The organism is Duganella sp. Root336D2, assembly GCF_001425005.1.
Classification (GTDB): domain Bacteria; phylum Pseudomonadota; class Gammaproteobacteria; order Burkholderiales; family Burkholderiaceae_D; genus Rugamonas.
The window spans coordinates 1-54,864 of record NZ_LMDB01000012.1 but is presented as its reverse complement, the minus strand read 5'-3'; the positions used below and the strand labels follow the sequence as shown (position 1 = coordinate 54,864).

The 54,864-nt window shown below is 61.6% G+C and carries 59 protein-coding genes and 1 pseudogene (1 of these 60 only partly in view); 25 read left to right on the top strand and 35 right to left on the bottom strand.

All coding sequences use genetic code 11. The annotated features are described in order from the left end of the window. Positions 1-173, top strand: partial view of a M14-type cytosolic carboxypeptidase gene (locus tag ASD07_RS10350; protein WP_055929054.1) — the final stretch only. 955 nt of this gene lie to the left of the window's left edge; the window shows 173 of its 1,128 coding nt (coding positions 956-1,128); the start codon falls outside the window, past its left edge; it ends in the stop codon at positions 171-173. Positions 174-176: 3 nt separating this feature from the next. Here the strand turns inward: ASD07_RS10350 and ASD07_RS10345 are convergent, their stop codons facing one another. Next, positions 177-911 carry a helix-turn-helix transcriptional regulator gene (locus ASD07_RS10345; RefSeq protein WP_055929051.1) on the bottom strand — a complete coding sequence of 245 codons (735 nt, stop codon included), beginning with the start codon at positions 909-911 and terminating at the stop codon, positions 177-179. 132 nt (positions 912-1,043) lie between these two features. Here ASD07_RS10345 and ASD07_RS10340 point away from each other — a divergent pair, with 132 nt between their 5' ends. Together ASD07_RS10340 and ASD07_RS10335 are read left to right on the top strand one after the other, a co-directional pair. Further along, complete coding sequence (locus tag ASD07_RS10340) at positions 1,044-1,442, top strand: hypothetical protein (protein WP_055929046.1); 399 nt, start codon at positions 1,044-1,046, stop codon at positions 1,440-1,442. Positions 1,443-1,445: 3 nt separating this feature from the next. After that, complete coding sequence (locus ASD07_RS10335) at positions 1,446-2,225, top strand: DUF2145 domain-containing protein (RefSeq protein WP_055929043.1); 780 nt, start codon at positions 1,446-1,448, stop codon at positions 2,223-2,225. Here ASD07_RS10335 and ASD07_RS30765 read toward each other — a convergent pair whose 3' ends face one another. Beyond that, entirely contained in the window at positions 2,226-2,399 is a 174-nt protein-coding gene (locus ASD07_RS30765) for a hypothetical protein (protein ID WP_156397962.1), read from the bottom strand. 99 nt (positions 2,400-2,498) lie between these two features. Here ASD07_RS30765 and ASD07_RS10330 point away from each other — a divergent pair, with 99 nt between their 5' ends. Next, a complete protein-coding gene (locus ASD07_RS10330) occupies positions 2,499-3,548 on the top strand; it encodes a hypothetical protein (RefSeq protein ID WP_055929040.1) in 1,050 nt (349 codons plus the stop codon). Here ASD07_RS10330 and ASD07_RS10325 read toward each other — a convergent pair. The 3 genes from ASD07_RS10325 to ASD07_RS10315 are packed head-to-tail and all read right to left on the bottom strand — an operon-like array spanning position 3,487 to position 5,511. Then, positions 3,487-4,044, bottom strand: a complete 558-nt coding sequence (locus ASD07_RS10325; RefSeq protein WP_055929037.1) for a PH domain-containing protein — start codon at positions 4,042-4,044, stop codon at positions 3,487-3,489. The genes ASD07_RS10330 and ASD07_RS10325 overlap by 62 nt on opposite strands. Before the next feature lie 45 nt (positions 4,045-4,089). Beyond that, positions 4,090-4,668 carry a DUF4241 domain-containing protein gene (locus tag ASD07_RS10320; RefSeq protein ID WP_055929033.1) on the bottom strand — a complete coding sequence of 193 codons (579 nt, stop codon included), beginning with the start codon at positions 4,666-4,668 and terminating at the stop codon, positions 4,090-4,092. 12 nt (positions 4,669-4,680) lie between these two features. Continuing rightward, the gene (locus ASD07_RS10315; RefSeq protein WP_055929030.1) at positions 4,681-5,511 is read right to left on the bottom strand and encodes a type 1 glutamine amidotransferase domain-containing protein; all 831 of its coding nucleotides are present in this window, start codon (positions 5,509-5,511) and stop codon (positions 4,681-4,683) included. A gap of 98 nt (positions 5,512-5,609) precedes the next feature. Between ASD07_RS10315 and ASD07_RS10310 the strand changes: the two genes are divergently transcribed. After that, positions 5,610-6,509, top strand: a complete 900-nt coding sequence (locus ASD07_RS10310; protein WP_055929027.1) for a LysR family transcriptional regulator — start codon at positions 5,610-5,612, stop codon at positions 6,507-6,509. 190 nt (positions 6,510-6,699) lie between these two features. Here ASD07_RS10310 and ASD07_RS31670 read toward each other — a convergent pair whose 3' ends face one another. Beyond that, on the bottom strand, positions 6,700-6,942 hold the full coding sequence (locus tag ASD07_RS31670; RefSeq protein ID WP_055929024.1) for a hypothetical protein: 243 nt from the start codon (positions 6,940-6,942) through the stop codon (positions 6,700-6,702). A gap of 89 nt (positions 6,943-7,031) precedes the next feature. Between ASD07_RS31670 and ASD07_RS10300 the strand changes: the two genes are divergently transcribed. Next, positions 7,032-8,432 (top strand): PLP-dependent aminotransferase family protein, encoded by a 1,401-nt coding sequence (locus ASD07_RS10300; RefSeq protein ID WP_200953786.1) that lies wholly within the window; start codon positions 7,032-7,034, stop codon positions 8,430-8,432. 765 nt (positions 8,433-9,197) lie between these two features. Here ASD07_RS10300 and ASD07_RS10295 read toward each other — a convergent pair. Together ASD07_RS10295 and pmbA are read right to left on the bottom strand one after the other, a co-directional pair. After that, entirely contained in the window at positions 9,198-10,289 is a 1,092-nt protein-coding gene (locus ASD07_RS10295) for a TRAP transporter substrate-binding protein (RefSeq protein WP_055929021.1), read from the bottom strand. Between the two features lie 51 nt (positions 10,290-10,340). Further along, positions 10,341-11,693 carry a metalloprotease PmbA gene (pmbA, locus tag ASD07_RS10290; RefSeq protein WP_055929018.1) on the bottom strand — a complete coding sequence of 451 codons (1,353 nt, stop codon included), beginning with the start codon at positions 11,691-11,693 and terminating at the stop codon, positions 10,341-10,343. Between the two features lie 94 nt (positions 11,694-11,787). Here pmbA and yjgA point away from each other — a divergent pair, with 94 nt between their 5' ends. From yjgA to ASD07_RS10275, 3 genes are read left to right on the top strand one after another with little or no spacing between them, the layout of a single operon-like run. After that, positions 11,788-12,396: a ribosome biogenesis factor YjgA gene (yjgA, locus tag ASD07_RS10285; RefSeq protein ID WP_055929016.1), complete on the top strand. Its 609-nt coding sequence runs from the start codon at positions 11,788-11,790 to the stop codon at positions 12,394-12,396. Next, positions 12,389-12,997: a molybdopterin adenylyltransferase gene (mog, locus tag ASD07_RS10280; RefSeq protein ID WP_055929013.1), complete on the top strand. Its 609-nt coding sequence runs from the start codon at positions 12,389-12,391 to the stop codon at positions 12,995-12,997. Before yjgA ends, mog begins: the two co-directional genes overlap by 8 nt. Next, entirely contained in the window at positions 12,994-13,662 is a 669-nt protein-coding gene (locus ASD07_RS10275) for an alpha/beta hydrolase (protein WP_055929009.1), read from the top strand. The genes mog and ASD07_RS10275 overlap by 4 nt, the downstream gene beginning before the upstream one ends. A gap of 102 nt (positions 13,663-13,764) precedes the next feature. Here the strand turns inward: ASD07_RS10275 and ASD07_RS10270 are convergent, their stop codons facing one another. From ASD07_RS10270 to ASD07_RS10260, 3 genes are read right to left on the bottom strand one after another with little or no spacing between them, the layout of a single operon-like run. Continuing rightward, positions 13,765-14,319, bottom strand: a complete 555-nt coding sequence (locus tag ASD07_RS10270; protein WP_055929007.1) for a nucleotidyltransferase family protein — start codon at positions 14,317-14,319, stop codon at positions 13,765-13,767. Further along, the gene (locus tag ASD07_RS10265) at positions 14,320-14,766 is read right to left on the bottom strand and encodes a MarR family winged helix-turn-helix transcriptional regulator (RefSeq protein ID WP_055929004.1); all 447 of its coding nucleotides are present in this window, start codon (positions 14,764-14,766) and stop codon (positions 14,320-14,322) included. A gap of 33 nt (positions 14,767-14,799) precedes the next feature. Then, positions 14,800-15,555 (bottom strand): alpha/beta fold hydrolase, encoded by a 756-nt coding sequence (locus ASD07_RS10260; protein WP_200953785.1) that lies wholly within the window; start codon positions 15,553-15,555, stop codon positions 14,800-14,802. Positions 15,556-15,805: 250 nt separating this feature from the next. On the opposite strand from ASD07_RS10260, the gene ASD07_RS31390 reads away from it, so the two are divergent. Then, on the top strand, positions 15,806-16,372 hold the full coding sequence (locus ASD07_RS31390) for a hypothetical protein (protein ID WP_055929001.1): 567 nt from the start codon (positions 15,806-15,808) through the stop codon (positions 16,370-16,372). Here the strand turns inward: ASD07_RS31390 and ASD07_RS10250 are convergent. From ASD07_RS10250 to ASD07_RS10235, 4 genes are read right to left on the bottom strand one after another with little or no spacing between them, the layout of a single operon-like run. Next, a complete protein-coding gene (locus ASD07_RS10250; RefSeq protein WP_055928998.1) occupies positions 16,364-18,574 on the bottom strand; it encodes a xanthine dehydrogenase family protein molybdopterin-binding subunit in 2,211 nt (736 codons plus the stop codon). The two genes, ASD07_RS31390 and ASD07_RS10250, sit on opposite strands and share 9 nt — an antisense overlap. Beyond that, positions 18,571-19,557, bottom strand: coding sequence for a xanthine dehydrogenase family protein subunit M (locus ASD07_RS10245; protein WP_055928995.1), 987 nt, complete (start codon positions 19,555-19,557; stop codon positions 18,571-18,573). Before ASD07_RS10245 ends, ASD07_RS10250 begins: the two co-directional genes overlap by 4 nt. 11 nt (positions 19,558-19,568) lie before the next feature. Then, the gene (locus ASD07_RS10240; RefSeq protein ID WP_229207146.1) at positions 19,569-20,192 is read right to left on the bottom strand and encodes a 2Fe-2S iron-sulfur cluster-binding protein; all 624 of its coding nucleotides are present in this window, start codon (positions 20,190-20,192) and stop codon (positions 19,569-19,571) included. Positions 20,193-20,239: 47 nt separating this feature from the next. After that, positions 20,240-20,794, bottom strand: a complete 555-nt coding sequence (locus ASD07_RS10235; RefSeq protein ID WP_055928988.1) for a carboxymuconolactone decarboxylase family protein — start codon at positions 20,792-20,794, stop codon at positions 20,240-20,242. Positions 20,795-20,890: 96 nt separating this feature from the next. Here ASD07_RS10235 and ASD07_RS10230 point away from each other — a divergent pair, with 96 nt between their 5' ends. Further along, entirely contained in the window at positions 20,891-22,228 is a 1,338-nt protein-coding gene (locus ASD07_RS10230) for an aspartate aminotransferase family protein (RefSeq protein WP_055928985.1), read from the top strand. A gap of 29 nt (positions 22,229-22,257) precedes the next feature. Here ASD07_RS10230 and ASD07_RS10225 read toward each other — a convergent pair whose 3' ends face one another. The 3 genes from ASD07_RS10225 to ASD07_RS10215 are packed head-to-tail and all read right to left on the bottom strand — an operon-like array spanning position 22,258 to position 25,812. Further along, on the bottom strand, positions 22,258-23,103 hold the full coding sequence (locus ASD07_RS10225; protein ID WP_055928982.1) for a fumarylacetoacetate hydrolase family protein: 846 nt from the start codon (positions 23,101-23,103) through the stop codon (positions 22,258-22,260). A 30-nt stretch (positions 23,104-23,133) separates the two neighbouring features. Beyond that, positions 23,134-24,426 carry an MFS transporter gene (locus ASD07_RS10220; protein WP_229207114.1) on the bottom strand — a complete coding sequence of 431 codons (1,293 nt, stop codon included), beginning with the start codon at positions 24,424-24,426 and terminating at the stop codon, positions 23,134-23,136. A gap of 9 nt (positions 24,427-24,435) precedes the next feature. Beyond that, the gene (locus tag ASD07_RS10215; RefSeq protein ID WP_055928979.1) at positions 24,436-25,812 is read right to left on the bottom strand and encodes a KamA family radical SAM protein; all 1,377 of its coding nucleotides are present in this window, start codon (positions 25,810-25,812) and stop codon (positions 24,436-24,438) included. Between the two features lie 171 nt (positions 25,813-25,983). Here ASD07_RS10215 and ASD07_RS10210 point away from each other — a divergent pair, with 171 nt between their 5' ends. Both ASD07_RS10210 and ASD07_RS10205 read left to right on the top strand, forming a co-directional pair. Then, a complete protein-coding gene (locus ASD07_RS10210) occupies positions 25,984-26,433 on the top strand; it encodes a cache domain-containing protein (protein ID WP_055928975.1) in 450 nt (149 codons plus the stop codon). Between the two features lie 9 nt (positions 26,434-26,442). Beyond that, positions 26,443-28,167, top strand: coding sequence for a methyl-accepting chemotaxis protein (locus ASD07_RS10205; protein WP_055928972.1), 1,725 nt, complete (start codon positions 26,443-26,445; stop codon positions 28,165-28,167). Here ASD07_RS10205 and ASD07_RS10200 read toward each other — a convergent pair. Continuing rightward, the gene (locus ASD07_RS10200; RefSeq protein WP_055928969.1) at positions 28,096-28,665 is read right to left on the bottom strand and encodes a DNA-3-methyladenine glycosylase; all 570 of its coding nucleotides are present in this window, start codon (positions 28,663-28,665) and stop codon (positions 28,096-28,098) included. The two genes, ASD07_RS10205 and ASD07_RS10200, sit on opposite strands and share 72 nt — an antisense overlap. A gap of 49 nt (positions 28,666-28,714) precedes the next feature. Next, a pseudogene (locus ASD07_RS30075) lies at positions 28,715-29,775 on the bottom strand (RNA-guided endonuclease InsQ/TnpB family protein). 195 nt (positions 29,776-29,970) lie between these two features. On the opposite strand from ASD07_RS30075, the gene ASD07_RS10185 reads away from it, so the two are divergent. The 4 genes from ASD07_RS10185 to ASD07_RS10170 all read left to right on the top strand — a co-directional run bounded on the left by ASD07_RS10185 (position 29,971) and on the right by ASD07_RS10170 (position 35,219). Continuing rightward, a complete protein-coding gene (locus ASD07_RS10185; protein WP_055928960.1) occupies positions 29,971-30,837 on the top strand; it encodes an HDOD domain-containing protein in 867 nt (288 codons plus the stop codon). A gap of 5 nt (positions 30,838-30,842) precedes the next feature. Further along, entirely contained in the window at positions 30,843-31,958 is a 1,116-nt protein-coding gene (locus tag ASD07_RS10180) for a hypothetical protein (protein WP_055928957.1), read from the top strand. 42 nt (positions 31,959-32,000) lie between these two features. Further along, on the top strand, positions 32,001-33,179 hold the full coding sequence (locus ASD07_RS10175; protein ID WP_055928954.1) for a tetratricopeptide repeat protein: 1,179 nt from the start codon (positions 32,001-32,003) through the stop codon (positions 33,177-33,179). A gap of 123 nt (positions 33,180-33,302) precedes the next feature. After that, positions 33,303-35,219, top strand: a complete 1,917-nt coding sequence (locus ASD07_RS10170; protein ID WP_055928951.1) for a CocE/NonD family hydrolase — start codon at positions 33,303-33,305, stop codon at positions 35,217-35,219. 8 nt (positions 35,220-35,227) lie between these two features. On the opposite strand, the gene ASD07_RS10165 is transcribed toward ASD07_RS10170, so the two are convergent. Continuing rightward, a complete protein-coding gene (locus ASD07_RS10165; protein ID WP_055931712.1) occupies positions 35,228-35,827 on the bottom strand; it encodes a YdeI family protein in 600 nt (199 codons plus the stop codon). Between the two features lie 87 nt (positions 35,828-35,914). On the opposite strand from ASD07_RS10165, the gene ASD07_RS10160 reads away from it, so the two are divergent. Continuing rightward, positions 35,915-36,775, top strand: a complete 861-nt coding sequence (locus ASD07_RS10160) for an alpha/beta hydrolase (protein WP_055928948.1) — start codon at positions 35,915-35,917, stop codon at positions 36,773-36,775. Between the two features lie 48 nt (positions 36,776-36,823). Next, positions 36,824-37,069, top strand: a complete 246-nt coding sequence (locus ASD07_RS10155) for a DUF3297 family protein (RefSeq protein WP_055928946.1) — start codon at positions 36,824-36,826, stop codon at positions 37,067-37,069. On the opposite strand, the gene ASD07_RS10150 is transcribed toward ASD07_RS10155, so the two are convergent. The 3 genes from ASD07_RS10150 to ASD07_RS32205 are packed head-to-tail and all read right to left on the bottom strand — an operon-like array spanning position 37,060 to position 39,666. Beyond that, positions 37,060-37,395, bottom strand: coding sequence for a carboxymuconolactone decarboxylase family protein (locus tag ASD07_RS10150; protein ID WP_055928944.1), 336 nt, complete (start codon positions 37,393-37,395; stop codon positions 37,060-37,062). The two genes, ASD07_RS10155 and ASD07_RS10150, sit on opposite strands and share 10 nt — an antisense overlap. Positions 37,396-37,443: 48 nt before the next feature. After that, positions 37,444-38,727: a glycosyltransferase gene (locus tag ASD07_RS10145; protein WP_156397961.1), complete on the bottom strand. Its 1,284-nt coding sequence runs from the start codon at positions 38,725-38,727 to the stop codon at positions 37,444-37,446. A gap of 3 nt (positions 38,728-38,730) precedes the next feature. After that, positions 38,731-39,666 carry an NUDIX domain-containing protein gene (locus ASD07_RS32205; RefSeq protein WP_055928938.1) on the bottom strand — a complete coding sequence of 312 codons (936 nt, stop codon included), beginning with the start codon at positions 39,664-39,666 and terminating at the stop codon, positions 38,731-38,733. 147 nt (positions 39,667-39,813) lie between these two features. Between ASD07_RS32205 and ASD07_RS10135 the strand changes: the two genes are divergently transcribed. After that, positions 39,814-40,392, top strand: coding sequence for a YiiX/YebB-like N1pC/P60 family cysteine hydrolase (locus ASD07_RS10135; protein WP_229207113.1), 579 nt, complete (start codon positions 39,814-39,816; stop codon positions 40,390-40,392). A 119-nt stretch (positions 40,393-40,511) separates the two neighbouring features. On the opposite strand, the gene ASD07_RS10130 is transcribed toward ASD07_RS10135, so the two are convergent. Beyond that, complete coding sequence (locus ASD07_RS10130; RefSeq protein ID WP_055928935.1) at positions 40,512-41,036, bottom strand: DNA-deoxyinosine glycosylase; 525 nt, start codon at positions 41,034-41,036, stop codon at positions 40,512-40,514. Between the two features lie 77 nt (positions 41,037-41,113). On the opposite strand from ASD07_RS10130, the gene ASD07_RS10125 reads away from it, so the two are divergent. The 4 genes from ASD07_RS10125 (at position 41,114) to ASD07_RS10110 (ending at position 43,720) form a co-directional block, all read left to right on the top strand. After that, positions 41,114-41,551 carry a DUF962 domain-containing protein gene (locus tag ASD07_RS10125; protein WP_055928932.1) on the top strand — a complete coding sequence of 146 codons (438 nt, stop codon included), beginning with the start codon at positions 41,114-41,116 and terminating at the stop codon, positions 41,549-41,551. 221 nt (positions 41,552-41,772) lie between these two features. Continuing rightward, the gene (locus tag ASD07_RS10120) at positions 41,773-42,714 is read left to right on the top strand and encodes a DMT family transporter (RefSeq protein WP_055928929.1); all 942 of its coding nucleotides are present in this window, start codon (positions 41,773-41,775) and stop codon (positions 42,712-42,714) included. Further along, complete coding sequence (locus ASD07_RS10115) at positions 42,711-43,193, top strand: GNAT family N-acetyltransferase (protein ID WP_055928926.1); 483 nt, start codon at positions 42,711-42,713, stop codon at positions 43,191-43,193. The genes ASD07_RS10120 and ASD07_RS10115 overlap by 4 nt, the downstream gene beginning before the upstream one ends. Then, a complete protein-coding gene (locus ASD07_RS10110) occupies positions 43,190-43,720 on the top strand; it encodes a YcxB family protein (RefSeq protein ID WP_055928923.1) in 531 nt (176 codons plus the stop codon). Before ASD07_RS10115 ends, ASD07_RS10110 begins: the two co-directional genes overlap by 4 nt. Before the next feature lie 262 nt (positions 43,721-43,982). Here the strand turns inward: ASD07_RS10110 and ASD07_RS10105 are convergent, their stop codons facing one another. The 8 genes from ASD07_RS10105 to ASD07_RS10075 form a co-directional block, all read right to left on the bottom strand. Further along, on the bottom strand, positions 43,983-45,530 hold the full coding sequence (locus tag ASD07_RS10105) for an IS66 family transposase (RefSeq protein ID WP_055928920.1): 1,548 nt from the start codon (positions 45,528-45,530) through the stop codon (positions 43,983-43,985). A gap of 30 nt (positions 45,531-45,560) precedes the next feature. Beyond that, positions 45,561-45,908, bottom strand: a complete 348-nt coding sequence (tnpB, locus tag ASD07_RS10100) for an IS66 family insertion sequence element accessory protein TnpB (RefSeq protein WP_055928918.1) — start codon at positions 45,906-45,908, stop codon at positions 45,561-45,563. Beyond that, positions 45,905-46,321, bottom strand: coding sequence for a transposase (locus tag ASD07_RS32045; RefSeq protein WP_156397960.1), 417 nt, complete (start codon positions 46,319-46,321; stop codon positions 45,905-45,907). Before ASD07_RS32045 ends, tnpB begins: the two co-directional genes overlap by 4 nt. Positions 46,322-46,533: 212 nt before the next feature. Then, positions 46,534-47,106, bottom strand: a complete 573-nt coding sequence (locus ASD07_RS10090; protein ID WP_057247160.1) for a tetratricopeptide repeat protein — start codon at positions 47,104-47,106, stop codon at positions 46,534-46,536. A gap of 27 nt (positions 47,107-47,133) precedes the next feature. Beyond that, positions 47,134-47,541 (bottom strand): RHS repeat-associated core domain-containing protein, encoded by a 408-nt coding sequence (locus ASD07_RS32200; protein ID WP_082507250.1) that lies wholly within the window; start codon positions 47,539-47,541, stop codon positions 47,134-47,136. Positions 47,542-48,192: 651 nt separating this feature from the next. Next, positions 48,193-48,375 (bottom strand): hypothetical protein, encoded by a 183-nt coding sequence (locus tag ASD07_RS10085; RefSeq protein WP_055928911.1) that lies wholly within the window; start codon positions 48,373-48,375, stop codon positions 48,193-48,195. 24 nt (positions 48,376-48,399) lie between these two features. Further along, positions 48,400-49,518 carry a site-specific tyrosine recombinase XerC gene (xerC, locus tag ASD07_RS10080; protein WP_082507249.1) on the bottom strand — a complete coding sequence of 373 codons (1,119 nt, stop codon included), beginning with the start codon at positions 49,516-49,518 and terminating at the stop codon, positions 48,400-48,402. A gap of 2 nt (positions 49,519-49,520) precedes the next feature. Continuing rightward, positions 49,521-52,550 (bottom strand): CHC2 zinc finger domain-containing protein, encoded by a 3,030-nt coding sequence (locus ASD07_RS10075; protein ID WP_082507248.1) that lies wholly within the window; start codon positions 52,548-52,550, stop codon positions 49,521-49,523. A 134-nt stretch (positions 52,551-52,684) separates the two neighbouring features. Here ASD07_RS10075 and ASD07_RS10070 point away from each other — a divergent pair, with 134 nt between their 5' ends. After that, the gene (locus ASD07_RS10070) at positions 52,685-53,026 is read left to right on the top strand and encodes a helix-turn-helix domain-containing protein (RefSeq protein ID WP_156398001.1); all 342 of its coding nucleotides are present in this window, start codon (positions 52,685-52,687) and stop codon (positions 53,024-53,026) included. A 449-nt stretch (positions 53,027-53,475) separates the two neighbouring features. Here ASD07_RS10070 and ASD07_RS10065 read toward each other — a convergent pair whose 3' ends face one another. Continuing rightward, positions 53,476-54,138, bottom strand: a complete 663-nt coding sequence (locus ASD07_RS10065) for a hypothetical protein (protein WP_055928905.1) — start codon at positions 54,136-54,138, stop codon at positions 53,476-53,478. Positions 54,139-54,153: 15 nt separating this feature from the next. Next, positions 54,154-54,642, bottom strand: coding sequence for an RHS repeat-associated core domain-containing protein (locus ASD07_RS32305; RefSeq protein WP_156397959.1), 489 nt, complete (start codon positions 54,640-54,642; stop codon positions 54,154-54,156). Positions 54,643-54,864 lie beyond the last annotated feature (222 nt).

Here is a 54,864-nt window from a genome sequence, read left to right as displayed (position 1 = left end):
TGGGTTCGCCGCACATCTCCCACCTGTTCGGCTGCCTGTCGCTGACCCTGGAACTGCCGTTCAAGGACAATGCCAACGATCCGGACGAACTGGTTGGCTGGAACGGCGCCCGTTCCGCCAAGCTGGGTGCGGACGTGCTGCAGCCGGTGCTGCGCACCCTGCGCAACTTCTAAGCCTTATCCGCGCAGCAGCGCCCGGAATGCCTTCGGTATCCACGGGCGTGCTGCCAGCATGATGGTCACGGCGCGGCGCTGTTCCCACGGCAGCCGCGCATCATCCTGGTGCTGCAGCGAGAATTCGTCTGCCACCTGCTTCAAACGATCCAGCAAGAGACGCGTCGATTGCTGCGACAGCATCACGCTCACCAGCCGCTGCACCTCATGATGGCCGTCGAAGCGGCTGTCGAAATAGTCGCTGTACGCCTCGTCGCGGAAGAAGCCCTGGATCGGGCCATTCGGCAGCCAGCTGAAGGTGCGCGACACCAGCAGCTTGACCTTGTTGTTCGGCTTCAGCATCAGGAAGCCGATCTTGTCCAGCCTTAGCAGGCAGGCCGTCGCTTCGGCGGCGCTGATCTTGTAGTTGGCCACCACTTCCTCGATCGGAACCTGGTTCAGCGCCAGCACGGCTACCACCAGCAGCTTGGTATCGCTGATGATTTCCTTTTCCTGCGCGTAGGTGAGCTGCGAGACCAGGTGCGGCGTGTCGGCGCTGGCTTGCGCCAGTTCGGCGAAGTCCATTTCAAGCACGGCCAGTACCTGCTCCAGCCGGTCAAGCGTGAAATTGCGGGCTGCGAACATGCGTTTGATGCTGGGTTCGGAGAGGCCGATCTTCTGCCCGAGGACAGCGTAGGTGATGCCGCGCGCCTTGAGTTGGCGTTTGAGCGCGTCGACCAGGCGGATAACGTTGGACATGCTTGAAATTCCTGCAATAAGTATCGAATAATGATACCACCAGCACGGGTTGGCGCTACAGTGCGCACCGGCGATTGCCGCGGACCGGTGGCCGCAGCAAGATGGCCACTCCTTTAACCTGTGGAGCAAAAAATGAAACGCACCCTGATCGCCGCACTGCTTGCTGCCGCTTGCGCCAGCAGCCAGGCGGCGGATGGTTCGCAAACTTTGAGCAAGGGTGTTGGCGCCTTGTCCGGCGTCGTCGTGGCGGGTTCCGTGCTGACCGTATTTGCGGGCGGTTCGTTGGTGGTGGAATCCGTCGAGGTGATCGGCGACGGCATGGTCGTCGTGCTGAAGGCCGTTGGCGATGGCAGCAAGGCCACCGTGGAATTCAGCGGCAAGGCGCTGGAAGGCGTCTCCGTGGTTGCCGGCACCGCGGTCAGCGCCGTGGCCATGTCGGCCGGCCATGCGCTGGTAGTATCGGGCAAGGTGATCGCTTTCATCCCGAACGAACTGGGCAAGGCCCTGCTGCACCATAGCCGCGTGAGCTGAATCATGAAACGCATGCTTCTTGCATTCTCGCTGGCCTGTGCGATGGCCGGCGCGGCCCACGCAGGCCAGCACTGTGAAAACAAGCCGTTGTCGGTGAACGAAGTGGAACGTTCGCTGGACCTGGCCCAGCGCAGCATGAAAAAGCTCGATGACAGCGGCGCCCAGGTTGCGATCATCGCCCGCGCCGGACAGGACCTGTCGAAGTTCGGCCTGCGCTACTCCCACGTCGGCCTGGCGTGGCGCGACCATCCGGCGGGCCGCTGGGTGGTGGTCCAGCTGCTGAACGATTGCGGCACGGCGAATTCGGCGCTGTACAACGACGGCCTGGGTAACTTCTTCCTTAGCGGCCTGTATCAATACAAGTCGCAACTGATCCTGCCGTCGCCCGAGGTGCAGGAACGGCTGGCGCAGGTACTGGCTTCACGTACGCCGGTGCGCATGCATGAACCGAAATACAGCATGCTGTCTTATGCCTGGTCGACGCGCTACCAGAATTCCAACCAATGGGCGCTGGAGACGCTGGCCGCCGCCAGTGCCGCCCCGGGCAAAGTGGAAACCCGCGCCGAGGCGCAGAAGTGGCTGAACGACGCGGGCTTTCGCCCCTCCGGGATCGATATCGGCCTCGGTTCGCGCGTTGGAGCGCGCCTGTTCCGCGCCAACGTCGCCTTTGACGACCACCCGACCGGACCGCGCATCCGCGGCCACTTCGACACCATCACGGTGGATGAGATCGAGAAGTTCGTGCGCAGCTACGATCGCGGCGCGCGTGTGATCGAACTGTGATTACTTACGGTTGAGCTTACGAACGCGCGTCACGTGCTTGCGGCGCAGCCGTTCAAGCTCGCGCGCCTGCGGGTAGCCCGGCTGGCCTGGCGCGCGCAGGTGCGGTGGGAGATTGGGCGCCTCCGGCTCGAAATACAGCGCTGGCAGGCGCTCGATTTGGCGTTTGCTGGTCATGCTTCATGTTAGGCCCGGACCCCGGAAGTTGCCAGTTTTGTGCTGGCGCAAAGACGGTGCTGCGATCTGCGCCGATCATGGGCCTTTATGGAGGCGAACATGAAGCTATTTTCCCCCCTGTTGGCTTGCGCCTTGCTCGTCGGCTGCACGGCGCTGCCCTACCGCCCGGCACAATCGGACGGCGCCTTCCCTGGCCTGGTGGACTTTGCCGCCACCGCGCCTGGGCAAAGCGTCGATGTACTACTGGTACATGGCATGTGCACCCACGACGTCCGCTGGGCTGATGAAACGGTAGCGCAATTGGGCGATGCGCTCAATGCCCAACCGCTGCGCGCAGCAGGCGCGGCGCCAGCTGCTGATATGGATGGCATAGAAATAGTCGAGCGCACCATCAAGCTGCGCCAGGGCCAGTTGCGCATCAAGGCCCTGGTCTGGTCGCCGCTGACGACGCCCCTCAAGCGTCAGCTGGACTATGACCTCAGCGCGCACCTGAGGGCCACGCGCGCGAAGCTGAACGCGCAGGCAAAAGACAAGCTGCTGGACGATTGCATCCCGGACGCCCTGATCTACCAGGGCATAGCGCGCGACGCCATCCAGCAGCACATGGCGCAGGCGATCCTGCGTGCGACCGGAGATGGGCCGCCGGACGCGCCGCTGCTGGTGCTATCGTCCAGCCTTGGCAGCAAGATCCTGTTCGATACCCTGCTGCGTATGGACAGCGCCGCGCAAGGCACCATTGACCGCATGGCCTACCTGGTGATGGCTGCCAACCAGATCCCCCTGCTCGCGCTAGCCGACCAGCAGGTGCCAGCTACCGCGCCGGGCATGTCGGAGACCGTCGCCCGTCCGCTGGACAGCCTGCACGCAGTCTTGCGCAAACGCCGTGCAGGCGTCACGCCGCGCAGCACCAACACCGGTAGCATAAGCCTGGTAGCGTTCAGCGACCCGAATGACCTGCTGACCTATACGCTGGAAAGAGAACGCTATGCGGGCTTCGGGGTGAATGTAGTGAATGTACTGGTATCAAATGCGGCCACCTGGTTTGGCTTGTTGGAGCGCCCCGATCACGCGCACACCAACTACCTGCTCAACCCAGACGTTGCCCGAATGGTCGCGTGTGGTGAGCCGCGGAGTGCGCGTTGCGAATGATCGCGTAGACCTTGCGCGCTTCAGCGATGGTGTCGAAGCGCGGCAGTTCTTCAACGCCAGGCCAGGAGGCCAGTCCGCTGAACATATTGCCTGCCGGTGAAACGCCAAAGGCAATGGTGCCCTCGCCCTTGCCGTTCTCCGTCAGCGAAAACTCGCCCATTGCGCGCAAGTTCAGGCTTTTCATCCTGCGCTTGAAAACTCCGGAGCGGATGATGATGCGTTCATTGGTGACCGCGTAGTCGGTATAAGCGCGTTGCCAAGCTTCGACCGCAAAGCGGCCTGCAGCCATGTACAGCCCCACCAGCACGAAAGGTATGCCCCACAGGCGAAATACCAGCGGCGCATCGGAGCTGAAGACGGAGTATTCCCAGAACAGGGCAAAGCCGCCCCACATCAAGCTGAATGGGACCATCAACAAATCGGAAGCGCGCAGCATCAGACCCTGGCGCGGGGCGCCGCTCCATAAGACGCGTTCATTGATCGACAAATTGTCCATGCCGCCATCTTACCCGGCAGTAGCGCCTTTAATTCTGGCAGATTGTCACTTCCAGAAGAACAGTAAGCGTTTCCACCAGCTTCGACCGCTTGGCGCTGCATCGTGAATGGCGGGAACTACAGCGAAGTCGCTTACCAGGCTGGCTACGCGGCCATCCGCGCCGTAGCCAAAGTAGGAGGCATACGGGCCGCCATTAGCGGCGGCAAATGAGATGGCGCTTTCCGGCCCGGCTTGCGGGTCCATGAAGCAGGCGGCGCCCGACTCCACGCCGTAGCCGAAGATATCGCCCGGCTTGAGCGTGCGGGCGTCTTGCGTGGCGACCAATGCGGGATACCAGTGTGCGACCGGCGTGTCGGCTAGCTGCACGCTGGCATAGGCAAGGCGCTCGTCGCCATTTTCAAACCGTGCAATCAGCAGCGTGACGGGATATTCTCCATTCGGCACGCATTGCGTGAAGGGCTGCGGTCCCTCTTCGGCCGCTGCATCGCCGGCGGCAATCCTGCCGGAGGTGACTGACAGTCGGCCGGTTTCGACCAGCGAGAATTGAACAGAGGTCTCTTCAAACGTAAAGCGCTCCGCAGCAAAGGCGGAGCGCAGTCCTTCGGGATTGGGCGCATAACTCATGCACCAATCATATTACTTTTGAAGGCGTGCCAGCAATTCCTTGCCTACCAGCGGTGCCGAAGCAGGATTCTGGCCGGTGATCAGTTCACGGTCGATCACCATATTGCCCTGCCAGTTGGCGGCCTTGGAGAACTGCAGGCCGGCCTTCTGCAACGCGGTCTGCGGGTAGAACTTCATTTCGCCGCCGCCCAGCTGTCCTTTGGAGGCCTCCTCTTCATCGTTGGTGAAGACAGTGACCTTGTAGCCGGAGTAGATCCATTTCGGCTGGGTTGGCGTGGCGCCTTGCGCCAGCTTCATGGTGAAGCCCTTGGCATCCGGCATGGCCGACAGCAGTGCGATCGGGCCGTGGCATACCAGTGCGGTCGGCTTGCCATCATGGTGGAAGGCGGCCAGCACCTTGCCCAACGCGGGACTGGCCAGCAAGTCCTGCATCGGCGCGTGGCCGCCGGGTACATAGACCGCATCGTATTTGCCGTAGCCCTGCTGCTCAACGCGCGCCAGGCTCACTACCGGTGAATTGGTGCTGTCAGTCAGTCGCAGTTGTTCCAGCAGCTTGTGGTGCGCGTCCAGTGCGGCCTGGTCGCCGCCAAAGAACATCGGGTTGACCGAGCCTTTGTCCAGCGTCGGCGCCTTGCCGTTCGGGGTGGCGAATGTGATGGTGTGCCCGGCGTCCAGCAGCATTTTCACCGGCTGCATCAGTTCATTCAGGTAAAAGCCGGTCTGGAAGGTCTTGCCGGCCTTCAGGTCCAGCGTGGCTTCGTCGGACAGCACGACCAGCACGTTGCCGGCGCTGGCGTTCATTGCGGCGGCGGCGAGGGCGATGGCGGTAAGGTTCTTGATCATGGTTTGCTCCTTGTGGAAGTTGATGGTGCTACTTTATTCAAGCCTTAAACGGCGATAAACTACCGCCAGACCAAACCATTTTTCCCTTAAAGGCAATAATGAGCCGTAAGTACGACCACCTGAGCGACGTCGAAACCTTCGTCACCGTCGTCGAGCGCGGCTCACTGACAGCGGCTGCCGTCGCCATGTCGACCACGCCCTCGGTCATCAGCCGCGCGCTGGCCAGGCTGGAAGCGCGCCTCGGCACCCAGCTCCTGCGCCGGACCACGCGCAGTCTTGGCCTGACCGATGCCGGCCGCCTGTACCTGGAACAGACGCGCGCCGCGCTGTCCCTGATCGACGACGCCGAGCGCGCCGTGCAGGCTGACGGCGGCGAAGTTACCGGACGCCTTCGCATCAGCGCCCCCACCACGTTCGGCCATTACCGGCTGCCGGCCCTGCTGCGACAGTTTGCCGAGCGCTATCCGGCGGTGCGCGTGGAACTGAACATCACCAACCGCAACGTCGACCTGGCGGCGGAGAACTTCGACTTCGCCATCCGCCAGGGCGTCCTGAAAGACAGCGGCATGATCGCCCGCAAGCTGGAAGACGCACAGCTTGTGCTGGTGTGCTCGCCGGAGTATGTGCAGCGGCGCGGCTTACCACGCGACATTGATGCGCTGTCGACGCATGACTGCCTGACCTTCCTGCTACCCAGCACGGGACGCTCCTTCCCCTGGCAATTCATGCGCGCCGGCGAAGAGCTGGACTGGCCGCCTGAATCGGCGCTGCAGGTGACGGATGATGCTTTGGGAACGGTAACGCTGGCGGAGGCTGGCCTCGGCATATGCCAGACCTTCCGCTTCATCGCACAGGATCGTCTTGAACGCGGCGTACTGGTGGAAGTGCTACCCGAATTGAAGGGCCGCAGCCGGCCCTTCTCCTTGATCTACACGCCGCAGCGCCGGATGACGGCTGCGGCGCGTGCCTTTATTACCTGCGTCCTCGCGCCGGCATAGGTGGGAGAATATGATCCTGACTCACACGTGCATGGATTGCCTATCGTGGTGCCACATGGGCCTTTGAAGGAGAAATGGGGGCAGGTGATGGCATGGCCGAGGGGTTGTATAACCTCTCGTGCAAGGAAGGCCTCACAAAAGAACGAGCAGATCGCCTCCAGGCTGCGTCACGGAATAGGGATCCTGACCATCATGATATGTTCAAGTCCAAACCGAGCATCCTGCTTAGGACAACGGTGACGAATCCCAAGCCCAGAAGCGATAGCATGAAAACTGCGGCCACCTTGCCGCTCGCGCGTAGCACCGCGCGCCGCTCCTTCCCCGTCTCTTTCTCCTTCTTCCCTTGATCGTAATGCCACTTGACGGCGTAGAACATGCCCGTGCCAAGCACGAGAAATTTGAACGTAACTAAAACTACAGGGATCCAATCCATCTTTTTGAGTATTTCCAGGCCATTTAATTGGTATTGCTACATGCTCTAACGCATACTACTTGAAAGCAATTTCCATACATTGAGACAAAATGTCCCAGGTAAAAACCATACAAGATGAAAATTTGCCAAACTGGTTGCCGCAGTTGACCGCGCAAGGCGGGCCACGCTTCTTGCAGATTGCGGATGCGTTGCAGGCAGCGGTAGCGGAAGGATCGCTGAAACCGGGTGAGCGCCTACCTCCGCAGCGCCGGTTGGCGGCACAGCTGGACGTCGACCTGACGACGGTCACGCGCGCATACGACGAGGCGCGGCGCCGCAACTTGTTGGAAGGCCGCGGCGCTCGCGGCACATATGTTGCGGCACCGAAAGTCGAATTGACCTCGATCCTCGACCTGAGCATGAATACCCCGCCACCGCCCGATGGCGCGGACTTCGGCGACATGTTGAAGCAAGGTTTGTCCCAAGTCCTGATACGGGCAGATAGCGACTTGTTGATGACTTACCACCTGGCCGGAGGAAGCGAATCCGACCGTCAGGCTGCAGCCAAATGGCTCGAACCAATGTTTGAACGCCTGGATTCGCGACAGCTTGTTGTCGGTCCCGGAGCGCAGGCGGCAATCGCCGCATTGATCCTCGCGCTGACGGGGCCTGGTGACGTTATCCTGGCAGAGCCAATGAATTATCCCGGCTTGCGTGCCGCAGCGTACCAATTCGGTCGACGCCTCATTACGGTGGAGGCGGACAAGCACGGAATGGTGCCAGGGATGCTTGAGGCAGCGTGCCGCAAGCACAAGCCTAAGCTGGTCTACCTCAATCCGACCTTACAGAACCCGACCGCCATCACGATGCCGGAAAGCCGGCGCAGGGAGCTCGCCAGCATCGCGAAGCGCTGCAAGCTACGCATCGTCGAGGATGATCCATACTGGCTCCTTGCCGATGCCCCGCCACCACCTATTGCCACGCTTGCCCCCGAACAGGTGTACTACATCTCGACCCTGTCGAAATGCCTGACGCCCGGCTTGCGTGTCGCCTTCGTGCTAATACGCGACCCGCAAGAACGCGAACGTTTCCTGGTCGCGCTAAGATCATTTGCGCTGATGGCCGCACCCCTGACGGCCGCACTGGCCACCCAGTGGATATTCGACGGTTCGGCCGACGCGTTGATGGCCGGCGTGCGCAAAGAGGCGCGCCTGCGCCACCGGATTGCTCGGGATATTCTTGCAGGGCGCTACAGCGGCGCCGGAGACGGCCTGCATGTCTGGCTCGAGTTGCCGGCGTATTGGAACTCCTTGCAGCTTGCGCGTGCAGCCGACAGCGAGGGTATCGCAGTCACGCCGGCGGAGGCATTCGCAGCTGGCAGCGGTTCCGCGAATGCGATTCGGATCTGTTTGGGGAGCATTAAGGACCGTGGACGACTGCAGGCGGGACTTCAACGTCTGTCTCACCTGCTTGCACGGCGCCCCGAGTCGTTCAGCGCTGCCGTGGTTTAACTGCCCAGGAAACACTGTACGTCATCCGGAAATCTTCTTGATTCGGTCGTAAGAAAACATTGGTGCAACATGGCTGGCGATCGGTAGTTCGTGCCGATTGGAGCGAACGAGGCGATCTTCTTTATAATTTGGCAAACGCGTTTCCAGATCAGTGGAAAGAAGTCCATTGGCGCGAATTTACGCACGCGGGCGGGGAGGCCCAGTTGTTTAGGCCTATAGGATTGCACGAGAAGCTATTTGTCTGCTCCGCAGTGGATCCGCTTCAGCACCCAAGATGGCCGGCATTTACAATATAGGCATGTCATCCAAGCCCCCAATTTTTCCCGGCCCTCGTACCATGCGCGGTGCTGTACTAGCGGTACTACTATCCAACGCGGACCAAACCGGTAGTGAGCCGCTGCGAGGACGGGTAACACTAGCTGCCATCGTAAAAGCCCTGAAACGCAAATACCACTGGCCAATTGAAACCATCAGTTTCCCCTCCACTGCCGCTGATGGCCGCGCGACCTGGGCTACTGTTTACAGTTTGCCTCCGGAAGTCATCGATGCTGCTATGGATGCACGAGGCCACGACTGGCTCAAGAGCACTGGGTATGCTCCAGTTGTGTCTTCAATCGGCAGCTAGAAAGTAAATGTTTGTTGGCCATCCGACGCCACTGGCGGCCAATGGCACTCCCCATGACTGGCTGATTGCGCGTAACGGGGCGTTAGCGGACGCTGTTCACACGCCGCAGCGCCTCAGGGCGGCTGCGGCGCGTACCTTGCCTACTTGTTTCCTCGGCCAGCCTTGATCAGGAAGTTCTGCATGGTGGATTCCGCCACCGACGCCCACTGGTTCTGGTCGTTGCGGAAGCGCTTCCACGGTTCGTAGATCTTGGCGAACTTGGCATTCTTCGCCGCTTCTTCCGCCATCAGCTCATTGGATGCCTTGTAAGCCGCTTCCATGATGTCGTTGGAGTAGTTGCGCAGCTTGACGCCGTTCTTCATCAGGCGGCCCAGCGCGGTCGGGTTCTTGAAGTCGTACTCGGCCTGCATCACCACGTGGGCTTCGTAGGAAGCGCATTCCAGCGCGGCCTGGTATTCCTTCGGCAGCTTTTCCCACTCCTTGATGTTCACGTACAGCGTGAACGATGCGCCCGGCTCCCACCAGCCCGGGTAGTAGTAGTAAGGGGCGACCTTGTAGAAGCCCAGCTTCTCGTCGTCGTATGGGCCAACCCATTCCGCCGCATCGATGGTGCCTTTTTCCAGTGCGGGATAGATGTCGCCGCCAGCCAGCTGCTGCGGCACCGCGCCCAGGCGCTCCATCACCTTGCCGGCCAGGCCGGCGATGCGCATCTTGGTGCCTTTCAGGTCGGCCACGGATTTGACTTCCTTGCGGAACCAGCCGCCCATCTGGGTGCCCGAGTTGCCGGCGATGAAGTTCATCACGCCATAGTCTTTGTAAAAGGCGCGCAGCAGCTCCTTGCCGCCGCCCTGGTCATACCAGGCGGTGTGCTGGCGCGAGGTCAGGCCGAACGGCACCGCGCAGTCGAGGGAGAACGTCGCATCCTTGCCGTAGTAGTAGTACGAAGCGCTATGGCCGCATTCCACCGTACCCGCTTGCACCGCGTCCAGCACCTGCAGGCCGGGCACGATTTCACCGGCGGCGAATACGCGGATATTGAATTTGCCACCAGTCAGCTGCGCGACGCGTTTGGTGAACGTGTCGGCAGCGCCGTAAATGGTGTCGAGGGATTTGGGGAAGCTGGATGCCAGGCGCCAGGTGATGGCAGGCGATTCGGCTGCGATAGCCGGTGCGGCGATAACTCCTGCGCCCGCACCTGCTGCGGCCTTCTTGATAAAGGAACGACGTTCCATACGTACTGTCTCCTTATGAGGGTTTTATCTCGGGACAGTGTATGGAAATATTTAGTTCCCGGCAACCACCATCTTTTCGATCAGGATCGAGCCGGTTTGCTTGGTCCCGCGCACCAGGGTATCAGTGCCGATGCCGACGATGTCCTTGAACATATCCTTCATATTGCCGGCGATGGTGATTTCCTCCACCGGGTACTGGATCACACCATTCTCCACCCAGTAACCGGACGCGCCGCGGCTGTAATCGCCGGTGACATAGTTGGTGCCCTGGCCCATCAACTCAGTGACCAGCAGGCCGGTGCCCATCTTGCGCAGCATGCCGGCGAAGTCGTCGTCCTTCCTGGTCTGCGAAGAGCTGATGGTGAGGTTGTGCGAGCCGCCGGCATTGCCGGTGGTCTTCATGCCCAGCTTGCGCGCCGAGTAGGTCGACAGGAAGTAGCCCTGCAGCACGCCATTCTTGACCACCTCGCGCTTTTGGGTACGCACGCCTTCTTCGTCGAAAGGAGCGGAGCCGATGGCGCCCACCACATGCGGGTCTTCCTTGACCTGGATATGCGACGGGAAGATGTCCTTGCCCAGCGAGTCGACCAGGAAGGACGATTTGCGGTACAGCGCGCCACCCGAAGTCGCCTGGACAAAGGCGCCCAGCAGGCCGGCAGCCAGAGGCGCCTCGAACAGCACCGGGCAGGTGCGGGTGGCCAGCTTGCGCGCATTCAGGCGCGCCAGCGAACGTTCCGCGGCATAGCGGCCGACAGCTTCGGCGCTGGCCATTTTCTTTGGATCGCGCACCGAGGTATACCAGTCGTCGCGCTGCATCTTGGCGCCCTTGCCGGCGATCGGGGTCACCGACAGCGTGTGGCGCGAGTAAGGATAACCGCCGATGAAACCGCGCGAGTTGGCCGACACGAAATGCGACTGCTGCACGTGCACGCCGGCGCCTTCGCTATTGGTCACGCGCGGGTCGACCGCGAAGGCCGCTGCTTCGGCGCGCTGCGCCAGGGCCACGGCTTCTTCCGTGGAAATCGTCCATGGATAGAACAGTTGCAGGTCTTGCGGGTTCTTTTCCAGCAGCTCTTCTTCCGCCAGGCCGGCGCAATCGTCTTCCGCCGTGAAGCGGGCGATGTTGTAGGCCGCTTCCACGGTCGCCTTCAGCGAGGACTGCGAGAAATCGGAAGTGCTGGCGTTGCCGCGTTTCTGGCCGATGAACACCGTAACGCCGATGCCCTTGTCGCGGTTTTGCTCGATCGTCTCGATCTTGCTCTTGCGGACCGAGACCGAAAGACCGCTGCCTTCGCTGATTTCGACGGCAGCGTCGCTACCGCCCTGCTGGCGCGCGTACTGCAAAACGTCGCGTGCCAGCTGTTTCAGCTGGTCCTGGGAATAGGAGAAGGCGGATTCGCTCATGGGGTCTTTTTGGGGGGCTGGGCGTTAAAACAGTTATCATAGCAGCCGTTTACCGTTTTTACAGGTAGGGTGTGTAACCCCTGCCGTCCATATCATGCCAAATCCAAACCGTGGCTCGGTGGGCTTCCAGTCCAGCGAGTTCGAACAAGAATACGAACGCCCATCCAAAACCGAGCTGAAACGCCTGTCCGACGCCCTGCAGGCGCTGGGCAAGGAACTCGTTGAAGCACCGCGCGACCGCGTCAAGCGCGTACCGATGCCGGAAGATGTGCGAGATGTTATTTTGGAATGCCAAAATATCAACAACCATGAAGGCCGCCGCCGCCAGATGCAATTCATCGGCAAGAAGATGCGCACCCTGTCCGAAGAGGAAGTGGCTGCCATCAAGCGCACCATCGAGGGCTGGAAAGGCGCCTCCAAAGCCGATACCGCCGCCTTGCACGCGTTGGAACGCCGCCGCGACAAGCTGCTGGCCGACGACAAGGCACTGACCGTGCTGCTGGCAGAAGCGCCGCACCTGGACGTGCAGCACCTGCGCACCCTGATCCGCAACGCCCGCAAGGAACAGGCCGAGAACAAGCCGCCGAAAGCCTACCGCGAGATCTTCCAGATCCTGAAGGACCTGGACAAGTCGGCAGCCAAGGCTCCGTCCCCAGGCGAGGAAGTTGACGTCGACGCGCCTGAAGGCGAAGAAGATGAGTGACGAGACGCTCGTCGTCGGCCTGGTATCGATTTCCGACCGCGCCAGCGGCGGTGTGTACCAGGACCAGGGCATTCCGGCGCTGGAAGAGTGGCTGCGCAGTGCGCTGACCACTCCGCTGCGCTTCGAAACGCGCCTGATTCCCGACGAGCGAGCACAGATCGAATCGACCCTGGTGGACCTGGTCGACCAGGTGCGCTGCCACCTGGTGCTGACCACCGGCGGCACCGGCCCGGCGCGCCGCGACGTGACGCCGGAAGCCACGCTGGCCATCGGCACCAAGGAAATGCCGGGCTTCGGCGAGCAGATGCGCCAGGTCAGCCTGGCCTTCGTGCCGACCGCCATCCTGTCGCGCCAGGTCGCCGTGATCCGCGAAACCGCGGACCACGCAGCCCTGGTGATCAACCTGCCGGGCCAGCCGAAAGCCATCAAGGAAACGCTGGAAGGCCTGAAAGATGCCGATGGCAAGCAATTAATTGGCGGCGTGTTTGCAGCCGTCCCTTACTGCATCGACCTGATCGGCGGCCCTTACGCTGAAACCAACGACGCCGTGTGCAAGGCATTCCGCCCCAAATCCGCCATTCGCAAGAAGGACAACGCATGACCCACCTGCTGGATTCCATCGTCATCGACAGCAAGCCCAATCCTGGAGTCTCCGTGATCTGGATGCACGGACTGGGCGACAGCGGTGAAGGCTGGGCGCCGATCGTCAATGAACTGAACCTGAGCGACCTGCCGGGCATCCGCTTCATCTTCCCGCATGCGAACACGATGCCGGTGACGATCAATGGCGGCTACGTCATGCGCTCGTGGTACGACATCGTGCATACCGACCTGGGTCGCCAGGAAGATGAAAAAGGCCTGCGCGAGTCGCAGATCCTGGTCGACGCGCTGATCGAACGCGAAATCGCGCGCGGAATTCCGGCGAACCGCATCGTGCTGGGCGGCTTCTCGCAAGGCTGTGCAATGACATTGCAGGCCGGCCTGCGCTATCCGCAAAAGCTGGCTGGCCTGATGTGCCTCTCCGGCTATGTGCCGCTGGCCGACAAGGTAGCCGCCGAACGCCAGGCTGCCAACCAGGAGACGCCGATCTTCATGGTGCACGGCCGCATGGACCCTGTGATCCCGATCGAGCGCGCGGTCGCATCGCGCGACCTGCTGGCAACGCTGGGCTACCAGATCGAATGGCATGATTACCCGATGCAGCACTCGGCTTGCGCCGAAGAACTTGCGCATATCTCGGCATGGCTGAAGAAAGTGCTCGCCTAAAACAGCATCCCACACGCGCCAGCCGGGCCTTGTGCGCCGGGCTGGCCGCGTGCCTTCCCACCGTTGGAACCCCGGTTGCAGACATGCTGGAATGGATTAACGTCAAGGCCGGTTGCCGGCCACGCGCAGCCATGGCCAGCGTGCGCTATACGATGCTGCTTTCTGTTCGAACAGGTCGAGATAGGGCGTCAACGGGTTAGAACTCAGTACGCCCTCGTAGAGTATTTCGAGACCGTTTGGCGCGTAAATCGCTTCCGGGCAAATGCCGACGCAAGTGGCCGGCATCAGGAAACGGTCGATCCCATCGCTCGCGCTTTGCAGCGGCGGGTATGGATGGCCAAAGTAGGACTCGTACCATGTATGAACCCGGGCCTGGTTTGCAACTTCGATAGGAACGCCCAGGTCGGACAATATTTCGTCGGCACGTGCCTGTACATCCTGCTCGCCTTTCTTGCTAAGATCGGCTGGATCGAAGTAGAACAGGTCATAGTCCTTGATATCGGCCTCGGGCGCGCGCCCGGACTGAAGATTCCATACCGTCTGGAACAAGCAGCCGGCCACCAGCCAGCTGTCAGGAAGATTCAGGTCAGCCCATCGCTCGAGAATGGCGCGGTTGTTGCGGTTGGCCAGTACGTCGGTGCGAAAACGGTCGATCACTCAGCCGCCATCCCTGGCGCCGAGGTTGCTGCTCAATTTGTCGAGGCCTGCCGCCAGCCGTTCCACGTCGCCCGCCGTGATGGCGCAAGCCTCGGCAATCTGCTGGCTCACCTTCAAACCCGCGGCACGCAGCTTGCGGCCTTGATCGGTCAGCGTCAGCACGCGGTTGCGTTCATCATTCGGATCGCGGTCGCGCAGCAGGTAGCCTTCCGTCTCCAATCGTTTGACCAGCGGCGTGATCGAGCCCGGATCCTGCCGCAAACGCTCGGCCAGCCCCTTGATGCCCAAGCCCTCTTCCTCCCACAACACAACCATTACCAGATACTGGGGATAGGTCAGGTTGAGCGGGGCCAGGATGGGCTTGTAAAGCTGCGTCATCTTCAGCGAAGTCGAATACAGCTTGAAGCAGAGGTGCTGGTCCAGCGTAGGGGGCGTGCGTTTTTCCATGGCGCGTACTGTAGCACAGCCCCCTTTGGTGGATTAGCGTTTGACCGCAGCCAGGATCACCTTGGCCACAGCTTCCGGTTGCGATGCCATCGGCACGTGGCTGGTGGGCAGCGTGGTGGTGGTCGCATTGATCTTCGCAGCGAAGGATTTCTGCAGGCCTGGATCGATCATGCGGTCCTTGGAGGCGACGATGTAGTAGCTTGGTTTGGTCTTCCACGCCGCCACGTCGACCTTGTCGCCAAAGGCGCTGGCCTTGATCGGGCCCTGGGTGACGGTCATCAGACGGTGTTCGGCAGGCGTCAGGTCTTGCGCAAAGTTGACCGCCATCGATTCTGCGGACAAGTAGATAAAACCGTTGCTGTCAGGCTTCAGGGTCGCGATTCCCGGTGGCAGCGGGAAGTCCTTACCCAGTTCACCAACCACTTCGCCTTCCGACGGCGCGAAAGCCGCGACGTAGACCAGCGATTTCACCTTGTCGCTGGCGCCAGCCTGGGTGATCACGGCACCGCCCCAGGAGTGCCCCACCAGCACCACCTTGCCGCTTTGCGCATCGATCACGCGCTGGGCAAAGGCTACGTCGTCCGCCAGGGAAGTCAGCGGGTTCTGCACCGACACCACTTTCACACCTTGCTTCTGCAGGATCGGGATCACCTTGTTCCAGGCGGAACCGTCGGCGAAGGCGCCATGCACCAGCACGACAGTGGTGTCTTCGGCAGCGTGGGCAGGAACCAGGGCGGCGCCGGCAACCAGGGAAGCAGCGATCAGGGCGGATTTGATGGACGATTTCATGGCAAAGCTCCTTATGTTTAGTGTATTAATGATTAGCGCGCTCAGCGCATGGACTGAAATATAGCGCACTAATCGTTAGTGTGCAAATTATTTTACGGAACGACCGTTCGATGGAGCTTGGCGGGCCGCTCAGATCGCATGATTGTGGCGATTTCCGCATCATTTCCCGTTTTCTTGCTCAATTACATTTTAAGACCTGACTTCACATGTGATAATCACTGATTATCTTTTTAGCTACACAATCTTCATTATGGCAACATCGATCAACGGCATCGGCACTACTTTCTACGGTCAAGCGGGTTTCGAACCGGATGGATCGTTCATCACGACCAAATGGGTCATTTTCGCTTACCTGCCAATCATCCCCACAGCCAGCATGCGCGTCAGGTATGCGGGCGAAGAAAACGGATTCTTCTCGTCCGGCACAAGTTACCAGGTGATCATGGATTACCCGATCGACATCGGCCAGGTGCTGCGGACCTGGGCATACGTCATCAGCTTTATCACGCTGCTCACCTTGCTGGATAAAGGCGAGGGCTCGGGCTGGAAAGCTGCACTGCTATGCGCCATGGCCCTGCTCCCCCACACGCTGCGCTGGTTCGCCAGGCGCTGGGCGATGGACGATTACAGGAACGCTTCGCAACGAACATCACAACGAGCGAATGCCAACGCGAAACCGGCACCGAACACGCGGCTCGAAGACCTGCCGCGCGTGTCGACATGTCCCAAGTGCCGGTACACACGCAAAGCCGACGATTACGCGCCAGCCTGGCAATGCCCGAGCTGCAAGGTCGCCTACAACAAAGTCTCAAACTAGCTTGTCGAGGGTAAGCGGCAGGTCGCGCAGGCGCTTGCCGGTGGCGTGGTAGACCGCATTCGCTACGGCAGCGGCCACGCCAACGATGCCGATTTCACCGATGCCGCGCGCACCCAGTTCGTTGAAATGGGTGTCATTGCCAGGCAACGCCACCACGTCGATGTCGCCAATGTCCGCGTTCACCGGCACGTGGTAGTCGGCCAGGTTGGCGTTGGTGGCTCGGCCATAGCGCCAATCCATTTCGGTCTTTTCCATCAGGGCCATGCCCAGCCCCCATACAATGCCGCCGATGAACTGGCTGCGCGCGGTTTTCGCATTCAGTACCGTGCCCACGTCATAGCAGGCCACGATGCGCGGCACCCGCACCGTGCCAAGGTCTGGGTCCACATTGACCTCCACGAAGACCGCGCCGAAGGAGTGCATGGAGTACTGCTTCTTCTCCTCGCCCGGCTTGGCTTCGGCGTCGCCGGTTATGGCCTGCCCGCCATTACGCGCAATGACTGCCGCTACCGGCTCGCCGCGTTCCGGCGTGGCTCGCAGGCGCAGCCAGCCACCTGCCGCTTCCACTTCCGCAGCATTGAAGCCGTGCAGGGGCGAAGCCTGGTCGGCCACCGCCATCGCCACCAGTTTTTCGCGTGCAGCTGTACAGGCGCGGTGGACAGCCGGCCCCACGCTGGCAGCGGTCATCGAACCGCCCGATACGGGCGCTTCGGGCATCTCCGTATCACCCAGCTCAAAGTGTACTTTCTCCAGCGGCAGGCCGAGCGCGTCCGCCGCCACCTGGGTCATGATGGTGTAGGTACCGGTGCCGATATCCTGCGAGCCGCAGCGCACCTGCGCCGTGCCGTCGGGCGCGATGCTGGCCCAGGCTTTCGCCGGCATGCGGTTGGCCGGGTAGGTGGCGGTGGCCATGCCCCAGCCAACCAGCGTGCGGCCGGCCTTCATCGAGCGCGGCGTTGAAGTGCGCCTGGCCCAGCCGAAGCGTTCCGCCGCCACCTTGTAGCACTCGCGCAGCTGCTTGGCCGAAAAGGGGATGTTCTTCTCAGGATCCTGCTCGGCGTAGTTGCGCAGCCGCAGGGCAACCGGGTCCATGTCGAGTGCATATGCCATTTCATCGATGGCGCATTCGAGGGCAAAGCTGCCCGTTGCCTCTCCCGGTGCGCGCATATAGGTCGGAACGCCGACGTTCAGCGTGGCCAGTTGCTGCGTGGTCTGCAGGCTGTCGCTGGCGTACAAGATGCGGGTCGGCGAACTGCATGGCTCGGTGAAATCGTCCTGCACGGAAGTATGCGAAATGGTGTCATGCGCCACCGCCAGCAGCCGGCCATCGGCGCTGGCGCCAAGGCGGAAGCGCTGCTCCGTCATCGGCCGCGCGCCGACCGGTGCAAACATCTGCGGCCGCTCGAGCGCCAGCTTGACCGGGCGACCTGCCATGCGCGCAGCCATGGCGGCCAGCACCACGTGCGACCACATATTGCCCTTGCAGCCAAAGCCGCCGCCGACATAGGGCGACACCACCCTCACCTTTTCCGGCGGGATGCCGAGCGCACGGGCGCAGTTCTTTTTCACGCCGGTGACATACTGCGTGGCGTCGTACAGCGTGAGGCGGTCGCCGTCCCAGGCAGCGATGGTGGCATGCGGCTCCATCGGGTTATGGTTCTCGACTGGCGTGGTGTACAAAACGTCGATGCGCTGGGCTGCTTGCGACAGGTTCGCCTGCACATTGCCGCGCTGCGTCTGCATGGGGCGGTCTGGTTGCTCCTTCGGCTTGCGCAGCTTTCCTTTCGCAGCCTGGATATCCAGGAGCGCCGGCTGCGGTGCATAACGCACCTTGAGTGCGCGCGCCGCGTCCTGCGCTTGCTCCAGTGTTTCGGCTACCACGACCGCAATCGGCTGGCCGTTGTATTTGATTTCGTCATCCTGCAGCAGGTTCAGTTTCGGCGGCGGCGGCTTCTGCTCCTCGCCACCCGGCTTCTCGCGCGGCAGTCGCGGGGCGTTCCTGTGCGTCATGACTGCCAACACACCGCGCATGCTGCCGGCGCGCACCGTATCGATCACGCTGATACGTCCCTTGGCGATCGTACTGAGCACCAGCACGGCGTGCGCCATACGCGGCAAGGGATGCTCGGCGGCGAACGTGGCGGCACCGGTGACTTTCAGGCGGCCGTCGGTGCGGGGAATTGCTTGTCCAACCTGTTTCATGCGCCCTCCCCGGCTATGCGCAGGGCACGCATGATTGCGCGCTGCGCGAGATCGACTTTGAAGCGGTTTCCTTCCAACGGCTGCGCACCTTCCAAAAGCTGCTGGGCGGCGGCGCGGCATTGCGCGTCATCGAGCGGCCGGCCTTTCAGTAGAGCCTCGGCCTCCGGGCGGCGCCATGGCTTGTGCGCCACGCCGCCCAGCGCAAGGCGCGCTTCGCGCACGGTGCCGCCATCCATCTCCAGTGCTGCCGCCACCGACACCAGAGCAAAGGCATAGCTGGCGCGATCGCGCAGCTTGAGGTAATGGCTGTGACGCGCCATGCGCGATGGCGGCAGGTCAATGGCGATGATCAGTTCACCGGGCTGCAACACCGTGTCGCGCTGCGGCGTATCGCCCGGCAGCCGATGGAAGTCGCCCAGCGCAACTTCGCGATTTCCTTGCGGGCCGCGCAACAGCACCACAGCGTCCAGCGCCGCCAGCGCAACGCTCATGTCGGAGGGATTGACAGCCACACAGGCCGGGCTGGCGCCGAGGATCGCATGCATGCGCTGGATTCCCTCGCGCGCATCGCAGCCGGAGCCGGGCTGGCGTTTGTTGCAATGACTGAAGGCCGTATCGGTGAAATAAGGACAGCGCGTGCGCTGCATCAGGTTGCCGCCCATGGTCGCCATATTGCGCAACTGCGCCGAGGCGCCTGACAGCATGGCTTGCGCCAGCAAGGGATAGCGCTCGCGTACCAGCCCATGTCGCGCGGCATCGGCGTTGCGCACGCCAGCGCCGATACGCAGGCCGCCGCCGGGCAATTCTTCGATCCGGTCAAGGCCCGCGTGAGTGATGTCGACCAGCCGCAACGGATGCTCGACGTCGCCTTTCATCAAGTCCAGCAGGTTGGTGCCGCCGCCGATGAAGCGCGCGCCGCCCTGTTGCGCAAGGCGCAAGGCATCGGCCGCATCGCTGGCACGTTCGTAATAGATGGATTGCATGGCGCGCTCGCTTAGCTGCGCCGCAGCGCCACTTCGCGGATGGCGGCGACGATATTGGGATAGGCGCCGCAGCGGCAGATATTGCCGCTCATGCGCTCGCGGATTTCGTCGTCGGTGAAGCCGGCGCCGTCGGCACGCACCTCCTCCAGCAGCGCCGTCGCCGAGCAAATCTGCCCCGGCGTACAGTAGCCGCACTGGAAAGCGTCGTGCTCGAGGAAGGCTTGCTGCAGCGGCGACAGCGTGTCGCCCTGGGCCAGCCCTTCGATAGTGGTGACGCGCTGGCCCTCGTGCATGATCGCCAATGTCAGGCAAGCGTTGATGCGGCGTCCATCCACCAGCACGGTGCAGGCGCCGCACTGGCCGCGGTCGCAGCCCTTCTTGGTTCCGGCCAGGCCGATATGCTCGCGCAGGGCATCGAGCAGCGTTACGCGCGGTTCCAGCGACAGGCTGTAATCGCGGCCATTGATGTTCAGGTGTACGGGCCGCGCTGGTGCGGCGGGAGCCGCCGGTGCAGCGGGCGCAAGGGCGCTGTCAGCGTTTGGCACTTGGGTGGCGCCGACAACAGCCAGCGCGGATTGCAGGAAACTTCTGCGGTCAGGCATCGTTCGCTCCCCGGAAAAAGCAGCGCTATCGATGGTGCCGCGTCGCGCGCCGGGCTTCCGTTAGCCCGCGCACACAAACGTTATTCAGTGAGGGGAGTTGCGGTTGTGGGCGGTACTGCCGAGCGAGCGCCATTCATGACCATGGCCAGCAAAGTGTAATAGCCGTTGATGCCCATCAGGTCGGTCACGCCCTTTTCGCCGAATTGCAGCATGGCCGCCGCCCAGGTGGCGTCGCTCACTTGTTTTGTGGTGTGCAGTTCGTGGCAGAAATCGTAGACGGCCTGCTCGTCCGGCTTCAGATCCCGCGGCGCCTGGCGGGCTGCGATGGCGTCGATGACAGGCTGCGGGATTCCTTCCTGCGCCGCGATGGGCGCATGGATTGCCCATTCAACTTGCTGGTTCCACTGCCGCGACGTGACCAGGATGGCCAGTTCGGTCAGCCGCGTTCCGATCGCACTGCGGTAGCGCAGGTATTCGCCCAGCCGCTGGGTACAGGCCATCAGTTCAGGGCTGTGCAGCAAAGGCACGAAAGGGCCGTACAACGCGCCGCGCGGTCCATCGATGACTGCCTGTGCGGCGGCGCGCTGCTCGGCTGTCATATCGGAAGGGGAAATAGGTCCTAGTCGTTCGCTCATAGCGGCAAATGGTCGCACAGGACAGGAGAAAAATCAAAACGCCGCCGCCGCACGCGCGCTAATGTCCTTGCACGACCAACCAAGCAAGGAGCTGCCATGACCCACCTGATCCACCGTGACCTGCGCCGCACCCCACCCGTCGCCGCCGCCGCTTTCGGCATGCAAGTGCGCGACAGCGATGGCAAAACCTATATCGATGCCAGCGGCGGCGCTGCGGTGTCCTCGCTGGGGCATAGCCATCCGGATGTGCTGGCGGCGATGCAGTCGCAGCTCAAGGTGGCGGCTTACGCGCATACCTCCTTTTTTACTACCGAGGCGGCCGAAGAGTTGGGTGAGCGGCTGGCACAGGATGCGCCGGGCGATTTGAATTATGCCTACCTGGTATCGGGCGGGTCGGAAGCCATCGAGGCCGCGCTGAAACTGGCGCGCCAGTATTTCGTCGAGCATGGCGAAACAGAGCGGCGCGTTTTCATCGCGCGGCGCCAGAGTTATCACGGCAACACGCTAGGCGCGCTGGCCCTGGGCGGCAACGAGTATCGCCGGCGCCATTTCGAGCCTCTGCTGATGGACGTGGCGCGCGTGTCGCCCTGCTTCGAATACCGCGAGCGGCGCGCCGGGCAGGATGTCCACGAATACACGGCCAACCTGTTGCAGGAACTGGAGGCCAGGATCCTCGACCTGGGGCCGCAGCATGTGATCGGCTTCTGCGCCGAGACGGTGGTGGGCGCCACCAGCGGCGCGGTACCGCCGACGCCGGGCTATTTCAAGGGCGTGCGTTCGCTGTGCGACAAGTATGGCATTTTGATGATCGCCGATGAGGTGATGTGCGGCATGGGGCGTACCGGGACGCTGTATGCGATCGAGCAGGAAGGCGTGGTGCCCGATATCGTTGCGCTGGGCAAGGGACTGGGTGCGGGCTACCAGCCGATCGGCGCGGTGCTTGCACGCGACCATATCGTGCAGCGGCTGCGCTCAGGCAGCGGGGTGTTCCAGCATGGGCATACTTATGTCGGGCATCCGGTGGCGGCGGCGGCGGCGCTGGCGGTGCAGAAGGTGATCCGGCGCGATTCGCTGCTGGGGGCGGTGACCGTGCGCGGTGCTTCGTTCAAGCGCATGCTGCGCGATGCATTTTCGATGCATCCGAATGTGGGGGATATCCGGGGGCGCGGGATGCTGCTGGCGTTGGAGCTGGTGCAGGACAGGGAGGCCAAGCGGCCGTTTGACCCGGACTTGCGGCTCCATGCGGCGGTGAAGGATGCCTGCATGGAGTGCGGCTTGATGGTGTATCCGATGGGTGGGACCATCGATGGCAGGCGCGGAGATCATGTGCTGCTGGCGCCTCCGTTTATTGCGACGGAGGCGGACCTGCAACAGATTGTGGGGCGCTTGAGTGATGGCTTGGAGCGGGCGTTGCTGCGGGTGCGGCCGGCCTGACAGTGACGTGCGGCGGCCGCGGGCCTGGATTAGAACTCCTGGTAGCCGATCACGTCCTGCTGCTGCTCGCCCAGGCCGGCAATACCCAGCCGCACAAAATCCCCCTTCTTCAGGAACCGTTTGCGCGCCAGCCCCACACCGGGCGGCGTGCCGGTGGCGATGATATCGCCCGGCTCCAGCGTCATGAAGCGCGAGATATATGCAATCAGCTGCGGTACCTTGAAAATCATGGTCTCGGTGCAGCCGGTCTGCATGCGCTTGTCATTCACCTCAAGGTAGAGGTCCAGCTTGTCCAGGTCCCACACTTCGTCGCGTGTCACCAGCCACGGGCCAACCGGGCCGAAAGTATCGCAACCCTTGCCCTTGTCCCAGGTGCCGCCGTTCTCCAGCTGGAATTCGCGTTCCGACACATCATTCACCACGCAGTAGCCGGCGATATGCTTTTCCGCGTCTTCCTCGCTGACGTTGCGCGCGCGGGTGCCGATCACCACGCCCAGCTCCACTTCCCAATCGGTCTTCTTCGAGCCTTTGGGCAGCATGATCGGATCGTCCGCGCCGGACAGGCAGGTGATCGCCTTCATGAAAATAATCGGTTCACTCGGAATCGGCAGGCCGGCTTCCTTCGCGTGGTCGGCGTAGTTCAGGCCTACACCGATAAATTTTCCCACCTTGGCAACCGGTACGCCGAACCGCGGGTTGCCGCGCACTACCGGCAGCGTTTCGGGATCGATCTTGGCCAGCTTGCGCAGCACCTTGTCGGACAGGTTGGCGCCAGCGAAGTCGCTGATTTCGCCGGACAGGTCGCGCAGTTTGCCGAATTCATCGATCAGGCCAGGTTTTTCTTTGCCTATACGGCCGTAACGAACCAGTTTCATACTATCTTCCTTCTTGTTGAAGGCGACATTTTACCGGAAGCGCCGGAGCAGGTAGCGGCACAGGCCCGGCAACTGGATCAGCACCAGCAAAGCGAAGGCGTATTGATAGGCGGCGATGGGGTAATGCCCGAGGGGCGATGGCTGCCACAGGCCGATCACCTGGCCGAAGCCGGCCTGCACCACGAAGGCGCCAACGAAGATCAGCAAGTTCAGGCAAGTCGAAGCGCGGCCCGTCAATGCTGGCGGCATGGCCTGCGAAACAATTGAATATTCCATGCCGGTGACGCAGCCCACCAGCATGAACAGCACCGGCAGCACCTGTTGCGCTGGCCGCCATCCGGATACAAAAACGCATTGCAGCAGCAAGAACAACAGCACGCCGGCCGCCGCCACATCCAGCGTGCGCCAGCCCCGCTTCGTCGCGAACTCGGTCAACTGACCGACCGCGATCGAGCCGAAGATCACGGCCGCCATGCCGAGGTAAAGCAGCCAGGCGATCGCTTGTTCACCGTAGCGCGGCACGTCGGCCAGCCAACGGGCGATCCACAGCCCCTGCACGCCGAAGAATACAGTGTGCGGCAGCAGTACCAGCATTGCCGTCTCGCGAAACACCGGGTGGCCGAATATCTCCACCAGCGCGTTGCGGGTGAATGGACGCGGCGGCGCGGCTGGCGGCGTCGGCGCAAGAAGGAGGATCAGCAGCGCGACGAGAATACAGGCGCCGGCCAATCCGATCATCAGCCATTGCCAGCTCATATGCTGCAAGGCCAGGCGCACCGGCAAGGTGGCGGTTGCGGCGCCAAGCCCGCCGGCAGCGATCAGGTAGCCCTGTACCGACGGAACTTTGTGCGCGGGCAGCCAGGTGGTGAGGGCCTTGATGGCGGACATGAAGCACGCCCCGAGCCCGAACCCCATCAGCGCGCGGGCAATCGCCAGGCCCGCGAAGTCCCGGCCGCCTGCAAAGGCAAGCGTGCCGACTGCGGCAACCAGCAGCAGCACGAATTGCACGCGGCGCGGCCCATACCGGTCCAGGGCAATGCCGATCGGGATCTGGGCAAATGCGAAGGCGAGGAAATAGGTGCTGGTCAGCATGCCGAGCTGCGCGGACGTCAGGTTCGCCTGCGCCACGAGCTGCGGCGCCAGCATGGCGTTCACACTGCGCAGCAGCCATGAGACGTAGTGCCCCAGCGCGAAGGGAATGAACACCAGGAACAGCGTGGCGGGACCTGACAGGGTGCCCGGCATACGCTCGCGCCCGCGCCACCAGCGCACTGGCGCCACCGCTGCTGCAGGAGTATCGGGAGCGGCGGCGGGCGAGCGCATCGCATGCTCCTAGGCGACCAGCGGAATCACGCGGCGCGGCAGTACCGGCACGGTCGCCGCACCCGGCACATGCCCGGGTCCCTGCCCGCCCTCCTCAAAGAAGAATTTATCGCGGCCGAATGCCGGACGAAGCTGGTCGAACCAGGTCGCGGTCGGGTCGTACTTGGCGTAGAACGGCTTGCGTACCCAATCCGCGTTGCGCGCCTGAAGGAACTGCAGCGCGAACACCTTTTCGCCGCCGACCTGCGCCACGCCGTCAATCACCACCTTGCCGGGGAAGGCGCTCATGGAGGGCCCACGCACGGTGCGCGCCAGGCCGGAGACCATCTGGTAAGCCTGCTGGAACACTTCGTGCGCACGCGCCAGCGGCAACTGGAAATACTCGCGCGGCCCGGTATCGCGTTCCACGAACATGTAGTAGGGGATCGCCCCCAGCCTCACCCCGGTGCGCCACAGTTCGGCCCAGCTGGCCGGGTCCTCGTTGATATGCCTGATCAAGGGCCCTTGCATGCGCAGGGTGGCGCCGGTGCCGACGATCCGCTTGACGGCCTGCTGCGCCACTTCCTGCCTCAACTCCACCGCATGGCTGTAATGCCCCATGATCGCCATGTTCTTGCCCGACGCAACGACACGCTCGAACAGGCGCAGCAAATCGTCGGCATCGCGGTCGCTGACATAGCGCTGCGGCCAGTACGATACGGACTTGGTGCCGACGCGGATATTCTGGATATGCTCCAGTCCCGGCCCAAGCAGCGGCGTGATGATCTCCTCCATCGAGCGCGTATTCATGATCATCGGGTCGCCGCCCGTGATCAGCACGTCCGTCACATCCTTGTGCGTCTTCAGGTATTCCACCAGCTGCGTGGTTTCGCGCGCATCGAACTTCATATCGTCCATGCCGACGAACTGCGGCCAGCGGAAGCAGAAGGTGCAGTAAGCGTGGCAGGTCTGGCCGGCGCTGGGGAAGAACAGCACTGTTTCCTTGTATTTGTGCTGCAAGCCGCGCAACGGGGCATCGTTCACACGCGGCACGTTGTGCGTCATCTGCCCCGCCGGATGGGGATTCATGCGCAGGCGGATCTGCCGCACCAACTGTTGCGCGGCCGCGTCATCCTGCTTCACCAGCACCAGGTCGCGCAGCTGCCAGTACTCGTGCGCGGGCAGCATGTCGCGGTGCGGGAATACCAGGCGGTAGATCGGATCGTCCGGGATATTGTCCCAGTCGATCAGCTGCTCCAGCACATACTGGTTGGTGCGGAACGGCAGCACATGCGAGATGACCTGCACTGCCTCCTGCTGCTCGGGCGTCAGCAACTCCCACTGCGGCGCCTGGCGGATGGTTTGGCGGGTGTATGGCTTGAACTTGGGCAGGGCATCGGCGGTCATGACGTACTCCTGGGTGGGTGGGCTAGGACTTCATGATGGTCCGCTTAAGAAACGGCCTATTGCCGTAGCTCAATACCCAGCCGGAAAAATCCTACGAGCTTGCGTTTGCGCAACTCCCGACCAGGTGCGCAGACGTACAGTTGGGCTTCCATCCCACCCAAGGAGCCCGGCATGAAACGCATCCTGACCGCATCACTGCTCTTCCTCTCCGTGGCGGCGGCCGACGCCAGCGAACCGACCGAGAAGGACGCCATCGCCATGGTGGAAAAAGGCGCTAGCTTCATCAAGCAGCATGGCAAGGACAAATTCATCGAGAAGATCTCCGCCAAGGATCCCGAATTCATCCAGGGCGCTTTGTACGTCGATATCCGCGACCTGCAGTCGGGCATCGTGCTGGCGCATCCGGTCAATCCCACCATCGTCGGCAAGGACCTGACCGACGTGCCGGATGCCAGCGGCAAGAAATACCGGCGCGAGATCATCGAGCTGGCCGCAAAAAAGGGCAAGGGCTGGGTCGACTACATGTACAAGAATCCCACCACCGGCAAGATCGAGCCGAAGACCACCTATATCCAGCGCGTCGGCGATGCGGTGCTGGAAGCAGGCATCTACAAAAAGTAGGAGACGGCCATGCTGAACCGACTGCGGATTGGACCCAAGCTGCTGCTGGCGCCGGGCGTGGTACTGGCGCTGCTGCTGGCGACAGCGGCATGCGCCTGGTTCGGCATGGTGCGGCAGAACGCATCAATGGAAAACCTGGTGCAGTTGCGGGCGGCGCGGCTGCAGGCGGTGGCGGATGTGGCGGGCGAGGCGCGCATGGCGCACGCCAATATTTACCAGCTCCTGGCCTGGATCAACGGCAGCTTTGCGCAGGCGCGGCTCGATGCGCTGACGGCGCAAATCCGCAACCGGCATGGCGCAGTCGGCACGCGGCTGCAGCACCTTGCGCGCGCGGCGGCGGCCGACGAGCGCGCTTTGCTGGCTGTTTCGCAAGAAGCGCTGGCAAGCTACCGCAAGGCGGTGCAGGAGACCATCGAGCTGGCGCAAGTGGACCAGTCGATTGCGACCAACGCCATGGCGAAGGCGGAGCGCCAGTTCGCGGCCCTGGATATGCAGTTGTCGCAACTGGCTGCCCTGGAGAAGTCGCTGAGCGAGGCGGCCTACGCAGGGGCGCGGCAGGAGTTCCGCTTGCTGGGGATGACGATGGCGGGCTTGCTGGCGCTATCGGTAGCCTTGTCGCTGGCAGTGTCGATGCTGGTGAGGCGCGCGCTGCTGCGGGATATCCAGTCCATCGGCGACGGCGTGCGCAGCCTGGCATCGGGACAGTTGGCGCCAAGGCCTCCGGCAAAGGGACGCGACGAGATCGGCGATACGGCGCGCGCGCTGGACGGCAGCGTAGCCCAGTTGAACGGCACCATCCGCGCGATTCGCGGCGCGGTGCAGCAGATCGACCTTGCCGCGCGCGAGATCGCGACCGGGAATATGGATCTGTCGGCACGCACCGAATTGCAGGCAAGCTCGCTGGAGGAAACCGCCAGCGCGGTCGACAGCCTGGCGGCGGCAGTGCGCAGCAATGCGGAACATGCGCGCGAGGCTTGCCAGGTAGCCGCCAACGCCAACGAGCTCGCGGCGCGCGGCGGCGCAGCGGTGTCCGATGCGGTGCAGACCATGGAAGCGATTCGCGCCTCGTCCCGCAAGATCGTCGAAATCATCGGGGTAATTGACGGGATCGCGTTCCAGACCAATATCCTGGCTTTGAATGCCGCAGTGGAAGCGGCGCGGGCCGGCGAACAGGGGCGCGGGTTTGCTGTCGTTGCGGCTGAAGTGCGGACGCTGGCACAGCGCAGTGGGACTGCGGCGCATGAAATCAAGGCGCTGATCAATGCATCGGTGGCGACGATCGACCGCGGCGCGGAGTCGGTTGGCGAGGCTGGCGGCAGCATGGGCGATATCGTGGCCTCGGTACGGCAAGTTGGCAGCATCATCCAGCGCATCAGCGATGCCAGTGCGGAGCAGGCACGCGGGATTACTGAGGTCAACCAGGCAGTGGGGCAGATTGATGATGTCACCCAGCAGAATGCCGCGTTGGTCGAACAGGCAGCAGCGGCGGCAGCGAGCTTGCAGGAGCAGGCCGCCGGGCTGGCGCAGGCGGTTGCCGTGTTTGAGCTCGGTGATGAAGCGTCACCGCAAGCGGGTACGAAACTGGCCGCCGAAGATCATGGTGAGACAGCGCCGAAAGGCGACCGGCGCACCGCTAACAGCCCGATGCGCGCGCGGCAGGGCTTAGCGGAATGGGCGGCTGACAAACGGCGAGCCGGCCAGGCCGAAGCGCCACGGAACGTCCACCGCCTTTGAAATCCCGATACGCGGCCCGGCCACGACCTGCACCCGCCCCTTGCGCGGCAGCAGTTCGAACGGCGCTGCGCCGAGCGGCATGGCATTCAGCTCGCGCGTCACGCCCATGGCCTGCGCCAGCCGCCCCGGCCCCGAGCACAGCAGCCGCACATCCTCCAGGCCGCGCCGCGCCTGCATCTGCGCGATGCCTTCCAGCGGCTCAATGGCCCGGATCAGCACCCCGGCCCCATGCCCCTCCTCCTGGCAGACAAAGTTCATGCACCAGTGGATGCCATGCGACAGGTAGACATAGGCATGGGCCGGCGGGCCGAACATGGCGAAATTGCGCGCCGTCCTGCCGGCAAAGGCGTGCGAAGCCGGATCTTCGCGGTCATACGCCTCCACCTCGACAATACGGCCGCCCACGCCATTGACGAGCACTGTCACGCCGATCAGGCGGCGCCCCACTTGCTGTGCAGGAGCACTGAAATCGATACCGGCCAAAATGTGGGGAGACATGCTATCGATTATAGCAATCCTGCCATTTAGGCTTGACGTCCTCCGCGCCCTAAAGGACGGGGATTCCTGCAACCAGCGTCGCACGCCCGCGACGGAGAATGTTTTTCGCAGCGTTGAGATCACGATCATGTACTTCACCGCAATCACTGCATGCCCACGCTCTTATTCCAAGGCCTGCGATTCCTCTCGGTCCCCGCCTTGGCGCTCGAATCTGGATTGGGGTTCCACAATTCGAGCAGGTCTTGGTAGTAAAACGTTCGTCGACTTCCACATACCGCGCGCCATGCCTAACGGCCTTGTACGCCAGCATTCTCCGGAAGGACGACCAGCCTGCATCAAGCACGGACTTCGCCAGGCTGGTCTGGGCGAGTCCGGCGGCATTGACATGACCGACAGCGATATGGTCGAAGGCACGTGCGATCTTCAACGATTCTTTATGTAGAAAATCGATCCGGCAGCGTGCCGTATAGGCATGGATGGCCTTGATCCTGCGCCGTTTATGCGCACGCTGCGCCACCGCGAGCGCCGCTTCGGCCTTGCGGTAGAAACCAGGCGCAGGAATCCTCTTGGTATCAGACAGCACGGCCAAGTCTTTCAAACCCAGATCAATACCAACTCCCTGATCGAGCGGACGAACCGGCGGTTCGGAAACTTCGATCACAATATTGAGGAACCAGTTGCCCCGGCTGTCTTGCGAAAAACAGGTGCCATCCTTGATCTTGCCCTCCGGCAGAGGCCGCGAGTTGAACACACGGAAGGTATGTCCCGCAAAGCGAAACGCATCGCCTTCCCGGTGCAGGTCGCGCCCCTTCAAGGGTACCCAGCCCAGAGTTCTACGCCCACGGTAACGCAAATAAGGTCGACGGTGTTGCCCTCGGGATTTGGCGTACTGTTCGCAAACAGCATTGATGTTGCCGGAATGCAGTCCAAGTTCTTTGCTGCTGCCCTTCGTCAGATTGTTCAGTCAAAACCCGTCAGCCAAGGGCGCCAGAACCGCAGGGCATCCTTCTGCCGGTCATTGCAGTAGTTCCAGACGAAATTCACCGAACGGCCCCATTGATTGAGGAGCCCGTTCAGCGATTTCACACGATAACGAAAGACGAGAATCATACTGTAATTTCATACAGTATTTCACTAATCTCAAGGGGAACGACTGCTTCGCAGTCGGCTCCTTTCACTCCCCGCCTTGAAGGACGGGGTTTCACGGAGCAATGCTGATGAAAAAAACCCATTCGTGCCCCGGGTTGCAGGCAAAAACAGGCGATAATGGCGTTGCCCGTCCAGCAGCATAACCCTCGAAGCAAAATGACAACAGCAGCAACCCGGCTCCCGGCCCACAATACGACCGCAGAAGACGCGCTGTTGCGCTCCATCCGCATCCCGCCGCGTCCCAGCCTGCTGGTCGACCTGCAGCGCGAACTGGCGCAACCAGATCCGTCGCCGCGCGCCATCGCGCGCATCATCGGCAACGACGTGGGCATGTCGGGCGCCCTGCTGAAACTCGCCAACTCGCCGTTTTACGGCGCGGCACGCAAAGCCAAGTCGGTTGAGCAGGCCATTAATTTCCTCGGCATTAACCAGTGCGCCGCCATGTTGACCGGCATCCTGGCGCGCGACGCAGTCGGCGCCAACAACCCGGCCCTGAACCAGTTCTGGGAAGTGTCGTCCTGCCGCGCCCAGGCCCTGGTCTTCATTGCGCGCAAGCTGCGCCTGGCGCCGCCCGATATCGCCCACACGTTCGGCCTGTTCTGCGACATCGGCATCCCGATCCTGATGGCGCGCTTTGACGATTACGGCCAGACGCTGGACATCTGCAACGGCGCCGCCACCCGCAAGTTCACCGAGATCGAAGATGCGCGCCACACCACCAACCACGCCGCCATCGGCTGCCTGCTGGCGCGCAACTGGGGCCTGTCGCCGGACGTATCCTGGGCCATCCTGCACCATCACGATTACGAAGTGCTGGGCGACGACGCCACCGACGACGCGATCCGCGCCCTGGTCGCCGGTGCGGTGCTGGCCGAACGCGCCATCCAGCGCTACCACGGCAACAGCGCTTCGCTGGAATGGGAAAAAGGCGGCGAGGCCGCCTGCCGCCACCTCGGCATGAACGAGGACGAATCCGCCGACCTGCTGGACGAACTACACGAAACCTTCCACATTGAACACTGAGCCGCATGCAAAAGACAAAGAACAAGCGCCCAGCACCACGCAAGCCGAATAATCCTCCCGCCGACAAAGATGAAATCCTGAGCCAGGAACTGTTCAGCCTCGCGCTGGCACAGGAAGACGACCTGCGCCACGCCGTGCGGCGCTACCTGCGCCAGGGCAAGGACGCCGTCCTGTATGGCGCCATCGAACTGGCCCGCGGTGAAGACGCCGATGCCTACCGCACGCTGAAGGACGCCATCGAAGAAGATGCCGGCACCGTGGTGCTGCGCAAGGGCGACGGCCCGGAAATGGAAATCAACGCTTTCGCCATCCCCGTCTTCGTGCATAGCCAGGGCGGCTTGCGCGAAGCGGAAGGGTTCCAGGACGAAGCAGCCTACGCTGCCCTGCTCGACAGCTTTACCAGCGCCGGCCTGGAAGGCCCGAAAGCCAAGGTCGTACTGGTGCAGCATGCCTATGACCTGGCCGAAATGGAGCGCATCAGCGCCAGCCAGCTGAACGCCATGGTGCATGAAGCGGCAGCCGCCTTGATGGACAAGAAAGTGGCCGACGCCCCCGCCCTGCTGCGCAGCATCGCCGGCTGGCAGCCATCGGCGTTCGGCGCCGAGGACGAGGCAGTCGAACTGCGCTTCCTGCTCGGTTTCGCCCTGAAACGCGCCGACGACCCGTTCTACACCGTGCCTGCCGCCGGCAAGAAGCAGGATGCCTGGTTCGAAGCGCGCATGCAGCGTTACCAGGACTGGACCGTTTCCGCCACCCCGCAGGTGCAGCGCTGCCTGGCCGGTACCGGCCGCGCCGGCGAGCTGCGCCTGAACTTCCTGTACCAGGACCTGTTCTACGGCGCCCTGCAGCAAGGCAAGGCCGAACACTGGATGCTGGCCATGATGGCCGAATTCGGCGCAGCCCTGGGCAGCCATGGACCTGCCCGCGCCGTCATTACCCTGGTGGAAACCGATGAAGATGCCGCCCTTGGCGTGCAACTGATCGGCGCCACCGGCGAGCTGGCGCACGCCGATCGCCGCCTCGATGTCGGCGACGACGTGGAAGCGGAGATCGACGACCTGCGCGACGCCCTGGCGACCCTTGGAATCGACGACATCAGCGTTGAATTGACAGCCCCCTGAGACGCGCACATACTAGTTTCATAGAGGTGAGGAGACGCCACCATGAAACTACTGTCAACATTGATGTTCGCTGCATTGCTGGCCGGCTGCGCAAGCGGTCCGCCGGCAGTTACAGCGCCTGAAAGGGCACTCTTTACCGATGCGGCCTTCCGCAAACCGGCCGACCTGATCACGCCGGAACAGGTCTTCGAACTGTCGCCGGAAATGAAGTCCTATGCGGGCAAGCTCCGTTCATCGCTAGCCGGAAAGTCGAAGCACCAGGCGCTGTATGAAGCGCTGTACCAGCGCGACCAGCTTCGCCTGGAATACGATTCCGAGACAACGCGCACCGCCGCCGAGGCCTTTGCCGCCCGCGCCGGCAACTGCATGTCGCTGGTGATCATGACTGCCGCCTTTGCCCAGGAACTGGGACTGGAGGTGCAATTCCAGCGCATCACCAGTGAAGACACCTGGAGCCGTGCCGGTTCGCTGTACTTCAGCAGCGGCCACGTCAACCTGGTGTTGAGCAAGCCCAATCCCGTATCGGAGCGCACCTACGATACCATGCGCTCGATCGTCATCGACTTCCTGCCGCCGCCGGATGCCGAGTTGATGCCGACCGAGATCATTTCGCAGCGCACCGTGGTGGCCATGTACATGAACAACCGCGCCGCCGAGACGCTGGTACAGGGCAAGCTGGATGATGCTTACTGGTGGGCCCGCGCCGCCATCGAATACGAGCCCAATTTCCTGATGGGGTACAACACCCTGTCCACCGTCTACCAGCGCCATGGCGACATCAAGATGGCCGAAAGCACGCTACGTTTCGCCCACCAGCATGAGCCGCTCAATACGGTCATCCTGTTCAACCTGTCCGAAGTCACCAATGCACTGGGCAAGAAGGAAGAATCGGCCAGGTACAAAGCCGAACTGGAACGCCTGGAACCCTACCCGCCGTTCTACTTCTTCCACATCGGCCAGAAAGCAATGGCGGCAGGCGACTACCAGAAAGCGCGCTCAATGTTCGTGCGCGAAGTGCAGCGCGCACCGTATTATCACGAGTTCCACTTCTGGCTGGCCAAGGCGTCGTTCGAACTGGGCAACCTGAAGGAAGCCGACAAGCATATGGCGCTGGCCCTGATGAATAGCACCACGCGCGGCGACAGCGCCATCTACGCCGGCAAACTGGCCAACCTGCGCCTTTACGAAACGCGAGCCCGTCTTCGACCGGGAGAAATCTAGATAACCTACGGTGCCAGCTCCTGACACGCGCAGCGTGGTGGGACCTGGCATCGCCCGATAACCCCGGTGCCAGCTCCTGACACGCGCAGCGTGTTGGGACCTGGCATCGCCGTATAAAGACCCATGCAATCCAAAATCAGCCCCATCACTCTTTCCCTTGCACTGGCCTTTGCAGGCACCGCCCACGCAGCGCCTGATGAAAAGCCGGAGCTTCGCTCCTCTTACACCAAATACGAATTCCGCATCCCGATGCGCGATGGCGTGCGCCTGTTCACGGCCGTCTACGTGCCGAAGGATGCCAGCAAAGCCTATCCCTTCCTGGTCGAACGTACGCCTTACAGTGCGGGCGTGAACGTCGACGGCCAGCTCCGGTACGGGCCGGACTTCTTCCCGCGCCGCCTGGGCCCTTCCGCCGACTTCAGCGACGCCGGCTACATCTTCGTCAAGCAGGACGTGCGCGGCCGCTATATGTCCGAGGGCAAATGGCAGGAAATGACGCCGCATGCCAAGACCGCGCTGGAAGCGGGCGAAGGCAACGAGAGCCGCGACATGCACGATACCGTCGACTGGCTGCTCAAGCATGTGGCCAACAATAACGGCAAGGTCGGCATCTACGGCATCAGCTATCCCGGCTTCTACACCTCGGCCAGCATCATCGATTCGCATCCTGCGATCAAGGCCGCCTCGCCGCAGGCACCGGTCACCGACCTGTTCATGGGCGACGACTCGTATCATGGCGGCGCCTTCATGCTGGCCGCCAACTTCGACTTCTACGCAGCCTTCACCGAAGAAAAGAACCCATCGCCCCTGCCCAAGAGCTGGAGCGAATTCGATTACGGCACCACCAGCGGCTACGACTACTTCCTGCAGCGCCTGACGTTGTCGAACATCCTGGCCGGCATGCAGCCCAAGCAGCTGGCCTACCTGAAGCCGACCATCGACCACGACACCTACGACGAATTCTGGAAGTCGCGCAACCTGGCGCCGCACATGAAGAACGTCAAAGCCGCCGTGATGACGGTTGGCGGCTGGTTCGATGCGGAAGATCCGGCCGGGCCGTTCTCGATCTACCGCGCCGTGGGCAAGAATAATCCCGGCGTCTTCAACGGCCTGGTGATGGGCCCCTGGTCGCACGGCGGCTGGGCCGGTGGCGAAGGCAAGCGCCTGGGCCACGTCAAGTTCGACAGCAAGACCAGCGAACATTTCAACAAGAAGCTGCTGTTCCCCTTCTTCGAGGAACAGTTGAAAGGCGTCAAACCGGCGCAACCGATTGCTGCGGTCAATACTTTCGAGACCGGCACCAACGCCTGGCGCCAGTACACCGCCTGGCCGCCGGTGCAGGCGAAGGCGAAGATGCTGTACCTGGGACCGAACGGTACCTTGGGCTGGACCCAGCCGGCCGCCGGCAGCGGCTTCGACGAATACGTCAGCGACCCGCGCAAGCCGGTGCCTTACATCGGCTATCCGGCGACCGGCGTGCCGCGCGAATACATGGTGTCCGACCAGCGCTTCGCTTCCAGCCGCCCGGACGTTCTGGTGTACCAGAGCGAAGTACTGGAAGAAGACGTGACCATCGCCGGCCCGGTGACGCCAAAACTGTTCGTCTCCACCACCGGCACCGACAGCGATTTCGTGGTCAAGCTGATCGACGTCTACCCGAACGACTACCCGCAGGACAAGGAAGAGGAAAAGCACAAGGACGTGGCGCCGCCATCAGTGAAAATGGGCGGCTACCAGCAACTGGTGCGGGGCAATCCGCTGCGCGGAAAGTTCCGCAACAGCTTCGAAAAGCCCGAGCCATTCTTGCCGGGCAAGGTGGAGCCGCTCAGCTACCAGCTGGGCGACGTACAGCACACCTTCCGCCGCGGCCACCGCATCATGGTGCATGTGCAGAGCAGCTGGTTCCCGCTGGTCGACCTGAACCCGCAGACCTTCACCAACATCCCGAACGCGAAGCCGGAAGACTTCGTGAAGGCCACCCAGCGCGTCTACCACGCGCCAGGCACCGCTTCGGGCCTGCAACTGATGGTAATGCCTTAAGCGGCGGCTTAGCAGCTCTCGTACTTCCAGTGCCGCTTCTTGCCTTCGGCAATCCATTCGACCGCCTGGGCCACGCGCTTGTCGCGCGTAGCCTCGGTCTTGGCTTCCGTCAGCCAGTCGCAGTAATCGCGCTTGGCGCTGGTTGAGAATTCGTTGAAGACTTCGTATGCGGCCGGGTTCTCTTCCAGCGCCGCGATGAAGTAATCCGGTACCAGCAATTCGCGCGGCGATGCCTTCGGCCGCGTCACCTTCACACCCTGCTCATTGAGCTTCATGGCCTTCTTGATGTAGGCGGTCAGCTCTTTCTTCGGTGGCAAGTCCTTGATGGAGGCGATACGGCCGAACTGGCCCATGGCTTCCTTGCCCTTGTCATTCTCCGCCGCGATCAGCAGTTCCGCCTTCCAGAAGTTCAACGCGCAATGCTGCTTGAACGCAGCGAAGCTGCATACGATTCCGTGGTAATCGAAATTCGGCATGCTCCACTTGATGGTCTCCTTCACCTCCGGGCAAGCCGTATGAATCACCTCGCGCAGGTGATTGAGGATAGGCTGGGCGAATTCGGCCGCGTTGGCGATGTATTCGTCGACGCGCGGATCAGTTGTAGGCATGGCCATCCTCATAAATGTGTTGCCGCAATCTGACATTGGTGCGTTGCATAACGCAGTTTGCTCAGCATTAGGAGCATACTAATTCACATGAACAATTCACGCAAAGTAGCCGCCGCTGCTGGGGCCGTGGGCTTCGTATGGGCCGGATTGACCGCCCTTCTCATGGCCGGCCAGCGCAAGCTGCTGTTCAACCCAACCGTCAAGCGCGAGGTGCAAAGCCCGCGCAGCAGCGGCCATCGCACACGTGCGATCGTATTGCGCGGCGGCGACGGGACGCGGCTGGCAGGCTGGCTGATGACGCCGCGCGAACCGGGCGTGCGGCCTGCCGTGGTGTATTTCGGCGGACGCTCGGAAGAAGTGTCCTGGCTGGTGCGCGATGCCGGCACCCTGTTCCCCGGTATGACGGTATTGACGCTGAATTACCGCGGCTATGGCGAGTCGCACGGCGAGCCGGGCGAAGAAATGATGGTGGCTGATGCCTGCATGCAGCTCGACTGGCTATGCAAGCACCACAAGGTCGACCCGACCCGCATTGCCGTGGTTGGGCGCAGCCTTGGGTCCGGCGTGGCGGTGCAGTTGTCGATGCAGCGCCGGGTGCAGGCTACGGTCCTGATCACGCCATACGATTCGATCCTGGCGCTGGCGCAGCGCAAATTCCCAGCCCTGCCGGTGTCCATGCTGCTGCAGCATCGCTTCGAGTCAGTCAAGCACGCGACGCAATTGGCGGCGCCGACCTACGTTCTGCGCGCGGCCAGCGACGATATCGTGCCGCATTCGCACACCAATGAACTGGTGAGCAAACTGGCCTGCCTGCACCACGACGAAATCATTCCGGATTCGGACCACCTGAATATTCCCTACCTGCCGGCTACACAGCAGAAGATCGCCAGCTTCCTCCACGCACAGTTCACCGCAGCGCCTGGACGGGAAAACCGTGTGCCGGCCTGATCCTGCAACGTGGGGGAAGGCGGACGAGATCCGGTATAATCCTGCCCCATGAACGATACTACCCGCCCAGAACTCCCGGACCACCTGTCGATCGACCCACGCAGCCCGCACCACGTGGCTGCCGTGTTCGAACACGACATTGGCATCAGTTTCAACGACAAAGAGCGCTTTGACGTTGAGGAATACTGCATCAGCGAAGGCTGGATCAAAGTCCAGCACGCGACGGCCAAAGACCGCCGCGGCCAGCCGATGCTGATCAAGCTGAAAGGCAAGGTAGACGCGTTCTACCGCTGATACTCCTCCCCAGGCCAGCCTTCGCTGGCCTTTTTCATGGCCAGCAGGCCATGTCCTACTGCCGCGCCAGCCCTTAGCGCAGCGGCGATAAAGACCACTTCCGCGATTTCCTGCCGTGTGGCGCCTGCCGTGAGAGCGTTTTTCGTGTGCGCGTCAATACAGTATGCGCACTGCGTGGTCAACGCCACCCCGATCGATACCAGCTCACGGTATTTGGCCGGGATAACCCCGTCTGCGCGCTCTGCCGCGGCCTTCAGGTCCAGGAAAGCTTTCGCCTCCTGCGGCGCGCACTGGATCAGGTCTTTTGCGTACTTCAGGTCATCCATCTCGTCTCCTACACTGGTTGAAATTACCAGCTAAGAGGTGGCGGGATGTCAAAATGATTCGCGGCCGCTACGAATTTCTATTTGCCGCACCGCTTGTGCGACGCCATCCTCCTGCCGCATGGCCTCGCCTACGCGGCGCGCCCGCTCGCCCATTGCTGGAGTGCCGAGCAACTGCCGGATCTGCCCAGCCAGGCTGCGCGCCGTCACGTCGCGGCGTTTGGCAGGCTTGCCTGCAACACCGATACGTTGCAGCTCACGGCCCCAATGTTCCTGCTCACTGAGATTGGCGATTACAATCGAAGGCTTGCCGGCCAGCGTTGCGGACTGGGTCGTCCCCGCGCCGCCATGGTGAACAATCGCCAGGCAATGGGGGAAGATCTGGTGGTGCGGCGCCGCGGCAACATACAGGATCCGCTCGTCGGAGCTGAAACCGCACGCTTGCCAATCACTGCACTGGATGATCGCGCGGCAATTCGCCTGGCGCGCCGCATCAGTCAGCAAACGCAACGCGACCTCCTGCCCCTTGAGGTCCTTGGGCATCCAGCTGCCAAACGTCATGTAAACGGGCGCCTCCCCGGCCGCCAGGAAGCCGGCTAACGATGGCGGCAATTCTCCTTCCAGTTCGCAGTTAGGGCGGTCAAGGAAACCGCAGACCTGGATCGACTCCGGCCAATCCGGCTGCCTGGGGCAAAGCTGTGGACTGACCGCCACCAACGAAAGGTGGCGCGAGACCCAGACCTCCGACACGATGTCGCGCATCGGCGCCATGCCCAATTGCCTGCGCAGCCGGTCGGGGTAATGTCGCAGCGTACGATTCAGGAGGATGCGGGTCAGCCACCACAACAGGCGGTTGCCGCTTCGCCCCAGCATCGACAAGCCGAGTGGATTGACGTAATCGCTTGGCACGCCCGCATGGGACAACAGCACGCTGACGTACGGCAGGCCGGCGTGTTCCGCAGCGATCTGCAAGGGGTGCATGAAGTAATGTCCGACCAGCAGATCCGATTCGGCGCACAGGCGCTGGGCCGCTTCAAACATGGCGTCTTCGGCCGGGGCAAATGCAAGGCGCAGTATTGCCGCCATCTGCTTCATGGGATCGCGGATGCTATACGCGGTGTGGCCGACGGCCTGAGCCTGCTCGGGAGTGAACGTGTGCGGCGTGAGGACGGTGATTTTCGCCCCCACCGCGGAGCGCACCTTGTCGTAAGTTCCGGCTTCCAGACTGGTAATCACCAGGTGGACTTCATGTCCGGCCAACTGCAGGCCATCGGCCAGGGCGAGGAAGGGGCGGATGTCGCCGTGGCTGCCCCAGGTCAGCATTCCAATCTTCATAAGCTATACGGCAGGTATCTCGTTGATGTCGTGGTACACCAGCAAGCCACGTTTGCGCGCCTCGGCTACCATGGCGTCGGCGCCAGCGGAGGCGCCGCCAATGCGCAAGACAGCGTCGCAATGTGCTAGTAAGCGCTCACAATGCGGATGGAAGATCTCCTCATACACGGCGTCGCCGACAGCTTTCGACCCGGCCGCTTGCAGCACGGGCAGCGCCAGCCACTCGCCCAGTACCGGCGTATGGCCCTTTTTGTACAACGGCAGGACATAGGCCTCCATCGCCGCCACGTTAGCCGCCATGCGCGCCGGGTCGTCGCCGGTGCCGGAGCGGTACGGACCGGCGACCAGGATCATCATGCTGCGCGGCGGCAGCAAGTGCAGGTGCAGGTACTGCAGCAGCATGACTGTCTTGGCGTCCTTGATTTCGCCGCTGGCCGTCATCGCCAGCGCCTTGTCGGCATCCAGTTCGAGGACCTCGATATCCTCGCCTTCCTGCTCCAGACCGCCACCGCTGCTGATTTTCGAGTCCGCGTCATACTCGCCGACGAAGAAATGCAAGCGCTCGGTAACGGAGCCAGGGCTCATGAATACATCAAATATCTCGCGCAGCTGCTCAACCTTGTAGCCAGTCTCCTCTTCCAGCTCGGCATGCATGCGCTCTTCCGGACGCGCCTCATCGAGCAAGCCGGCGGGGGCTTCGATCAGGTAGCCGTCGTGCTGATTGACGTAGGCGGGAAAACGGAACTGGCGCGTCAGCAGAACAGTGCGACGGGCGCGGTTATACAGCAGGGCCACAGCACCGTTGCCACGGTCATAGGTTTCCCTGCTCATGGTCTGCCAGCGGCCATCGCGCCGCTTCAAATCGAAGGTAGTGGTCTTGAGCACGTACCAATTGTCTGACAGCAGTTGGACCGATTTGATGCGGACGTATTCTTGCATTGAACTTCCCTCATAAGTATCGCTTAGTGATACCAAGCCAGTGCAGGCGATAATAACTTGGAAATAAAACTTCTGCTTTCCACACCTTTTGGCCAAACTCCGCGCCATGTTCGAATTCCATCACCATCATCATCAAAGGAGATCATCATGTGGGGAACAAACCCGGCGCGGCGCTGTCGCAATACTATCGCCATCCTGGCAATCGGAATGCTTACGCTGCACGCGTCTGCGGCATCAGACCTGCCTTCGATTTCCAAAGCGGCATTGGAGCAGCAATTGCAGGTCGGCGACCTGCTCTTCATCCGCGTTTCAGCCCTACCCTTCCGCAAGGTTGCTTCAACCACGAATAGCTGGACCAACCACGTCGGCATCGTCGTCGCGACCGACGGTTCCGAACCCCTGATTGCAGAAAGCACCTTTCCCGTATCGAAGCGAGGCGGCCTTGAGCGTTTCCTGGCACGTTCCGAAGGCGGCCGGGTCGAAGTGAGCCGTCTCAATACGCCGTTAACGGCAGAACAACAACGCGTCCTGGTCCAGGCGGCGCAGGCACGCATGGGAGTCTTTTACGACACAGGCTTCGACCTGCACTCCAGGAGTCAATTCTGTTCGCGCTTTGCGCACGAAGTGCTGCGCGAGGCGAGCGGCATCGAAGTCGGCGAGGCCGAAACCTTCGCCACCCTGCTGGCGCGCAATCCTGAAGCAGACCAGGACTTTTGGAAGTATTAGTACTTCGGCCAGATTCCATGGGACCGCCAGACGGTGACGCCGGCCAGTGTCATGGGCAGCGCACAAGTGCATGCTGTCTTCGACGGCTTTATCACCACCGGCAAACAGCCCGCCCGGATTTAGCGCTGGGCTCCCGTCGCCTGGCTGTCGGCGGCCAAGTGAAGCCGCAAGTCCAACCAGGCCGCTGCCTTGTCGGCGTATCGCAAGGTATGTGCAGGGCTGCTGGAAGGCAACATGATGATGTGATAATCACCAGCCATTTCCCCGAGCACCTTAAGTCCTAGTTGCCCAGCCGTCCCACCGTTAAAAGCAATCGCCCTGATGTTGGGCAGGCTCTTGAGCAGAACACGCAAATCGTTCTCTCGACGATTTTTGATATTGCTGTCCAGGCTTCCCTTACGATGCGCCTCAGCGACGACATCCCAAAGCCCGATGCCATGCTTCAGCAACACGTCCAGTCTCGCAGGATAATCGAGAGGCACAAGTTCCAGTCCAATCACCTCCGACATCAGCGCCCAGAACTTGTTTTGCCGGTTACCGTAATACTCTTGTACCGCCAACGATTTATCGCCCGGCAGGCTGCCCAGCACCAGCAAGCGGGTGTTCTGGTCGACGACGGGATCAAAGCAACGTTTCAGTTCCATTCACGCATTTTAACGGGAGTTCGGGTGTAGAATCGAACGGTAGTGCTAAACAAATAATCACACCGGAGACAACAACCATGTCTGAGCAGCGTGCCATCGTTACCCTGCTGTTGAAATACAGTGAGAGTCACCTGAACCCCACCAATGAGGCGATCCACTGTGTGTGTGTGCCGCTGATCGTGTTCAGCCTGCTGGGACTGATCTGGGCCATCCACCCGCTGCTGGCGGTGGCGCTGGCTGTGGCCTCAATGGTCTACTACTTCAAGCTCTCGCGCAATTTCGCGCTGGGGATGCTGGTGATGGCCGGATTCATGCTGGCCGTGCTGAGCGCACTGCCGCCGGCAGCGGTACTGCCACTGAGTATTGTGATTTTCGTATTGGCCTGGATCGGCCAGTTCATCGGCCACAAGATCGAAGGCAAGAAGCCATCGTTCTTCGATGACTTGCGCTTCCTGCTGATCGGGCCCCTGTTCGTGCTGGGCGTGCTGTATCGCCGCCTGAATGTCGCTTATTAGAACAGGGCGACGTTGAGATGGTCGGGGGGCAGCGCTTCCCCGGCCAACAGAATGATCACCGCTGCGGCGACATAGCCGAGCACTGAGGCGACCCAGATGCGCGTTCCCATGTTCATGCCTGCCTCCAGTCGTTAAGTACTTGAATCATACCGATTTTTTCGCCCGGAATAATCACCGATTGTCGCACTGCGCCATATTGCAGAAACCCTTATACTGGCGGGATGCCTTCTCCGATACTCTTCATTCTCGCCTGCCTTATCTGGGGTTCCACCTTCTTCGCAATTACCCTGCAACTGGGTGACATAGCTCCCGCAGTCTCCATCGTCTACCGCTTTGCCCTGGCGTCGAGCGTGCTGTTCGCATGGTGCTTCCTGCGCGGCGACAAGCTGAAGCTGTCTTGGAAAGCGCAGCGCTGGACCATTCTGCAGGGCTGCTGCAGCTTTGGCCTGAGTTATATCGGCACGTATAACGCGGAGCAGTATGTCGTATCAGCCCTGGTGGCGGTACTGTTTGCGCTGATGGTGTTCTGGAATCCGATCCTGAACCGTTTCGCTTTCGGCACCCCGTTGACCTGGCGTACCTGGACCGCCGGCAGTGCGGCGGTGGCCGGTGTGGTGCTGCTGTTCTATCACTCGATTTCCGAGTCGCTGCGCGACGTGATGGCGGGCGGCCAAGGGCATTTCATTCTCGGCCTGGCTCTGGCGCTGGGCGCGACCATCGCCAGCTCGGTCGGCAATACCCTGGTGGTCAAAGTGCGCCAGCATGAATCGAATGTGCTGCTGACCATGGCCTGGGGCATGTTGTGGGGCACGCTGCTGGTGGCGCTGTGGGCGCTGGTGCGCGGCGATGCCTTTGTGATGCCGACCACGGCCTCGTACTGGGGCGGCTTGCTGTACCTGTCGCTGCTGGGATCCGTGATTGCCTTCGCCTGCTACTTCACGCTGATCGACCGCATCGGCACGCAGAAGGCGGTCTACATCGGCGTAGTGACGCCGGTGATTTCCGTGCTGATGAGTATTCGCCTTGAAAATTACCGCCCGGGCTGGATGGAAATCCTCGGCATGGTGGTGTGTATTGCCAGCGTGGCCTGGGCGCTCAAGGCGCCATCGATGCCAGCCAGCCGTACTCCTGTTGACCTTAAACCTTTGAAGAAAGCCTCATGAGCAATTTGCATATTCGCCCTGCCCGTCCGGATGACGTGGAGTCCATCATGGCCATGATTCGTGAACTGGCTGTTTTCGAGAAGCTGGAACACCTGGTAGTGGCTGATGAAGCCATGCTTCATGAGGAAATGTTCGGTACCAAGCCGGGCGTAGAAGGCATCGTGGGCGAGGAAGCGGGCGAGGTAGTGACCTACGCGCTGTTCTTCCACAATTTCTCGACCTTCCTGTGCAAGAAAGGCTTGTACTTGGAAGACCTGTACGTAAAGCAGAACCGCCGCGGCGCGGGCTACGGCAAGCAGATGCTGGCGGCACTGGCCAAGATCGCCGTCGAGCGCCAGTGCGGTCGCTTTGAGTGGTCGGTGCTGGACTGGAATGTGAATGCGATCAAGTTCTACGAGCAGATGGGCGCCGATGTACTGCCCGACTGGCGCGTGTGCCGCGTGACCGGCCCGGCGCTGGATGCCCTGGCAAATCAATGACCCCAATTGCCCTGCGCTACCAGCTTGGACCCGACGAGTATCTGGCGCAGCAGCAAGCCGTTATTGGCGATGCCTCGCGCCGAGCGCTGCGCACAGTATGGAAAGACACGTTGTTGTTTGTCGGCGCCTGCGCTTTTGGCTTCCTCGCGGCGTTTCAGGCTAACAACCGCATATTGATGGTGGTATTGGGCACCGCTGGCTTGGCGCGGCTGCTGACGCCCTGGGACCACAAGATCAAGCTTCAGGCTCAAATTGCCGCCCATGCCGAAAAGAGCGTGCGCCGTCGCGACATCTCGCTGCGAATCGACGACGAAGGCCTGCATGAGGAGGTTGAAGGCGTACGCTCGTTCGCGCCATGGCCAACAGTCAAGTCCTTCCGCAAGCTTGGCCACATCCTGCTGATCAGGCTGGCCGGCGAGCTCTGGGTCGTGATCCCGGAGGTTGCGTTTCTCGGCGCGGGTGCCCCGTCGCAGACCGAGTTCATCGCGCTCCTTCAAAGCCATGGTGTCGCCAACGAAACAGCTTAAAAGGCGGTGCCTGGTCTGTCATTCGGACAGAGAACACTCACGCTTGATCAATCTCACACAAAAGGCGGTGCCAGGTCTGTCATTCGGACAGAGAATACTCACGCTTGATTAATCTCAAGACGCAAAATCCACAGGTTCTCCGTCTTGATTCACATCAAAGAGTCACTTCGCGCGTCCAAAGTAAGCGTCCGTTCAATACCGTATTGAATGAAGCGCCTACTTCCCTGATGATGTGAACACACCGCTGGGAAGCGGCGTGTAGTTAATTGGAAGGTACGAGCTGCGCCGCGCAGTTCCAAGGCAGGAACTCGTCAACGCGGTTGACGGGGTGGTCGGCGATGTGGGCCAGCACATAGCGCAGCCAAGCTTCAGGGTCGACACCGTTTAGCTTGGCCGTGCCGATCAGCGCATAGATGGCGGCTGCGCGTTCGCCGCCGCTGTCGGCACCGGCAAACAGGTAGTTGCGGCGACCCAGGGCAACGCCGCGCAGGGCGCGCTCTGCGGCCGAGTTGTCGATCTCGATCTGGCCATCATCGCAATAGCGGGTCAACGCTGGCCACAGCTTGAGCGAGTACGTGATGGCAGCGGCCGTGTCGGACTTGTTCGACAAGGTGGTGAGCGTGGCGCGCAGCCAGCGTTCAAGATCGTCCAGCAAGGGGCGTGCCCGCAACAATCGAGCGTCGCGCCGTAGATCCGGTGGCTGGCCACGGATCTCGGCTTCAATGGCATAGAGCGCGCCGATACGCCGCAGCGCCTCGGTGGTCACGGCCGATGGCCGTGCCACATGCAGGTCATGGAATTTACGTCGCGCGTGCGCCCAGCACGCGGCTTCGTGCACCTGGCCGCTGTCGAAGATGGAGTTGAAGCCGGCATACGCATCGGCCTGGAGGACTCCTTTGAATTGGGCCAGGTGGGTCTGCGGGTGGATGCCTTTGCGATCTGGGGTATAGGCAAACCAGACAGCCGGTGGTACCGCCGATGCACTGGCACGGTCATCGCGCACATAGGTCCACAGGCGCGCCGTGCGCGTTGTGCCGTTACCAGGTGCCAGCACCGGAATTGGTGTGTCGTCAGCATGCAGCTTGGTGGCGGCAAACACATGGCGCCGCACCGCGTCAACCAAAGGGCGCAGCAAGCTGCTGGCCGCACCAACCCAATTTGCCAGCAGCGAACGATCCAGCTCGACGCCGTCGCGTGCATAGATCACGCTCTGGCGATACAGTGGCAGGTGGTCGGCGTACTTTGCCACCAGCACGTGAGCCAGCAGGCCAGGGCCTGCAATCCCTCGTTGCACCGGGCGACTTGGCGCAGGTGCCTGTACGATGACGTCGCAGCAGCTGCAGGCTACCTTCGGGCGTACGTGGCGGATTACGCGGAAGCTGGCTGGCACATATTCCAGCTGCTCCGATACATCCTCGCCAAGGTGGCGCAAGCCACCGCCACATGCGGGGCAAGCATCGACCTCCGGTTTATGCACACGTTCATCGCGCGGCAGATGATCTGGCAACGGCTTGCGTGCCACCTTGCGGCGCGCTGGCGGGTTGGACTCTGGTTCGGCCTCTTCGGCGGCACCCGTTTCAGCCTCCAGGTCTTCCAACTTCAACTCCAACTGCTCGATCTGGTGTTCCAACTTCTCGGAGCGGCGGCCGAACTGCATGCGCTGCAGTTTGGCAATCAATAGCTTCAGGTGTTCAATCTCTGTCGCGCGGGTGTCGAGCTGCGCCGTCAGGCGCTGCAATTGCTCGTCGCGCGCCAACAGCATTGCCTTCAGGGCGGCAATGTCGTCGGGGAGATCGGTGGCGGTCAGCATGCGCCTCAGTTTACGAGAATGCTGTTATGTTTACAAGGCCGATTGTGGACGCCAAGTTCTTTCGGGCCGACGCCAGTCGATTCCTTCCAATAGCATCGACAACTGCGCCTGCGTCAGCGCCACACTGCCGCTGCTGGCCTGTGGCCAGATGAAGCGGCCACGCTCGAGCCGTTTGGCCAACAGGCACAAGCCGTCGCCGGTCCACCACAACAGTTTGATCAAATCGCCGCGCCGGCCACGAAACACAAACACGTGGCCGCTGAATGGGTCTTCCGCCAGCGCGGTCTCTACCTTCGCAGCCAGGCCGTTGAATCCGCTGCGCATGTCGGTGGTGCCAGCCGCCAGCCAGACTTTGGTTCCCGCCGGTAGGCCGATCATCGCAGCACCCGATCCAATATCTGCGCCAGCGTAGAGGGATCGGTTTGACCGTCAATGCGCAATCTCACACGGCCAATCTCCAGGGTGATGGTGCCGATATCGGGCTGCACTGGCGCTGTTGCTGCCTCCGCCAACACCACCGGCAGCAACGCAGCTTCCTGCGTTGACACATCGGATACCGGCAGTGCTGCCTCGAACAGCTTGCGCCAGCTGAACACCTGGTTTGCATTCACGCCGTGTTCGCGCGCAATACGCGCCACCGAGGCGCCAGGCTCCAAGGTCAACGCGACGAGCTTGCGCTTAAACTCCAGGGAATGGCGCCGATAATTACCTCGCGGAGCGCGCTGAATGACTGGTTGAGAATTTGTGTCCATAATCAAATTTGTGGGCACAACTGCTGTGCCAAAATTCAATCATGGCTGGGACCTGCTAGACGGTCCAGACGGTGGTGACTGTACGCTTACCGTCCAAATGACAGACCTGGCACTGGTTCCTCACGCTTGATTAATCTCAAGACGCAAAATCCACAGGTTCTCCGTCTTGATTCACATCAAAGAGTCACTTCGCGTGTCCAAATGACAGACCTGGCACTGGTTCCTTGCTGGTTCCTTGCCCTTGCTATCGTTTATCTGATTCTCAGATCCTCACTATTTTTGAGAATTAGAACGAATCCATTCACTTTAGACACCCAATATCGCAGGCGAGCAAGGAATCTTTGCCAAAAATTCTTTCCACTAGTTGCTACCTGGAGAGCCAAGTCCCGTTGGGCAAAAATATGGCCAAGCTCAGATGCTTTTATCAAATATTTTTGAGCCTTTTCTTGCGCACCGACGATGTGGCTCAGCTCCTTGTTATACAACGCATATGCCCAGAATGCGGCAGATACGTGACCTAAATCGGCTGCCTCTCCGAATAGGGCTGCTGCGGATTGAACTTCCCCCCTGCGCTGAAGGGCCGTAGCCAAGTAGTACTTTCCGTCCAAATCCCCGACTTCAGCGAGGCATCGAAAATGATATTCTGCCTTAGTGAGATCTTCACACCCGCCCAAACCCCGTTCAAACATCCATCCAAGATAGAGATGCGCGCGCCCGCCATGCTCATTCTCCAAACATTCAAAAATAGCCCGCGCGCTTACATAATCTCCCGTCTCAAAAGCCATGTATGCCTTCTCGATTTCAGCCGAGGTATTCATTTTCATTTATTCCGTCTCTAATCAATCAACAGATCAGTTCGAACCTGTGGGTGGCCCAGGCAATGGGCCTGGGGGCGGCTTCTTTGGATCTTTGGGCGAAGGCCGCGTCGGCGTTGGCGGTTTTGGCGGCGGTGGTGGCGGCCTCTTATCATTTGCAAGGCAAACCGCACAAACCAAGATTTGAACCAAATTCTTCCTAACTCTGGTACAGAGGGCTTTACATTTGTCCTTAACACCACAAGTTCCAGCTGCACCCTCACTTCCGTCGTCCCCGCCCGAGTCACCAAAGCCTAGCGCTGAAAGACCATTTGGATCCGCATAAATAATTGGATTTGCTTCAGTATACCCGTAGGTATTCATCCCGCCTTCGAGCCCAATCGGATCAGACTGGAGATATCTGCCGAACTGAGGATCGTAATCCCTGTAGTAGTTGTAATGTATTGGCCTTGACGCGAGTTCGTCGTAGACGCAGCAATTTCCCTATACGCTTCAACGACTTGCGCGCGCCCGCGCCGATATTCCTCCTGCTTTCATAGAATTTTTCGTATACGCGTATTCTGGGCTGCAAAGCACACTCGTGCAAGGCGCAGTTTTAGAGGCGCGGCCGCGCAGCGGCCGCCGGGGTGGCGGTTGAAGTTGTGGTTGCGTGGTTTGAACCTGGCTGACGGCAGAGCGCGGCCGCAAGCGACGCGAGGAGCGCGCGCTGTAACCCTGACCGAAGCCCTGCGCCCCAAGGCGCACATGCTGGCTTGGCAGTCCCGCAGGGGCGCCAGACATAACGCCGTGTTCTGCGAACCCGCAGGGCCCGGCGCAGCGCGGGGCCGGGCCGCCGAGCGAAGCGCGAGCGCAGCGAATGGACCGGCTTTGCAGAATGCCGCGTTATGTTAAAGCGGGCGCGCAGCGGCCGATTTACCCCGGAGGGGCTGTGCCTTTGCGTTGTCGGTTTCTGGCTGACGGCGAAGCGCGGATGCAAGCGAGGAACGAGCGCGCTGTGTAGGCCTAGCTAGATTCAAGCGTGGCAGTTGCCTTCCGCGTCGCGGCTGGTAGTACCGCGCAGCGGCTGACTGGGTGTTCTACAACCGAACCCGACCGTCAGCGCGGAGCGTAACCCTTGTCGGCCAGCGCCGCGCGAACCTTCTCGCCTGCATCGACCATCTCGTACGCCTGCTGCTGGTCGACCGCCAGCTCCCGATAGTCGTTGTAGCCTACCCGTTTGAGGAACTGGGCCAGCGCAAGCGCCTGGTCGTCCGGCAGTTCCACTTCAATGATGACCATGATGTGTCTCCCTCGTGTGTGGGTCTAGTCCTCGTCCGCAGCTTCGGCCTCCAGCGCGTCCAGGAGCGGCTTTCGCACCTCGCCGGCGTCCATGTCTGCCACCGCACCCCGAGCGCCGCCAGCACGCTCCAATCGCGCCGGATGGGTCAGCGCATGCACCGCCTTCAGCTTGCCAATGGCCACGTGGGTGTAGATCTGCGTGGTCGACAGCTCCGAGTGCCCGAGGATCGCCTGGATGTAGCGGATATCGGCCCCGTTCTCGAGCATGTGGGTAGCCATCGCATGGCGGAAGGCATGGCAGCCACCACTGGCGAATCCCGCATAGCGCATGTGCAGCTTCACCATGTCTGACAGCCGGTTGTTCTCGAACGCCTCGCCGTAGTCGGTCACGAACAGCGTGCGCTGGTCCAGCGTCAAGGCGAACAGCGGCCGGACCTCCTGCACGTAGCGCGCCACCCATGCGCAGGCCCGGGCGCCGATCGGCACCAGACGATCACGCCGCCCTTTCCCCTGCCGCACCATCAATGTCCCGCGCTCGGTATCGACGTCGTACAAGGAGAGGCCGATCATCTCCGCCCGCCGGATGCCGGTGCTGTACAAGGTCTCCAGCATGGCTCGGTTGCGCACACCCGAGGGCGTATCGATGTCGGCCTGGTTCAGAACCGCCTCGATCTCGGCCACGCTCATGAGATGGCGCGGAAGCTGGCGCGGTGGTTTCGGCAGCACCAGGTCCGACGCCGGGTTGTGCAGGATATGGTTCTCTCGCGCGCACCATTTGAAGAAGGCTACGATGGGCATCAACCGCGTGGCCTGCGTGTTGAACGACAGTGGTGCCCCGTTCGCCTTACGGTAGTGGTACAGGTGTCCCTGGTAGCGCTGCAGGATCGGGCGTGTGATGTCCTGCGGCCGGGCCAGCCCTCGTTCGTCGCACCAGAGGATGAAGCCATCGAGCGCGCGCCGGCGAATCTGGGCGGTCGACTCGGCCAGGCCGCTCGTCACCGTCCACTCCAGGAACGCCTTCTGGTAGGAGCGCAGCAGGTTACCGGCCGCCGGATCGGCCACGCGCTCGCGCACGGGCTGCACTGGCTTTGCGCGCAGCTTGCGCTGCTTCTGTCTGATCCCAAGTTCGCCCCTGCGCGCCATGGCTAGCCCGCCGATACCGCCGCAGCGGCTAAGGAGAGATGGGGGTACGATACGATTTTGGCGTCAGCGCCTAGGCGGTGCGTTTCTCGATCCACTCCGCCCGATTCGTCTTTAGGCCCTGTGCTTGCTGGCTCGCCGGCCGGTTCGACACACCGTAACGGCACCGAATCACCCCCATGATGGGGCCGGGATGACCCCGTGAACTGGCCCGTTTGCCCCCGTGAACTCGTAGTCGTAGTGTTGCTTTTCAGTGCATCCACCCCGATCAGTCCGACCACGAACGGCGCGCCATTGTCACCCGAGCCATCGTAAAGCAGCTCGTATTCGAACGACTGGCCCCGCGTCCCTCGATGCACCAGCACGTATTCCAGTGCGATCAGGCGCTCAATGTGGATGCAGCACTGCGTGTCCGACAGGCTCGTCAACCGTCGCACATCGCTGCGGGTGAAGCGCACGTCGGCGCGGCGCTGCTGGCGTTCCTGTGTAACGCCAAGGACCCAGCCATGCAGCGCGGCCAGCACGCGCCGGGTCTGCGGCGGCAGTTCGTCCAGGCTACGGCCCAGCACCTCGTGCGCCAGCCGGTTGGCGGCCTCGATGTCGGCCAGCGTCACCTCGATGTACTCGATGCTCTGGCCAGCCACGATGGCGCGTTTGACCGGCCTTTGGTGCTGATGCAGCAGCGCGATGGTGTCGATCAGTGTCAGGTATTTCTCATGGTCGCGGCGGGTACGCGTGCGGTCGTCCAGGAAGGTCAACTGATCGGCGTAGGGATTGACCACAGCCAGCTTCTTCAACAGCCGCTGGGCGTTGCGATGCAGGTCCAGGATGCGCTGCTTCTGTTCCTTCCTCACCAACCCCTGCAAGGTGCGCTTCTCGCGCTGCAGGCGGTGAATCGCCCGCGTCTGCTCCCGGTCCTCGTCAACCGTCAGCACCAGGCAGCGGTTCATCAGCTCCTCATCGATGTCGATGGCCGTCGTGGTCAGGAACATCATCACCGGCCCCTCGACCCGGTATTCCTGCGTCACCAGGTTGCCAGTCTTGGGATCGGCGCCGGTGGTGGCGATCGTCAGCTCGCCCTCGGACTGCAGCAGCTTCAAGGCATAGCTGGCACGGCTCGCACCTTCCTCTTCCACGATGGCCAGGATCTTGTGTTTCAGGTTCGTCTCGCCCATGTAGAACAGCGACTGCCCCGTCATGGCGCTGTACTTCACCCGTTCTTCCGCTGGCATCATGGCCAGCACCGCGTCCATCAGCGAACTCTTGCCAGCAGCGCTGGATGACTGGATCACGATCGCCAGCGGCGCATCGAGCCGGCGGCTGGTCGCTGCCAGGTAGCCCACCAGTTTATTGGTCGCTTCGCCCACGATGCCGCAGGCGTTGAAGTCGTCCGCGATCCGCGTCAACAGGTCCGGGGCCATCAACAGGGACAGCGCCGCCTCGCGCTCGGACGCGTCCATCGTCACCGCTTCCGGTTCCTTCGGTTTCAAGGCGCCCTGGATCTGCTGCTCCTGCAACGCCTCGAGCTTTAGCAGCACCCGGCCCAGGTCCGTCTTGAGCGTGTCTTCGGCCACTCGCAGTTCCATGGCGGCCTGCGTGATGTAGCTGGCCCGCGCCCTGGCGTTGTACAGGTCGAAGGTGTCAACGTGGAAGGCATCGCCGTTCGACGCCAGCACGTTCACCTTGAGCACATCGTAGGCCAGGTTTTTCGACAGCCCCCGCACCCGGTAGCGCCGTTCGGCGAACGCCAGCACCACTTCGTTATCCTTCACGTCGGCATCCATCGCAAACGACGGACCGCTCGGCGCGGGCGATGCCGGCAGTGGCGCCGCCGGCGGCAGCGGCGCGGGTTCTTCCTTAGCGGCTAAGGGAGGAACAGTCACCGATGGCGCCGGGGCCTGCGTCATCGCGATCGCCGGCGCCTGGCCGCTGCCCATCCAGACCGCCTTGCGGATCAGCGCACCCAGGCTTTTACTGGTCGGCTGCACCTTTAATGCGTACTCGTTAGCGTCCATCCCCTTGGGGAACTGGATGCGGTAGCAATCGATGCCGGCAGCGATCAGGCGTTCGGCGAGCCGGTCGGCGGCACGCTCGCCGGCGTCGTCGCGGTCGTAGGCGATCAGCACCCGCTTTGTGCCGTGGCCCTTGAACGCGGCCAGGTGGTCGTCCGTGAATCCCTCCACGCCATAGCTGGCCGTCACATTGCGATAGCCAGCGCACCAGAAGGTCATGGCGTCGATCAGCGACTCGCAAAGGATGATCTCGGGCGATGCCGCCAGCGCGGCCACGTTCCACACGCCGCGGTGCGGCCCTGGCAGGTACAGGTGCAGCGGCGTGCCCTTGCGCAGGCCGTCGGTAATCTTGCGACCGTACATTTCGCTCACGTTGCCATCGGCGTCCATGATCGGCACCACCAGCGAACCATTGAAGTGTTCATGCCCGCTCTCGCGGTAGACGCCCACCTTTTCCAGCTGCGACCGGATCTCGGCGCCGGCCTTGCGGTTTTTCTCGGGCAGGCGCAGGCCCAAGGTGCGGTTGGCGTAGCCCAGCTTGAAGTGCGCCACCAGCTCCGGATGGTCCAGGCCGCGCGACTGCAGGTAGGCCAGCGCCTCGGGGGACTGTTTCAAGGTCTCGGCATAGTAGCCGGCGACCTGGTTCAGCAATGCCTGCTCGTCAACATCGAAGCCTACCGGCGCCGGCAAGCTGCGCACCGTCGCGTACTTCACTGGCGCCTGCACACCCTGAGCGGCTAAGGCAGGATCGGCCTTGAGCAGTTCGACCGCGTGCCGGAACGACACCCCGCGCAGCTTCATCACCCAGTCGATCGGCCCGCCGCCGATCTGGCAGCCGAAGCAGTGCCACAGGTTCTTCGCCGGCGTGACCACCAGCGACGGCTCGCCGTCCTCGTGGAAGGGACAGGTGCCGATCCGGTCCTTGCCGGACTTTTTGAGCGCGATGCCGGCCGACTCCACCAGGCGCTCGACCGCCACTTCATTCTTGAGCCGTTCAATGTCGGCATCGGGGATGCGGGGCATAAATCCCTCTTTCTCTAAAAAGCTGTCAAGACCCTTATACTGTACTTTTATTATATCGTATAATGGACACACTCAACACCTTTTAAGATACCAGGGGGTACAGTATGGGCACCATCATCCTTTTGCTACCGCCCATGTTCTCGTCACGCTTGATCCAGTTTCGCAAGGCTCAGAATTTCACACAGCAGGGCCTGGCCGATGCGGCGCAGATTCACGTGAATCAGATCAAGCGCTACGAGGCGGGCACCGCGCAGCCGACCCTGGAGGCGCTGGTCAGGCTGGCCAAGGCGCTGCACCTGAGCCTGGACATGCTGGTCTTCGACGAGGCCGAGCGCGGCCCCTCCGACGACCTGGCCTTGCAGTTCGAGGCCGTCAGCAACATGCCCGACGAGGAGCGCCGCATCATCAAGGCCCTGCTCGACGGCATGATCATCAAGTACCAAACCAAACAGATGATGGGCAACCTGAGCAGCTAGCGCAGTTCTGCTTTTCTTAGCAGCTAAAAATAGAAGCCGTACCCGGAACCCGCGCGCGAAGCAGCGGGTTGGGGACGGCTTTTTTTTAATGGAAGAGAGAGTCGGCGGTGTGTTACAACGGATCGCCCGCAACGGCGGTCGAAACGCTCAGTTTTAGCGTCACCCTGTATTACGGGAGAAGCGCACCCCGTAATACACAGGAAGCCTGCAACGGCGGGCGTTCCGATCAACCCGGAGGGTTGCGTGATGTGTGAGCAAATGGAGGGGGCTGCGGGGACTCCCCGCGTGCCCCGTGTCCACAGTGTTTGCCCGGGTTTTCATACCAGGACGGATTTTCCCCGCCCTTGCTTGGGATACGACTAGGATACGATAGGATACGGACCAGATACGAACGGGATACGACCAACCTCAACTGGTGCTGACGCGGCCCGACCACCTACCTGGCGGACTTACTTCCCGCGCGATTTGAACATTTTTTCGATGTAGACATCGTTTTGCCATTCCTCGTATCCCAGAAGCGCGCCTTCTAAACGCTCAAATCCTTCGCTCCAGCCAGCCTTTTCTGCCGTTCTTTTTAACAGTATGTAGGCCTCTATGCGCCACTCTTCGCCGCTTCTCGCGTAAAGAACCACCCTCGTCTTGCGATTGTTTTTCGCCGCAATCACATACTCTCGCTTCAAGAACAAGCCATCCTGAACGTAAGGTGCAAAGCGGCTCTCTGGAATACATTCATCGTCCAAGTCCGATGGGAGGTATTCTGAGAAGGCTGCGAATGGTTTTTCTCCTGCCAGCATTAATGCCAGTTCACGATTCGTATGAACCTTGTATGGCAATTCATCCATCACACCCCAAGAACGCAGTTGTGCGACAGGACTATGGTCGTGTCCGGCGATTTGAAAACGCAGCTTGAGCTTCTCGATATCCTCAAGCTCCAGCTCGTAACTAGCGGCCGGATGGATATCGACGGCTTCAGGATCGACAATCTCGCATAAAGCAGCCACATCATCGACCTCAAAGATGAATTCACCACTAATGCAATCGGTCAATTGATCGATGTACTCAAGTACAAATTTTCGACTTGCCATAACATTCCCCTGTTCAGATATCGTCATTTCGCATCTGCCAATTTAAGGGATTGCAGCATTCGCAGGGATCGTTGGCCACAACGGTGGAAACAATGAAGGAAGCATGCGGACACAGCGATAAATAATGTAGGTTCCGCCTACAGCCGCAGCGGCCTTTACAACCGTTGGCACCATTTGGCAATCCTTCTTATCCGACGGACATGTCGTCTTTTCAGCAGGCGCTGGATCTGGAGTCGCAGGCTCCGGCTTCGAAGGATTCGGTGGAATTTGTCCATCTGGATCTTGCGACTTGGTGTCGCAATCTGGGCAATACTCGCCCATAACGCCACCATGCTTCGCGCCACACCAAGTGCATGTCACTCTAGGCGGTTTCTTTTTGGGAGCAAGACCATAGGGATCCGAATCGCTAACAGGATTTCCACCTACATACGCGTACGTATTAATCCCACCTTCGAGCCCAATCGGATCGGATTGCACATACCGCCCGGTCTGCGGATCATAATCCCTGTAGTAGTTGTAGAATGGCTGCACACAGTCTGCAGGCACCCGTGCAGCCGCCAGTTTAGTTCACCTCAGGTCCGCCACCCCGCTCGTCACAATCCGCTATTCAAAGTTCGGCGGCCTGACTTCTGGATTGGACTCATATAACGGATTCTATAGTGGCCCCCGAAATTGAGACGGTGGTTTAAGCTGTCGTCCGCGAAAGGATGATAGCAAATGAGTGAAGGCAAAAAACGCAGGGTGCATACGGCG

Bases quoted from the DNA above. Each gene is read 5' to 3' on its own strand.
- mog (WP_055929013.1), top strand. From the start codon at position 12,389: ATGAGTGACGAGACGCTCGTCGTCGGCCTGGTATCGATTTCCGACCGC.
- ASD07_RS10220 (WP_229207114.1), bottom strand. From the start codon at position 24,426: ATGCGCTCGCCCGCCGCCGCTCCCGATACTCCTGCAGCAGCGGTGGCG.
- ASD07_RS10340 (WP_055929046.1), top strand. From the start codon at position 1,044: ATGAAACGCACCCTGATCGCCGCACTGCTTGCTGCCGCTTGCGCCAGC.
- ASD07_RS10075 (WP_082507248.1), bottom strand. From the start codon at position 52,550: ATGCCCCGCATCCCCGATGCCGACATTGAACGGCTCAAGAATGAAGTG.
- ASD07_RS10200 (WP_055928969.1), bottom strand. From the start codon at position 28,665: ATGTCTCCCCACATTTTGGCCGGTATCGATTTCAGTGCTCCTGCACAG.
- ASD07_RS10225 (WP_055928982.1), bottom strand. From the start codon at position 23,103: ATGAAACTGGTTCGTTACGGCCGTATAGGCAAAGAAAAACCTGGCCTG.
- ASD07_RS10295 (WP_055929021.1), bottom strand. From the start codon at position 10,289: ATGGAACGTCGTTCCTTTATCAAGAAGGCCGCAGCAGGTGCGGGCGCA.
- ASD07_RS10345 (WP_055929051.1), bottom strand. From the start codon at position 911: ATGTCCAACGTTATCCGCCTGGTCGACGCGCTCAAACGCCAACTCAAG.
- ASD07_RS10185 (WP_055928960.1), top strand. From the start codon at position 29,971: ATGACAACAGCAGCAACCCGGCTCCCGGCCCACAATACGACCGCAGAA.
- ASD07_RS10155 (WP_055928946.1), top strand. From the start codon at position 36,824: ATGAACGATACTACCCGCCCAGAACTCCCGGACCACCTGTCGATCGAC.
- ASD07_RS10125 (WP_055928932.1), top strand. From the start codon at position 41,114: ATGTCTGAGCAGCGTGCCATCGTTACCCTGCTGTTGAAATACAGTGAG.
- ASD07_RS31390 (WP_055929001.1), top strand. From the start codon at position 15,806: ATGGCAACATCGATCAACGGCATCGGCACTACTTTCTACGGTCAAGCG.
- ASD07_RS10165 (WP_055931712.1), bottom strand. From the start codon at position 35,827: ATGCCTACAACTGATCCGCGCGTCGACGAATACATCGCCAACGCGGCC.
- ASD07_RS10210 (WP_055928975.1), top strand. From the start codon at position 25,984: ATGAAACGCATCCTGACCGCATCACTGCTCTTCCTCTCCGTGGCGGCG.
- ASD07_RS10170 (WP_055928951.1), top strand. From the start codon at position 33,303: ATGCAATCCAAAATCAGCCCCATCACTCTTTCCCTTGCACTGGCCTTT.
- ASD07_RS30765 (WP_156397962.1), bottom strand. From the start codon at position 2,399: ATGACCAGCAAACGCCAAATCGAGCGCCTGCCAGCGCTGTATTTCGAG.
- ASD07_RS10130 (WP_055928935.1), bottom strand. From the start codon at position 41,036: ATGGAACTGAAACGTTGCTTTGATCCCGTCGTCGACCAGAACACCCGC.
- ASD07_RS32205 (WP_055928938.1), bottom strand. From the start codon at position 39,666: ATGCAAGAATACGTCCGCATCAAATCGGTCCAACTGCTGTCAGACAAT.
- ASD07_RS10265 (WP_055929004.1), bottom strand. From the start codon at position 14,766: ATGGAAAAACGCACGCCCCCTACGCTGGACCAGCACCTCTGCTTCAAG.
- ASD07_RS10115 (WP_055928926.1), top strand. From the start codon at position 42,711: ATGAGCAATTTGCATATTCGCCCTGCCCGTCCGGATGACGTGGAGTCC.
- pmbA (WP_055929018.1), bottom strand. From the start codon at position 11,693: ATGAGCGAATCCGCCTTCTCCTATTCCCAGGACCAGCTGAAACAGCTG.
- ASD07_RS10230 (WP_055928985.1), top strand. From the start codon at position 20,891: ATGACCCACCTGATCCACCGTGACCTGCGCCGCACCCCACCCGTCGCC.
- tnpB (WP_055928918.1), bottom strand. From the start codon at position 45,908: ATGATCGGCCTACCGGCGGGAACCAAAGTCTGGCTGGCGGCTGGCACC.
- ASD07_RS10325 (WP_055929037.1), bottom strand. From the start codon at position 4,044: ATGGACAATTTGTCGATCAATGAACGCGTCTTATGGAGCGGCGCCCCG.
- ASD07_RS10275 (WP_055929009.1), top strand. From the start codon at position 12,994: ATGACCCACCTGCTGGATTCCATCGTCATCGACAGCAAGCCCAATCCT.
- ASD07_RS10330 (WP_055929040.1), top strand. From the start codon at position 2,499: ATGAAGCTATTTTCCCCCCTGTTGGCTTGCGCCTTGCTCGTCGGCTGC.
- ASD07_RS10065 (WP_055928905.1), bottom strand. From the start codon at position 54,138: ATGACGATATCTGAACAGGGGAATGTTATGGCAAGTCGAAAATTTGTA.
- ASD07_RS10335 (WP_055929043.1), top strand. From the start codon at position 1,446: ATGAAACGCATGCTTCTTGCATTCTCGCTGGCCTGTGCGATGGCCGGC.
- ASD07_RS10205 (WP_055928972.1), top strand. From the start codon at position 26,443: ATGCTGAACCGACTGCGGATTGGACCCAAGCTGCTGCTGGCGCCGGGC.
- ASD07_RS10300 (WP_200953786.1), top strand. From the start codon at position 7,032: ATGTCCCAGGTAAAAACCATACAAGATGAAAATTTGCCAAACTGGTTG.
- ASD07_RS10320 (WP_055929033.1), bottom strand. From the start codon at position 4,668: ATGAGTTATGCGCCCAATCCCGAAGGACTGCGCTCCGCCTTTGCTGCG.
- ASD07_RS10145 (WP_156397961.1), bottom strand. From the start codon at position 38,727: ATGAAGATTGGAATGCTGACCTGGGGCAGCCACGGCGACATCCGCCCC.
- ASD07_RS10105 (WP_055928920.1), bottom strand. From the start codon at position 45,530: ATGCTGACCGCCACCGATCTCCCCGACGACATTGCCGCCCTGAAGGCA.
- ASD07_RS10120 (WP_055928929.1), top strand. From the start codon at position 41,773: ATGCCTTCTCCGATACTCTTCATTCTCGCCTGCCTTATCTGGGGTTCC.
- ASD07_RS10310 (WP_055929027.1), top strand. From the start codon at position 5,610: ATGAGCCGTAAGTACGACCACCTGAGCGACGTCGAAACCTTCGTCACC.
- ASD07_RS10180 (WP_055928957.1), top strand. From the start codon at position 30,843: ATGCAAAAGACAAAGAACAAGCGCCCAGCACCACGCAAGCCGAATAAT.
- ASD07_RS10085 (WP_055928911.1), bottom strand. From the start codon at position 48,375: ATGGTCATCATTGAAGTGGAACTGCCGGACGACCAGGCGCTTGCGCTG.
- xerC (WP_082507249.1), bottom strand. From the start codon at position 49,518: ATGGCGCGCAGGGGCGAACTTGGGATCAGACAGAAGCAGCGCAAGCTG.
- ASD07_RS10110 (WP_055928923.1), top strand. From the start codon at position 43,190: ATGACCCCAATTGCCCTGCGCTACCAGCTTGGACCCGACGAGTATCTG.
- ASD07_RS10150 (WP_055928944.1), bottom strand. From the start codon at position 37,395: ATGGATGACCTGAAGTACGCAAAAGACCTGATCCAGTGCGCGCCGCAG.
- ASD07_RS10160 (WP_055928948.1), top strand. From the start codon at position 35,915: ATGAACAATTCACGCAAAGTAGCCGCCGCTGCTGGGGCCGTGGGCTTC.
- ASD07_RS10175 (WP_055928954.1), top strand. From the start codon at position 32,001: ATGAAACTACTGTCAACATTGATGTTCGCTGCATTGCTGGCCGGCTGC.
- ASD07_RS10235 (WP_055928988.1), bottom strand. From the start codon at position 20,794: ATGAGCGAACGACTAGGACCTATTTCCCCTTCCGATATGACAGCCGAG.
- ASD07_RS10070 (WP_156398001.1), top strand. From the start codon at position 52,685: ATGTTCTCGTCACGCTTGATCCAGTTTCGCAAGGCTCAGAATTTCACA.
- ASD07_RS10245 (WP_055928995.1), bottom strand. From the start codon at position 19,557: ATGCAATCCATCTATTACGAACGTGCCAGCGATGCGGCCGATGCCTTG.
- ASD07_RS10135 (WP_229207113.1), top strand. From the start codon at position 39,814: ATGTGGGGAACAAACCCGGCGCGGCGCTGTCGCAATACTATCGCCATC.
- ASD07_RS10315 (WP_055929030.1), bottom strand. From the start codon at position 5,511: ATGATCAAGAACCTTACCGCCATCGCCCTCGCCGCCGCCGCAATGAAC.
- ASD07_RS10250 (WP_055928998.1), bottom strand. From the start codon at position 18,574: ATGAAACAGGTTGGACAAGCAATTCCCCGCACCGACGGCCGCCTGAAA.
- ASD07_RS10215 (WP_055928979.1), bottom strand. From the start codon at position 25,812: ATGACCGCCGATGCCCTGCCCAAGTTCAAGCCATACACCCGCCAAACC.
- yjgA (WP_055929016.1), top strand. From the start codon at position 11,788: ATGCCAAATCCAAACCGTGGCTCGGTGGGCTTCCAGTCCAGCGAGTTC.
- ASD07_RS31670 (WP_055929024.1), bottom strand. From the start codon at position 6,942: ATGGATTGGATCCCTGTAGTTTTAGTTACGTTCAAATTTCTCGTGCTT.
- ASD07_RS10260 (WP_200953785.1), bottom strand. From the start codon at position 15,555: ATGAAATCGTCCATCAAATCCGCCCTGATCGCTGCTTCCCTGGTTGCC.
- ASD07_RS10090 (WP_057247160.1), bottom strand. From the start codon at position 47,106: ATGAAAATGAATACCTCGGCTGAAATCGAGAAGGCATACATGGCTTTT.